Annotated in this window: 35 protein-coding genes, 1 tRNA gene and 1 pseudogene (1 of these 37 only partly in view); 24 read left to right on the top strand and 13 right to left on the bottom strand. The window is 71.3% G+C overall.

The genetic code is table 11. The features are described from left to right. The 7 genes and pseudogenes from FF041_RS00820 to FF041_RS00790 form a co-directional block, all read left to right on the top strand. Window positions 1–1,611, top strand: a 1,611-nt coding sequence (locus FF041_RS00820) for a Na+/H+ antiporter subunit D (protein WP_228387944.1), incomplete at its 5' end; no start/stop codon positions are given. 7 nt (window positions 1,612–1,618) lie between these two features. After that, window positions 1,619–2,221 (top strand): Na+/H+ antiporter subunit E, encoded by a 603-nt coding sequence (locus FF041_RS00815; RefSeq protein ID WP_153520552.1) that lies wholly within the window; start codon window positions 1,619–1,621, stop codon window positions 2,219–2,221. Further along, window positions 2,218–2,637 (top strand): monovalent cation/H+ antiporter complex subunit F, encoded by a 420-nt coding sequence (locus FF041_RS00810; RefSeq protein WP_228387943.1) that lies wholly within the window; start codon window positions 2,218–2,220, stop codon window positions 2,635–2,637. The genes FF041_RS00815 and FF041_RS00810 overlap by 4 nt, the downstream gene beginning before the upstream one ends. Further along, window positions 2,634–3,050, top strand: a complete 417-nt coding sequence (gene mnhG / locus FF041_RS00805; protein WP_153520551.1) for a monovalent cation/H(+) antiporter subunit G — start codon at window positions 2,634–2,636, stop codon at window positions 3,048–3,050. The genes FF041_RS00810 and mnhG overlap by 4 nt, the downstream gene beginning before the upstream one ends. Window positions 3,051–3,287: 237 nt before the next feature. After that, window positions 3,288–3,836, top strand: a pseudogene (locus tag FF041_RS40745) (ABC transporter ATP-binding protein); the annotation flags it as partial. 367 nt (window positions 3,837–4,203) lie between these two features. Next, window positions 4,204–5,199 carry an ABC transporter substrate-binding protein gene (locus FF041_RS00795; RefSeq protein WP_153520550.1) on the top strand — a complete coding sequence of 332 codons (996 nt, stop codon included), beginning with the start codon at window positions 4,204–4,206 and terminating at the stop codon, window positions 5,197–5,199. Continuing rightward, window positions 5,199–7,259: an iron ABC transporter permease gene (locus tag FF041_RS00790; RefSeq protein ID WP_153520549.1), complete on the top strand. Its 2,061-nt coding sequence runs from the start codon at window positions 5,199–5,201 to the stop codon at window positions 7,257–7,259. Before FF041_RS00795 ends, FF041_RS00790 begins: the two co-directional genes overlap by 1 nt. A 145-nt stretch (window positions 7,260–7,404) precedes the next feature. Here the strand turns inward: FF041_RS00790 and FF041_RS00785 are convergent, their stop codons facing one another. Continuing rightward, window positions 7,405–8,910, bottom strand: a complete 1,506-nt coding sequence (locus FF041_RS00785; RefSeq protein WP_153520548.1) for an MFS transporter — start codon at window positions 8,908–8,910, stop codon at window positions 7,405–7,407. Window positions 8,911–9,107: 197 nt separating this feature from the next. Between FF041_RS00785 and FF041_RS00780 the strand changes: the two genes are divergently transcribed. From FF041_RS00780 to FF041_RS00760, 5 genes are read left to right on the top strand one after another with little or no spacing between them, the layout of a single operon-like run. Then, window positions 9,108–10,919 carry an IucA/IucC family protein gene (locus FF041_RS00780; protein WP_153520547.1) on the top strand — a complete coding sequence of 604 codons (1,812 nt, stop codon included), beginning with the start codon at window positions 9,108–9,110 and terminating at the stop codon, window positions 10,917–10,919. 6 nt (window positions 10,920–10,925) lie between these two features. Beyond that, window positions 10,926–12,470 carry a pyridoxal phosphate-dependent decarboxylase family protein gene (locus tag FF041_RS00775; protein WP_153520546.1) on the top strand — a complete coding sequence of 515 codons (1,545 nt, stop codon included), beginning with the start codon at window positions 10,926–10,928 and terminating at the stop codon, window positions 12,468–12,470. Further along, window positions 12,467–14,248 (top strand): IucA/IucC family protein, encoded by a 1,782-nt coding sequence (locus tag FF041_RS00770; protein WP_153520545.1) that lies wholly within the window; start codon window positions 12,467–12,469, stop codon window positions 14,246–14,248. Before FF041_RS00775 ends, FF041_RS00770 begins: the two co-directional genes overlap by 4 nt. Further along, entirely contained in the window at window positions 14,245–14,838 is a 594-nt protein-coding gene (locus tag FF041_RS00765; protein WP_153520544.1) for a GNAT family N-acetyltransferase, read from the top strand. The genes FF041_RS00770 and FF041_RS00765 overlap by 4 nt, the downstream gene beginning before the upstream one ends. After that, the gene (locus tag FF041_RS00760; RefSeq protein ID WP_153485357.1) at window positions 14,835–16,154 is read left to right on the top strand and encodes a lysine N(6)-hydroxylase/L-ornithine N(5)-oxygenase family protein; all 1,320 of its coding nucleotides are present in this window, start codon (window positions 14,835–14,837) and stop codon (window positions 16,152–16,154) included. Before FF041_RS00765 ends, FF041_RS00760 begins: the two co-directional genes overlap by 4 nt. Before the next feature lie 95 nt (window positions 16,155–16,249). On the opposite strand, the gene FF041_RS38740 is transcribed toward FF041_RS00760, so the two are convergent. After that, on the bottom strand, window positions 16,250–17,476 hold the full coding sequence (locus FF041_RS38740; protein WP_228387953.1) for a peptidoglycan DD-metalloendopeptidase family protein: 1,227 nt from the start codon (window positions 17,474–17,476) through the stop codon (window positions 16,250–16,252). Window positions 17,477–17,656: 180 nt separating this feature from the next. Further along, on the bottom strand, window positions 17,657–18,877 hold the full coding sequence (locus tag FF041_RS00750) for a GDSL-type esterase/lipase family protein (RefSeq protein ID WP_153520543.1): 1,221 nt from the start codon (window positions 18,875–18,877) through the stop codon (window positions 17,657–17,659). Between the two features lie 274 nt (window positions 18,878–19,151). Between FF041_RS00750 and FF041_RS00745 the strand changes: the two genes are divergently transcribed. The 4 genes from FF041_RS00745 to FF041_RS00730 all read left to right on the top strand — a co-directional run bounded on the left by FF041_RS00745 (window position 19,152) and on the right by FF041_RS00730 (window position 25,867). Further along, a complete protein-coding gene (locus tag FF041_RS00745; protein WP_407698090.1) occupies window positions 19,152–20,969 on the top strand; it encodes a bifunctional serine/threonine-protein kinase/glutamate ABC transporter substrate-binding protein in 1,818 nt (605 codons plus the stop codon). 586 nt (window positions 20,970–21,555) lie between these two features. Next, window positions 21,556–23,742: a hypothetical protein gene (locus tag FF041_RS00740; protein ID WP_323390872.1), complete on the top strand. Its 2,187-nt coding sequence runs from the start codon at window positions 21,556–21,558 to the stop codon at window positions 23,740–23,742. A gap of 177 nt (window positions 23,743–23,919) precedes the next feature. Further along, window positions 23,920–24,795 (top strand): ATP-grasp domain-containing protein, encoded by an 876-nt coding sequence (locus FF041_RS00735; RefSeq protein ID WP_153520542.1) that lies wholly within the window; start codon window positions 23,920–23,922, stop codon window positions 24,793–24,795. A gap of 247 nt (window positions 24,796–25,042) precedes the next feature. Then, window positions 25,043–25,867, top strand: a complete 825-nt coding sequence (locus tag FF041_RS00730; protein ID WP_153520563.1) for an SAM-dependent methyltransferase — start codon at window positions 25,043–25,045, stop codon at window positions 25,865–25,867. A gap of 183 nt (window positions 25,868–26,050) precedes the next feature. On the opposite strand, the gene FF041_RS00725 is transcribed toward FF041_RS00730, so the two are convergent. After that, window positions 26,051–26,620 (bottom strand): CchlQ, encoded by a 570-nt coding sequence (locus FF041_RS00725; protein ID WP_323371939.1) that lies wholly within the window; start codon window positions 26,618–26,620, stop codon window positions 26,051–26,053. Window positions 26,621–26,821: 201 nt separating this feature from the next. Here FF041_RS00725 and FF041_RS00720 point away from each other — a divergent pair, with 201 nt between their 5' ends. From FF041_RS00720 to FF041_RS00710, 3 genes are read left to right on the top strand one after another with little or no spacing between them, the layout of a single operon-like run. Beyond that, window positions 26,822–27,541, top strand: coding sequence for a (Fe-S)-binding protein (locus FF041_RS00720; RefSeq protein ID WP_153520541.1), 720 nt, complete (start codon window positions 26,822–26,824; stop codon window positions 27,539–27,541). A gap of 2 nt (window positions 27,542–27,543) precedes the next feature. Beyond that, a complete protein-coding gene (locus FF041_RS00715) occupies window positions 27,544–28,971 on the top strand; it encodes a lactate utilization protein B (protein WP_153520540.1) in 1,428 nt (475 codons plus the stop codon). Then, window positions 28,968–29,642: a LutC/YkgG family protein gene (locus FF041_RS00710; RefSeq protein ID WP_153520539.1), complete on the top strand. Its 675-nt coding sequence runs from the start codon at window positions 28,968–28,970 to the stop codon at window positions 29,640–29,642. Before FF041_RS00715 ends, FF041_RS00710 begins: the two co-directional genes overlap by 4 nt. On the opposite strand, the gene FF041_RS00705 is transcribed toward FF041_RS00710, so the two are convergent. Further along, window positions 29,631–30,137 carry a DUF309 domain-containing protein gene (locus FF041_RS00705; RefSeq protein WP_323390870.1) on the bottom strand — a complete coding sequence of 169 codons (507 nt, stop codon included), beginning with the start codon at window positions 30,135–30,137 and terminating at the stop codon, window positions 29,631–29,633. The two genes, FF041_RS00710 and FF041_RS00705, sit on opposite strands and share 12 nt — an antisense overlap. A gap of 114 nt (window positions 30,138–30,251) precedes the next feature. Here FF041_RS00705 and FF041_RS00700 point away from each other — a divergent pair. After that, a tRNA-Pro gene (locus FF041_RS00700) sits at window positions 30,252–30,328 on the top strand. A gap of 148 nt (window positions 30,329–30,476) precedes the next feature. On the opposite strand, the gene FF041_RS00695 is transcribed toward FF041_RS00700, so the two are convergent. Then, the gene (locus FF041_RS00695; protein WP_194291884.1) at window positions 30,477–31,460 is read right to left on the bottom strand and encodes a helix-turn-helix domain-containing protein; all 984 of its coding nucleotides are present in this window, start codon (window positions 31,458–31,460) and stop codon (window positions 30,477–30,479) included. 210 nt (window positions 31,461–31,670) lie between these two features. Here FF041_RS00695 and FF041_RS00690 point away from each other — a divergent pair, with 210 nt between their 5' ends. The 3 genes from FF041_RS00690 to FF041_RS00680 all read left to right on the top strand — a co-directional run bounded on the left by FF041_RS00690 (window position 31,671) and on the right by FF041_RS00680 (window position 38,403). After that, on the top strand, window positions 31,671–33,083 hold the full coding sequence (locus FF041_RS00690) for an aminopeptidase P family protein (RefSeq protein WP_323390869.1): 1,413 nt from the start codon (window positions 31,671–31,673) through the stop codon (window positions 33,081–33,083). A gap of 946 nt (window positions 33,084–34,029) precedes the next feature. Beyond that, window positions 34,030–37,911 (top strand): NocE, encoded by a 3,882-nt coding sequence (locus FF041_RS00685; RefSeq protein WP_323390867.1) that lies wholly within the window; start codon window positions 34,030–34,032, stop codon window positions 37,909–37,911. A gap of 99 nt (window positions 37,912–38,010) precedes the next feature. Continuing rightward, a complete protein-coding gene (locus FF041_RS00680) occupies window positions 38,011–38,403 on the top strand; it encodes a hypothetical protein (protein ID WP_153520535.1) in 393 nt (130 codons plus the stop codon). Window positions 38,404–38,462: 59 nt separating this feature from the next. Here FF041_RS00680 and FF041_RS00675 read toward each other — a convergent pair whose 3' ends face one another. The 6 genes from FF041_RS00675 to dnaK all read right to left on the bottom strand — a co-directional run bounded on the left by FF041_RS00675 (window position 38,463) and on the right by dnaK (window position 45,431). Next, a complete protein-coding gene (locus FF041_RS00675; protein ID WP_153520534.1) occupies window positions 38,463–38,726 on the bottom strand; it encodes a UBP-type zinc finger domain-containing protein in 264 nt (87 codons plus the stop codon). A gap of 97 nt (window positions 38,727–38,823) precedes the next feature. Further along, window positions 38,824–41,451, bottom strand: a complete 2,628-nt coding sequence (gene clpB, locus FF041_RS00670) for an ATP-dependent chaperone ClpB (protein WP_153520533.1) — start codon at window positions 41,449–41,451, stop codon at window positions 38,824–38,826. Next, a complete protein-coding gene (locus FF041_RS00665) occupies window positions 41,442–41,834 on the bottom strand; it encodes a chaperone modulator CbpM (protein ID WP_153520532.1) in 393 nt (130 codons plus the stop codon). The genes clpB and FF041_RS00665 overlap by 10 nt, the downstream gene beginning before the upstream one ends. Beyond that, the gene (locus FF041_RS00660; RefSeq protein ID WP_323390864.1) at window positions 41,831–42,886 is read right to left on the bottom strand and encodes a J domain-containing protein; all 1,056 of its coding nucleotides are present in this window, start codon (window positions 42,884–42,886) and stop codon (window positions 41,831–41,833) included. Before FF041_RS00660 ends, FF041_RS00665 begins: the two co-directional genes overlap by 4 nt. A gap of 7 nt (window positions 42,887–42,893) precedes the next feature. Continuing rightward, a complete protein-coding gene (locus FF041_RS00655) occupies window positions 42,894–43,520 on the bottom strand; it encodes a nucleotide exchange factor GrpE (protein WP_153520531.1) in 627 nt (208 codons plus the stop codon). Between the two features lie 9 nt (window positions 43,521–43,529). Beyond that, window positions 43,530–45,431, bottom strand: coding sequence for a molecular chaperone DnaK (gene dnaK / locus FF041_RS00650; protein WP_153520530.1), 1,902 nt, complete (start codon window positions 45,429–45,431; stop codon window positions 43,530–43,532). 269 nt (window positions 45,432–45,700) lie between these two features. Between dnaK and FF041_RS39975 the strand changes: the two genes are divergently transcribed. Then, window positions 45,701–47,500 carry a PucR family transcriptional regulator gene (locus FF041_RS39975; RefSeq protein ID WP_153520529.1) on the top strand — a complete coding sequence of 600 codons (1,800 nt, stop codon included), beginning with the start codon at window positions 45,701–45,703 and terminating at the stop codon, window positions 47,498–47,500. Window positions 47,501–47,516: 16 nt separating this feature from the next. Here the strand turns inward: FF041_RS39975 and FF041_RS00640 are convergent, their stop codons facing one another. Continuing rightward, window positions 47,517–47,708 carry the 3' end of a DUF6056 family protein gene (locus tag FF041_RS00640; RefSeq protein WP_153520528.1) on the bottom strand. 1,305 nt of this gene lie beyond the right edge of the window, so only the last 192 of its 1,497 coding nucleotides appear in the window; the start codon falls outside the window, past its right edge; it ends in the stop codon at window positions 47,517–47,519.

Genomic DNA, 47,708 nt, shown 5'->3' with positions numbered 1-47,708 from the left:
CGCTTCCCCCGCGGTCGGCGCGCGGTCGGCGTCGTCGTCCTCTCCGCCGTGCTGGGCCTCTCCGTCCTGCTGCTGATCGCCGCCGACACCCGGGGTCCGCTCGCGGTCCATCTGGGAGACTTCCCCCCGCCGCTCGGCATCACCCTGGTCGCGGACCGGCTCTCCGGGCTGATGCTCACGGTGTCGTCGGCGGTGACCCTGTGCGTCCTGGTGTACTCCCTCGGCCAGGGCATGGCCGACCGGGACGAACGGGCCCCGCTCGCCGTCTTCCACCCGGCCTATCTGGTGCTGGTGGCCGGTGTCTCCTGCATCTTCCTCGCCGGCGATCTGGTCAATCTCTACGTCGGCTTCGAGATCATGCTCGTGGCCAGCTTCGTCCTGCTGACCCTGGGCGGCACCGGGTCCCGGCTGAGAGCCGGTTCGACCTATGTCGTGGTCTCGCTGATCTCCTCCATGGTGTTCTTCACCGCCGTCGCCCTGGCCTACGCGGCGGCGGGCACCGTCAACCTCGCCCAGCTCGCGGTCCGGCTCGCGGAACTGCCCCTCGGGGTGCGGACCCTGCTGGAGGGGACGCTGCTGACGGTGTTCGCGGTGAAGGCCGCCGTGTTCCCGCTCGCGGCCTGGCTGCCCGACTCCTACCCCACCGCGCCCGCCCCCGTCACCGCGGTCTTCGCCGGACTGCTCACCAAGGTCGGCGTGTACTGCATGCTCCGTACGGAGACCCTGCTCTTCCCCGGCAACCGGCTGGGCCATCTGCTGCTGGCCGCAGCGCTCGCCTCGCTGGTGATCGGGGTGCTCGGCGCGGTGGCCCAGACCGATCTGAAGCGGCTGCTGTCCTTCGTTCTGATCAGCCATATCGGCTATATGGTCTTCGGGATCGGACTCGGCTCCCGCGACGGGATCGGCGGCGCGATCGTCTACGTCGTCCATCACATCACCGTGCAGACCGCCCTCTTCCTGGTCGCCGGCCTGATCGAGCGGCGCGCGGGAACCACCGAGCTCACCCGGGTCGGCGGACTGGCCCGGGCGGCGCCGGCGCTCGCCGCGCTGTTCCTCCTGCCCGCGCTGAACCTCGCCGGCATCCCCCCGATGTCGGGCTTCATCGGGAAACTGCAACTGCTGCGGGCCGGTGTCGCGACGGCCGACGGCTGGTCGTACACCCTGGTCGCCGCCGCCGCCCTCACCAGTCTGATCACGCTGTACGTCATGGCCAAGGTCTGGAATCTCGCCTTCTGGCGGACCGCGCCGCCCGACCGGCCCGCGCGGGGCACGGTCCTGGAGCAGCCGGACACCCACGACGACTGCGGCGACGGCGGCGGAGACGTACTCCGGGAGGGCGACCGGGGCGGCGCGTCGCCCCCGGAGCGGCCCCCGGGCGGCGGCGGCCGGTCACGGCCCGCCGGACAGGCCGTGACCGCCACCCTCTTCGGCCGGGCCATCACCGTCACCACCGACCGGCTGCCGCCCACCATGACCTGGGCCGCGGCGGCCCTGGTGCTGCTCTCGCTCGCGTACACGGTGCTGGGCGGCCCGCTCACCTCGCTCACCGACCGGGCGGCGGCGGAGCTCCTGGAACGTTCCCCCTATATCGAGGCGGTGCTCGGCCGATGACGCGCCCATGATCTCCCTCGGGTTCCATGACCCGGACCTTCCTCCCTACCGCTGTGTGGTGCTGGGCCGCCGCCGGATCCTGGATCTGCCGCTGATCGCCTGGCTCACCGTCGTCTGGGTGCTGCTGTGGGGAAATCTCAGCTGGGCCAATGTCCTGAACGGCGTCCTGGTCGCCGTGGTCCTCTGTCTGGTCTTCCCCCTGCCCGTGGTCGATCTGAGGCTGCGGCTGCACCCGCTGGGGATCACCCGGCTGGCGGTCTGTCTGCTGGCGGACATGTACTCCTCCGGGGTGAAGGTCGCCCGCCAGATGTTCGACAGCAGGCCCTACCGGGCGGCCGTGCTCGCGGTGCCGCTGCGCTGCCGCAGCGATCTGATGCTCACCGCGACGGCGGTCGCCGTCTCCAACGTCCCCGACGGATCGGTGGTGGAGGTACGCCGCTCCAACGCCACCCTGTTCGTGCACATCCTGGAGGCCGACGACCCGGAAGCGGCGGACCGCGCCCGGCGTTCGGTATGGCGGATGGAGGAGCTGATCGTGCGGGCGTTCGGCGACCATGAGGAGATCGACCGGGTCCGTGCGGCCCCGCGGCCCGGGGGAGGGGGGCGATGAGCGTGGCCCGGACCGTGGACCAGGCCCTGCTGACCGCGGCGGCCGTGATGATCCTCGTCGCGGGGGCGCTCGTCCTGGTGCGCCTCGCACGCGGCCCCTCGATGCTGGACCGGGCGATGGCCCTCGACGTCTGCGCCGCGCTCATGATCGCGGGGATCGGGGTGCGGTCCGCGTTCACCCGGGACGCCTACTACTTCCCGGTCATGCTGGTCGTGGCCTTTCTGGGCTTCACCGGCTCGGTGGGCATCGCCCGCTTCATCGCGGTACGCGACCGCGCCCCGGACCGGCCGGGCGCGGACCCCCGTACCGCACCGGCCTCCGGACCGGGACGCGGACCCGGAACGGAACCCGCACCCGGAACGGAACCCGGACCGGAGCCGGGGCCCGGTTCCGGTCCGGGGGAGGAGCGGCGATGAGCGGCTGGGCGCAGACGGCGGACACCGCCGGAGCGGTGCTGCTCCTCCTCGGGGCGGCCGTCAGCCTGCTCGGCGCGATCGGCATGCTGCGGCTGCCCGATGTGCTCTCCCGCAGCCACGCCGCCACCAACCCCCAGTCGCTCGGCATGCTGCTGGTGCTCGCCGGGGTCGCGCTGCGGCTGCGCAGCGGCATCGACCTCGGCACCCTGGGGCTCATCGGGTTCTTCCAGCTGCTGACCGGCCCGGTCGCCGCCCATCTGGTCGCCCGGGTGGCGTACCGCACCGGATACGTGGGCCGGGAGGGGCTGCTCTTCGACGAACTGGACGAACAGCTGAGCCGCAGGCCCGACGGCGGCGCCCCCGCGGCTGCGGCTGCGGAACAGAGCCCGCCGCCTCCTGACGGCACGGCGTGACACGGGCGGGGCCGGGCCTCCTCGCCACCCTGCGGAGCGCTCGGCCGCCCACCGGTCGCAAGCGGGTTATGTGCCCCGAAATGCCGGAGTACGGCTGAAGAAGCAACCGGGGGGCGTGAGTTGCACCAGGGGGGCGCGCGGTAGTGCGCCAGGTCTCGACGCGATCACAAGGTGCCGGAAGGGCGTTTAAAGTTTAGGTGTGCCTTCCCTAAGTTGTAAGGTGGCCACGTCAGTTCGGTGGTGGGGAGGCATGCGGTGTCCTTGAATGACGTCCGCCTGGTGGCGAATGGTCTCGACGTCGGGCACGCGGGTCGCCCGGTTCTCAAGCAGGTCGATCTGGAGCTGCGGTCCGGCGCGATCACGGTTCTGGTCGGCCCCAACGGCTGTGGGAAGTCGACGCTGTTGCGTACGGTCGCAGGTCTCCTGCCGCCGATCGGCGGCGAGGTGACCATCGACGGAGAGCCCCTTGGGCGGCTGGCCCGCCGTACGCTCTCCCAGCGTCTGGCGTTCCTTCCGCAGACCTCCCACGCTCCGGCCGGGGTGACGGTTCGTGAACTCGTACGGCACGGCCGGTACGCCCATCGCGGCGCGCTCGCCCGGCACACCGGCGAGGACGCCGAGTCGATCGAGTGGGCGCTCGACGTCACCGACGCCGCACCCCTGTCGGACCGCCGGCTCGACGAGCTGTCGGGCGGCGAGCGCCAACGCGCCTGGCTGGCCATGGTGCTGGCGCAGCGCGCGGGGGTGCTGCTGCTGGACGAGCCCACCACCTACCTCGACATGAGGCATCAGTTCGAGGTGCTCGACGTCGTCCGGCGACTGGCTCGTGAGCACGGCATCGCCTGCGGTGTGGTGCTGCACGACCTGATGCAGGCGGCGGCCTACGCCGACGAGGTCGTCGTCGTCGCGGAGGGCGGGATCACGGCCTCCGGGACACCGGAGGAGGTGCTGACCCCTGACGTCATCGACCGGGCCTTCGGCCTGCGGGTCAATGTCGTCCGGGACCCGCGGACCGGATATCTCGCCTGCTTCCCGGAGCGGTCCGGCGCCGATGCGGGCGCCGGAACCATCGCCAAGTCCTGATCCCGCGCCTCCCCTTCACCGCGGTTCACCCGCACTTTCTGCACGTCCCGTACCCAAGGAGAGTTCCACCATGCAGAGGATTCTGCGCGCCCTCGTCACGGGCGGCACCGCCGCCGCACTCATATTCACGGTCGCCGGCTGCGGGTCCGGGACGGCCGGCGACAGCGCGGGCGACACGTCCGGCGGGGCCAAGGCGGGCGGCGGCAAGATCACCGTCGACACCGCGCAGGGCAAGGTCAGCCTGGACAAGGCCGCCACGAAGGTGGTGTCGCTGGAGTGGACGTACGCCGAGGAGCTGGTGGCCCTCGGAGTGCCCCCGGTGGGCAACGCCGACAACAAGGGCTACGGCACCTGGATCACCGCGAAGGGCGCCGGTCTGCCGGACGGCGTCACCGACGTCGGCGACCGCAATGAGCCGAGCCTGGAGAAGATCAGGGCGCTGAATCCGGATCTCATCGTGATCGACAACGAGCGGTCGAAGGCCAACCTCAAGGCGCTCCAGGACATCGCCCCGGTGGTGGCGTTCACGTACACCACCCAGCCGCAGCTGGAGACGATGAAGAAGAACTTCACCGAGCTGGCGAAGGCGGTGGGCAAGGAGGACAAGGCCACCGAGGTCACCCAGCGGATCGAGACCGAGGCCGCCGGCCTCAGGACCCGGCTGGAGAAGGCGGACAAGGGCGGCCTCACCTACACCGTCGCCCAGGGCTTCACCGCCAACGGCACCGCCTCGATGCGGCTGCTCACCGACGACGCCATCACGCCCCAGGTGCTGAACCTCGCCGGGCTGAAGAACGGCTGGAAGGGCAAGGGCGACGCCTGGGGCATGACCACGGTCGGCGTCGAGGGTCTGACCAAGGCCGACCAGAACAGCACCTTCCTCTACGTCGCCAGTGAGCAGGACAACCCCTTCACCGGCGATCTCGCGGACAACGCCGTGTGGAAGGGCCTGAAGTTCGTGAAGGACGACAAGGTCCTCGCGCTCGACCCCGGCACCTGGCTCTTCGGCGGTCCGCTCTCGGCGCTGCACGTCCTCGACGAGACCGGCAAGGCCCTGAAGGTCTGATGACCGCCCCCGCTCGTCTGCTCGGCCGCCGCCCACCAGCCCCGTTCGTGGGCGGCGCCCTGCTTCTCGTACTCTGTCTCGTCGCCGTGCTCCACCTCAGCCTCGGCGCCTCCGGCGTGGGGCTCGGCGACATCGTGGACCTGATCATGGGCAACGGGGACCCCCGCACCTGGGACGTCCTGGTCGGCAGCCGGCTGCCGCGCACCCTGACCGGCCTGGTGGTCGGCATCGCCCTCGGAGTCTCCGGAGTCCTGGTCCAGGGAGCGACCCGCAACCCCCTGGCGGCCCCCGACACCCTGGGCGTCAACGCGGGCGCCTACTTCGCCGTGGTGCTGGTGGCGTTCACCGGGGCGAGCCTCGGCCCGCTGCCGACCGGCGGCGCCGCCTTCCTCGGCGGCCTCCTCGCCGTCGGCGTGGTCTACCTCCTCAGCAGCGGCGGCGTGCTCACCCCCGGGAAGGTGCTGCTCGCCGGGGCGACCGTCGCCCTGGCGGCCACCGCGGCGGCCGAGTTCCTCCAGATGATCGATCTCCAGGCCACCCGCGGGCTGTTCTTCTGGGGCAACGGCACCCTGATGCAGTCGGGGCTGGAACGGCCGCTGACGCTCGGCGCGGTCGTCCTGGCCGGCGCGCTGATCGCGCCGCTGCTGGCACGCCCCCTCGATCTGCTGGCACTCGGCGACGAGACGGCGGAATCGATGGGCGTACGGGTGGAACGCGTCCGCCCCGCCGCCTTCCTCGTCGCGGTGCTGCTCTCCGCCTCGGCGGTCTCGCTGGCCGGCCCGATCGGGTTCATCGGACTGATCGCGCCCGTCATCGTCCGGCAGCTGGGCATGCGCAAGCACGCCCAACTGCTGCCGATGGCGGCGCTGCTCGCCGCCACGGTGCTGCTGACGGCGGACGCGGCGGCTCAGCTGGTCGTGCCGCCGTCCGCCGTCTACACCTCGGAGATCCCGGTCGGCGTGGTGACCGCCCTCATCGGCGGTCCGGTCTTCATGCTGCTCGCCCGCCGGGTCAGCACCGGCGACGCCGACACCGGCGCCGCGGTCACCGTCTCCGGGCAGCGCCGGACCCCCGCCTACGCCATCGCGCTCGGCGCCGGACTGGCCGCCCTGGCTGTGGCGATCATGGTGTCGCTGCGGCTCGGCGACGTGGAGATCGGCTGGAGCCAGCTCGTGGCGGCGCTGTTCGGCTCCGCCGAGGAGGCCACCGAGGCCGTCGTGGACTACCGCTTGCCGCGCGTCCTGGTGGCAGCCCTGGCCGGAGCCTGTCTGGCCGTGGCCGGCGCCGCCGTCCAGGCCGTCGTACGCAATCCGCTGGCCGAGCCCGGTCTCGTCGGCGTCACCGGCGGGGCCTCCCTCGGCGCGGTCCTGGTCATGATCGTCGTCCCCTCGGCCCCGGCGGTCGCACTGCCGGCCGCCGCCGGGATCGGCGGCGTGCTGATGCTGGCCCTCGTGGTCTTCGTGGCCCGGGGGAGCCGGGAGGGCGGCCGTTCCGGGCTGGACCCGACCCGGGTGGTCCTCGTCGGCATCGGGGCCGCCGCCACCTCGATGGCCCTGGTCAACATCCTGGTGGTCAGTGCGCAGATGAACATCTCGGCCGCGCTCAGCTGGCTCGCGGGCAGCACCTACGCCCGGGACTTCACCGCGCTCGGCTGGCTCGCCCTGCCGGCGCTGGTCGCGGTGCTGCTCGTGGTGCTGGCGCGGCCGGTGAATCTGCTCCCCCTCGGCGACGAACTCCCGCGCGCGCTCGGCCTGGACCTGGGCCGGGCCCGGCTGCTGGTGCTCGGCGCCGGCGCCGTGCTGGCGGCGGGCACCGCCGCGGCCGTCGGCGCGGTGGGCTTCGTCGGACTGGTCGCACCGCACCTCGCCCGGCGCATCGTCGGCAACGGCACCGGGCGCATGGTGCCCATGGCCGCGGTGCTGGGCGCCGTGCTGGTCGTCTCGGCGGACGCGCTCGGCCGCTGGCTGCTCGCCCCCACCGAGATCCCGGTGGGCATCGTCACCGCGCTGCTCGGGGCCCCGTATCTGGTGTGGCTGCTGCGCCGGACCCAGGACGCCTGAGCGACCGGGACGCGGGGCCGGGCTCAGGACTCCTGAGCGACCGGGGACGCGGGGCCGGAGCACCCGGCCCGCGCGTACCACTGACTCAGGACGCCTGAGCAACCGGGACGCGCGGCCGGAGCACCCGGCCGCGCGCACCACCGACTCAGGACGCCTGAGCGACCGGGGACGCGGGGCTCTTCACGGCATCGCCGTCGACGGGCTCCGCGTCCGGCCTGAGCGTGCGTGCGGCGATCACGCCGAGCAGGCAGACGAGGGCGGCGGCCAGAGAGACGGCGGAGAAGGCGTCGGAGAAGGCCGACCGGGCGAGCGGCTGGACCGAGGGGTCGAGAAGCTCGAACCGCCCGGTCTCGACCGCGGGCCACGAGGCCGGGGCGACGTCCACCCCGGACTCCAGACGGGCGGAGAACAGGGCCCCGAAGACGGCCACTCCGGTCGCGGTGCCCAGCGGGTAGCAGGCGTTGGTCAGTCCCGAGGCCATCCCGGCCCGCTCGGCGGGCGCCGCGCTCACCGCCACGCCCATCAGCGGCGGGAAGATGACGGCCCCTCCGACGCCGAGCAGCACCAGCCCGGTGACCGTCACGGCCTGCCCCGCGCCCGCCCCCGCGGCGGCCAGCGCGAGCAGCCCGAGCCCCTGGAGCGCGAAGCCGCCGGCCACCAGCTGGTCAGGAGCGAAGACGCGTTGGAGCCGTGCGACGAACAGGCCCGCCACCAGCAGACTTCCGGTGAGCGGCAGCAGCTGGAGGCCGACTTCGAGGGGCGAGTACCCATGGGTGCTCTGCAGCCAGAGCGTGGTGAAGGCGAGGACGCCCAGGCTGGACATCCGCGCGAGGAACCCCAGTACGGCCGCTCCGGAGAAGGCGCGAATGCGCAGCAGCGTCATGTCGATCAGCCCGCCGTCCCGCCGCTGACTGGCCACCAGGGCCACGGCGAGGACGACGGTCAGGGCCGCGGAACCGAGCACCTCCGGTGCAGTCCAGCCGACTTCAGGGCCGGTGACCAGCGGATAGTGCAGGGCCAGCAGGGTGCCGACGGCCAGCAGGGCGCCGAGCGCGTCGATCCGCCGGCGCGTCTCGCGCGGCGCGGCGGACTCGGGCATCCGGGCCAGGGCGCCGACCACGACCAGCAGGCCGATCGGCACATTGACCAGGAAGATCCACCGCCATCCGAGGGTCTCGACGAACAGACCGCCGACCAGCGGCCCGAGCGCTCCGGCGGCGGAGGCGATGGCCGCGAACGCCGCGATCGCGGCCTGTCGGCGGACGCCCTCGTAGGCAGCCGCCAGGAGCGCGAGCGTCGGCGCGAACACCATGGCCCCGCCCAGGCCCTGGGCGGCCCGGGCGACGATGAGGGTGCCCGCGTCGGGGGCCAGTCCGCAGCCGGCCGAGGCGAGGGTGAAGAGCGCCATTCCGGCGGTGAACACCGTGCGCCGCCCTATGCGGTCGGAGACCGCCCCCGCGGTGAGCAACAGCGCCCCGAACGCGAGTGAGTAAGCCGACACTGTCCACTGCACTCTGCCGAGCCCTGCTTCAAGATCCCGGGCGATGTCCGAGAGCGCGACGTTCACGATGGTCACGTCCAGGGTCATCATCACGCCACCGGCGCTGACCAGGGCGAAAGTCCACCGGGGAGTGCGACGGCAGGAGGGCACCGCTGATCACCTCGAAAGAAGAAGGCCATAAGGGGGGAGTTTGGTTAGCCTAACCTAGGTAAACCAGCTGATGGCTTGTCAGTTTTGATGTGGCCGAAAATCGATCTTGCTGGCTAGATGAGGTTTGCCTAACCTAACTCCGGCCCGGGCGGACTGTGCCCAGGCGATCCGATCAATCGGAACTACGGAGCTGTTTGATGCCCATCCCCCCTGACCATCCTGTTCCCGCTCTGCCCGAAGTGGCCCCCGCGGCCTGGCGGGAGGCCAATCGCCGGCTTCTCGCCAAAGCGATCGGCGAGTGGTGTTTCGAGGACATGCTCAAGGCGGCGGAGACCGGAGACGGCGGCTACCGCGTCGATCTCGACAGCGGTACGACCTACGCGTTCAACGCCGCCCGCGGAGCGTTCGGCTGGCTGCGCGTCGACCCCGAGTCGATCACCCGCACCGCCACCAGCATGCTCGGGAACTCGGTGGCCGAACCCGCCTGGGACGCACAGCAGTTCCTCCTCGAAGCCGCCTCGACCCTGGGCAGCGACCCCTCGACGATCGCCACGTACTTCACCGAGCTGTCCGCCACGCTCGCCGTCGACGCCGCCCGCATCACCCACGGCGGCGAGACCGTCGCCGAGCTGCGCACCCTCGGCCACACCGAGCTCGAATGCCGTATGACGGGCCATAACCTCCTCGTCGCGAACAAGGGCCGCATCGGCTTCTCGGCCACCGACGTCCAGAAATACGCCCCCGAGTCGGCCCAGTCGCTCAGGCTCCAGTGGGTCGCCGTCCACCGCGGCCTCGCCGAATTCCGCGGCACCTCGGAACTGTCCGAACACGAGGTCCTCGCCCGCGAACTGGACGAGGTGACCCGGGCCCGCTTCACCGCGGTCCTGGAGGCGGCCGGAGTCGACCCGCAGGGCTATGTGTGGATGCCCGTCCACCCCTGGCAGTGGGACCACGCCGTCCAGATCCTGCACGCGTCCGACATCGCCCAGCGGCGCATCATCCCCCTCGGCGACAGCCCGGACGCCTATCTGCCGGGCCAGTCCATCCGCACGATGGCCAACGTCACCACCGCCGAGCGGTACGACGTCAAACTCCCGCTGAAAATCCTCAACACCCTCGTCTGGCGGGGCATACCCCCGCACTGCACCGTCGGAGCGCCCGTCGTCACCCAGTGGCTGCGCGGACTGGTGGAGCGCGACGCGTTCCTCACCGAGACCTGCCGGACCGTCTTCCTCGGCGAAGTCGCCTCCGTCACCGTCCGCCACCCCTACCTCTCCAAGCTCGAAGACGCGCCCTACCAGCACCTGGAGACCCTGGGCTGCATCTGGCGCGACTCCGTCACCGCGCGCAAGGACCCCGACGAGCGCGTCCGCACCTTCGCCTCGCTGCTCCACGTCGACCACACCGGCGACGCCTTCGTCGCCGAACTCGTCCGCGCCTCCGGCCTCGACCCGCAGGAATGGCTGCGACGGCTCTTCGACACCCTGCTCGTCCCGCTGATGCACGTGCTCTACCGGTACGGCGTCACCTTCAACCCGCACGGCCAGAACACGCTGATCGGCTACGACGAGAACGACGTGCCGACCCGCCTGTATCTGAAGGACTTCGTCGACGACGTATGCGTCTCCTTCACCGACGTGCCCGAGCGCGGCCCCGAGCCGGACGGACACGACCACGTCCTGCCGCGCAAACACCCGTCGATCATCCGCCAGCACGTCGTGGACCAGGTCTTCGTCGGCCACTTCCGCTACCTCGCACCCCTCTGCGCCGACCAGCTGGGCGTACCCGAGGAGACCTTCTGGCGCCTGGTCCGCCAGACCATCCTCGACTTCCAGGCCCGCTTCCCCGAACTGTCCGACCGGTTCGCCGAGTACGACCTGCTCACCCCCGAGATCCCCCGGTACGGCCTCAACCGCGACCGGATCGTGGTCACCCGGTACGGCGACCGCGCGCTGCGCCACGCGCTGTATCCGAACGGCACACATCCCAACCCGCTGGCAGAGGCCTGAGGAGGCATGGGCGTGATACCGCTCACCGAAGCACCTTCGATCCATCCGTCCTTCCCGCCGTCGCTGCTCGCGGGCTCCAGCGAGGGCCTGACCGAGGTCTTCGCCGCGCTCGGCGAAGCCATCGACGCCGTACGGGCCGCCGCCCGGCCGACCGGACCCATACCGGCCGGCGCACCCGCCGACGTACTCCTGTCGGCCGCCCAGGCACTGGGCCCGGCCCGGCTCCCCGCCGAGGGGCTCGGCGGCAAAGCCGCGCTCCAACTGCTCGCCACCACGCTCACCGAGCACGGAATCGACCTGTCCCACCCCCGGGCCGCCGCCCATCTGCAACCGCCGTCGCTGGCGGTCGCCGTCGCCGCGGACGCCCTGGCGAGCGCCACCAACGCCTCGCTGGACACCTACGACTCCGGGCCCTCGGCCATCGCCGTCGAACGCTGGCTCATCGGCGTACTGATCGACCTCGCCGGACTGGGCAAGCGCGCCGACGGCGTCCTCACCCCCGGCGGCTCGCTCTCCAACCTGCTCGGCCTGCTGCTCGCCAGGGACGCCGCCGCCCTCCGGCTGGGCCTCAACGCCCGGCAGGACGGCGTCGCCGCCCTGCCCGGACCGGTCGTGTTCTGCTCCGAGCTCGCCCACTTCTCGGTGCAGCGCGCCTGCGCCGCCCTCGGGCTCGGCGAGGCGGCCGTCCACCCCGTGCCCACCGACGAACGGCGGCGCATGCGGCCCGAGGCGCTGGCCGCGGCCCTGGCCGCGCTCACCCCCGACCAGACGCCGCTCGCGGTGGTCGCCACCGCCGGGACCACGGACTTCGGCTCCATCGACCCGCTTCCGCAGATCGCCGAGATCGCCGCGGACCGCGGCATCTGGATGCATGTGGACGCGGCCTACGGCTTCGGCGCGCTCTTCTCCGAGCGGCTGGCCGGACGGCTGGCCGGTCTGGAACTGGCCGACTCGGTCACCCTGGACCTGCATAAGATCGGCTGGCAGCCCGCCGCCACCAGCGTGCTGCTGGTCTCCGACACGAGCGCCTTCACCGCGCTCGACCGCGAGGTCGCCTACCTCAACCCGACCGACGACTCCGAAGCGGGCTACGACGGACTGCTCGGCCGCAGCCTGCAGACCACCCGCCGCCCCGACGCCGTGAAGGCCGCCGCCACCTTCCTGACCCACGGCCGCACCGGCATGGGCCGCATGGTCGAGATCTGCCACGACCTCGCCCGCTACGCCGAGCACCGCATCCTCGAAGAGCCCGAGCTGGAGCTGGTCGCCCCGGCCGAGCTGACCACGGTGGTCTTCCGCTACCGCGGCGGGGACCCCGCGGACTCCGACCGGCTCAACGGCGCCCTGCGCCGCCGGCTGCTGGAGTCCGGGAGCGCGCTCATCGGGCGTACAGAGGTCCGCTCCGGCGGACCCGGCTCCCCCCAGCGGGTCTGCCTGAAATTCACCCTGCTCAACCCCACCGCGACCGCCGACGACATCGACGGCCTCGTGGACGCCGTCCTCGACGCCGGCCGCGCCTGCGTACGACTGACCGAGGAGAGCGCCGCATGAGCGTGACCGCGACCGCGGCTCCCACCGCCGACCCGCTCCACCAGCCCGACCCCCGGGGCGCCGCCGAACACGCCCACCTCGAAGCCCTGCTGCGCTGCTGGCTCCTGGAGACCGGCACACCGGTCGCCCCCGGACCGCTGCGGATCGAACTCCCCACCGCAGGACTGGCCCTCGTCACCGAGGTGACCCACCGCTCGCCCACCGGCTGGCACCGGTTCGCCCCCGTCCGCCTGCTGGGCCCGGGCGGCCCGCTGGGCGAGAGCGCCGACCCCGTGACGGCCGTCGCGCTGCTCTCCACCGAAGCGGCAGCCGGGAGCGGCAGCCGCCCCGGCGGGGTCCCGTCCGGCGAGGTCGCCGACCTGGTGGAGCGCACCGCCGAGTCCGTACGCCGCGTCGCCTCCTTCATCGCCGACCGGCGCAAACACCCGCAGCCGCCGCCCGGCGTCGACGGCTTCCTCGACGCCGAACAGGCCCTGCTGCTCGGGCATCTGAACCACCCCGCGCCCAAGAGCCGCGACGGCATCTCGGACAACGACGCGGCAGCGTTCTCACCCGAGCTGCGCGGCTCCTTCCGGCTGCACTGGTTCGCCGCCGACGCGTCGATCGTCTCGCACGACGCGGTCGACGGCGCCCCGTCCCTGGCCGGACAGGACACCGTCGCCCTCCTCGCCGGCCTCGCCGAGCACCGGCTGGACGACGGCCGGGTACTGGTCCCGGCCCACCCCTGGCAGGCCCGGGACCTGCTGCACCGCCCCCGTATCGCCGCACTCGTCGCCTCGGGCGCGCTCGAACCGCTCGGCGAGCTCGGCCCGGAGTGGTGGCCCACCTCCAGCGTGCGCACCGTGTACCAGCCGGACGCGGGCGTGATGCTGAAACTCTCGCTGGGCCTGCGCCTGACCAACTCCCGGCGCGAGTCCACCCGCACCGAGCTGCTCCGCGGCCTGGAGATCAACCGGCTCCTCGACGCCGGGTACGCGGACGACACCTTCCGCGCCCACCCCGGCTTCGCCATCACCCGCGACCCCGCCTGGCTCGCGGTGGACGAACCGGGACGCCCGGGCGGACCGGAGGTCACCGGCCTCGACGTCGCCGTGCGCGAGGTGCCGCGCGACATCGCCGACCTGCGCACTCTGGTGGGCCTGGTGGCGCCGCGGCCCGGCCTCGGACGCAGCGCGCTGGGCGAGCTGGTGGCCGGCCTCGGCTCCGGAGCCGCCGAGCAGTGGACGGCCGACTACACCGACAAGGTGCTGGTGCCCATGCTGCACCTGTACGCCGCCACCGGCATCGGCCTGGAGGCCCACCAGCAGAACACCCTGGTCCGGCTGGACGAGCGGGGCCGGGTGACCGGCGGCACGTTCCGCGACAACCAGGGCTACTATCTGGCCGCCTCCTATCTGCCCGGCCTCCTGGAGCGGCTCGGCGCCGACTCCTCCACGCTGGCCGTGGTGGACGACGCCCTCGTCGACGACCGGCTGTCGTACTACCTGCTGCGCAACCAGGTCCTGTCGGTCATCGGCTGCCTCGCGGTCGACGGCCTCGCGGACGAGCGGAACCTGCTCGCCGTACTCGCCGACCGGCTGCGCGCGGCCCTGCCCGCCCTCGCCCAGGCCGGCCCCGACGGCGACCGGCTGGCACGCCGCTGGCTGGAGGCCGACACCCTGCCGTGCAAGGGCAATCTCCTCACCCGGCTGTACGGCATCGACGAGGTCCTCGCGCCCCTCGACGCCCAGTCGGTCTACCTCGACGCCCCCAACCCGCTTCAGGAGGCAGCCGTATGACCGCAGGTCAGCAGAGGGACCAGCCGGCCGCCGCCGTCCCCGGACCGCCGCTCCCCGTGCTGGACGGACCCTGGTCGGCGCACGCCGCCCAGGCCGACGGCCCCGATCTGGACCTGGTGCACGGCTGGATGCAGTCGCCGCACATCGACGCCTTCTGGCACCAGGCATGGCCCCGTGAACGCTGGGCGGAGGAGATCTCCGGACACCTCGCGGGCGATACGATCCTGCCCCTCCTGGTGGAGCACGACGGCAGCCCGTTCGCGTACATCGAGGTCTACCGGGTGGTACGCGACCGGATCGCCGGGAAATATCCGCACCGGGACCACGACCTGGGTCTGCACATCGCCATCGGCGAGGCCGCCCGCACCGGGCAGGGCCTCGGCCGGTCCCTGCTGCGCGCGCTGGCCGACGGCCTGCTCGCCGCCGACCCCGCGTGCGACCGGGTGGTCGCCGAGCCGGACGTCACCAACACTCCGTCGCTCAAGGCGTTCGCCGCCGCGGGATTCCACACCGCCGGAGAGATCGCCTTCCCCGAGAAGACCGCCGCGCTGCTCATCCGTCCCCGCCACGAGAAAGATCTGCCCCGATGACCGACGACATCATCAGCCGGCACGACGTGATCGCCATCGGCTGCGGGCCCTTCAACCTGGGCCTGGCCGCACTGGCCTCCACCGTGGACGATCTCGACCTGGTGGTGCTGGAGGAGCAGCCCGAGCTGACCTGGCACCGCGGGATGATGTTCGGCAACGCCTCGATGCAGGTGAACTTTCTCGCCGACCTCGTCACCCTCGTCGCGCCCGGACACCCCCTGTCGTTCCTCACCTACCTCCACGACATGGACCGGCTCTACACCTTCACGGTGCGGGAGAACTTCTTCCCGTCCCGCCGTGAGTACGAGGACTATCTGCGCTGGGCGGCGGCGAGACTGCCCTCGGTGCGCTTCTCGCACCATGTCGAGGAGGTCCGCTGGGACGCCGCCGAGGAGTGCTTCACCGTGCTCTCCGTACGCGGCGACGGCACCCGGCTGCGGATGACCGCCCGCAATCTGGTCCTCGGCATCGGCACCGCGCCGTACACCCCCGAGGCCCTGTCGGACCTGCCGCCCTCGGCACTGCTGCACACCTCCGACTATGTCCACCGGGCGGCCGATGTGAGCCGCGCCGGAAAGATCACGGTGGTCGGCTCGGGCCAGTCCGGAGCCGAGGTCGCGGCGGATCTGCTCGGCCGCAACCTGGAGGGCGGCCCCGCGGTGAGCTGGCTGACCCGCACCGCCTCGTTCGCGCCGCTGGACTACACCAAAATGGTCCTGGAGATGACCACCCCGGCGTATATGCAGTACTTCCACTCCCTGCCGGAGGAGGTACGGGACCGGCTCACCCGCGAGCAGTGGCAGTTCTACAAGGGCATCTCCACCGACACCCTCGAAGAGATCCACGAACTGCTCTACCGGCGCCAGCTGGAGCACGGACTGGCCGAGGTGGAACTGCGGTTCGGCATCACGGTCGAGTCCGCGGCCGTGGACCCGGCGGGGCGTACGGTGCTGACCTGCCGGCACCGTGACACCGGCCAGCTCTTCGAGCACATCACCGACCTGGTGGTGGCGGCGACCGGCTACCGCAATCGCCCGCCCGCGTTCCTGAACCCGATCGACGACCTGCTGCTGCGGGACGCGGGAGGCCGTCACCAGGTGCGGCTGGACCACTCGGTCGAGCTCGCCGAGGGCGTCACCGGCCGGGTCTTCGTGGCCAACGCGGAGACCCACGCCCACGGCGTCTCCTCCCCGAACCTGGACATCGGCGCGGTGCGGAACGCCACCATCCTCAACGCGATCAGCGGACGCGAGATCTACCGGCTGCCGAAGCGGAGCGCGTTCACCAGCTTCGAGGCGCCGCCCCCGGCCCGGTGACCCTCCCCGGCCGGACCGCCCCGCCGGGACCCGGCGGGGCGGCCCGGGCCGTCAGTCCCGTGCGGTACGCGCGGACGACGGCCGTGCGCCGTGGGTCAGTAGCTGCATCCCGAGGTGGGCAGCGAGGTCGGGGCGGGCGGAGTGAGGCCGTCGTAGAGCGCCAGCAGCATGGTCTGCGGGCACCGCTTGACGCCGTCCGTCCGGATCTCGAAGTGCAGATGCGGGCCGGTGGAGTTGCCGGTGTTGCCCGACTCGCCGAGATACTGCCCCGGGCTCACCGTCGCCCCGGCGGCGACGCCGCGCGAGTCCAGATGCCCGTAGATGTACGTGGCCCCGTCGGCGCCGTTGACCTGGATGCCGTTGCCGTAACCGCCGCCGACGTGGCTCACCGTCCCGGAGGTCACCGCGTAGACCGGAGTCCCGGTCGGTATCTGGATGTCGATGGCGGGGTAGTCGTGGTGCGGGTCGTCCAGTTCGGCGCGGGCCACGGCTCCCCGGGGGAGCACATAGGCGTAGGCGTCGCTGGCGCAGCGGGCCGTCTCCGGGTCCGCGGACAGCAGCGTCTGGGTCCAGCCGGAGGCGTCCACCGGGTCGTTGTTGTGGTACTCGATGTCGGCGCCCGACTGGTCCGCCGGATTGCGGTCCTGGTACCAGTACATGCCGTTGGCCTCGGTCACCCCGTAGTAGAGGCCGCCGCCGGGCGAGACGAGATGGGTGAAGCCCGACCAGCCCGAGGCGATCAGCTCGGCGCTCGACCAGCCGCCCGCGGCGTTGATCCTGTACTGGAGCAGACGGCCGTCGGCCGTCGTGGCGATCAGCCGGTCATCGCCGGATGAGGCGAGGGTCTTCAGGACGAACCCGCCGCCGATCTCACGCCGTTGCCCGATGTGCTGGGAGCCTGCGGGCTTGTCCTGCGAGACCAGGTACTGGAGGAGCGTGCCGCCCGCGGTGCCGTAGAGATGGCCGTGCCCGTCGTAGACGAGCTTGTCGTGCGTCCAGCCGGTGCCGATCGGGACCGGGTCGTTCAGCAGGGCGAGTGAGAGATTGTTCGTCCTCACATCGACGCGGTACAACGTGCCCGCCGTGTCGGTGACCAGAATCGTATTGAAGTTGAGCGTCGCCATCGCCTTGGGCGTGAAGCCCAGATCCGGCCCGATGTGGGTCTTGAACCGGTTGCCCGTGGCGGGGGCTATCTGAGAGAACGTCAGGCGACCGTCGGGCAGGACCCCGTAGAGGGACACCGTGCCCGTGCACGGGGCGTCGGCGGCCTGCGCGGGGGAGGTCGAGACGGTGGCCAGTCCGAGCGTCATGGCGCCGGCCATGAACGCCGAGGCGAACAGGCGGCGTATTCGGTTCCTCAATCGTCTTCCTCTCTGAAGGACGAATGGCCTGGGAAACAGGCAGTACGCCGCCTCGGCGCTGCGGCTGCGAGCCGCGCCGAGGGGCGTACCAGCGGAACCGTACAAGATTGCGTATGGGTCGAACGGACCTTCGCTGTTTCTTCACGCGGGCTCGGCGGCGAAGGGTCCGCCGGGGCCGAAGGCCAGGGCTGCGAAGCGCTCGCCGATCCGGAGATGGGAGGCGGCGTCCGGGTGGAGCTGGTCGGGCAGCGGCAGTTCGGCGAAGTCCGCCGCGCCGTAGAGGTCGCGGCCGTCGAGATACCGCAGGTTCGGGTCGTCGGCCGCGCGCTGTCCCACGATGCGGGAGAGCTCGTCCCGGACGACGTTGAGCGTCAGCTTCCCGTCGGCCCGTTCCGCGGGGTCGCCGGCGGCCCGGAGCTGGAGCCTCCCCGTGCTGAGCGTCGCGTAGTCCGGGGCGCTGGGGCCGGGGGTGTCCTCGTGGATGGGACAGAGGATGGGCGAGACGACCAGCAGCGGAGCGGTGGGGTGCCCCTCGCGGATGGTGTCGAGGAAGCCGTGCACCGCCGGGGTGAAGGCACGCAGCCGCATCAGATCCGCGTTGACCAGGTTGATGCCGATCTTGACGCTGATCAGATCCGCGGGGGTGTCCCGCAGGGCGCGGGCGGTGAACGGATCGAGCAGGGCGGCGCCGCCCAGCCCGAGGTTGATCAGCTCCACACCGCCGAGGGAGGCGGCCAGCGCCGGCCAGGTCGTGCTGGGACTGGCCGCGTCGGAGCCCTGACTGATCGAACTGCCGTGGTGCAGCCATACGGTGCGGCCGTCTTCCGGCACGGCCTCGACGGGGGCGTCGGTGCGCACCGCGATCAGCTGGGTGATCTCGTTGTGCGGCAGCCAGATCTCGATGTCCTTCACCCGGTCGGGAAGACCGGTGAACCGGACGGCGCCGGCCGGGCCGGGCAGGGTCTCCACGGCCCCGGTGGACATGTCCACCATCAGGACATCGCCGCCGGTCACACCGGACTGCCGGGTCAGTCGGCCGTCCACGAGCAGGTCGTACACACCGTCCGGACGGGGCGGGGCGCCCCGGTAGGCCATCTTGGTGCGCAGCGTCTCCAGCTCGACCGCGGTGGCCCGGGTACGGAAGACCACCCGCACGCCGGAGGGCTGGGACTCCGCCGTGGCCAGCTGTCGGTCGGCGCACTGCGCGCGGGCCCGGGCGGGCAGCCGGTGGGGCAGCAGCCCGTGCTCGGTACGCTCCAGATCGAGCGCGCCGCGCAGCAGATCCGCGGTGACGGGCCTGGTGAGCCAGGCTGCCGTCCCGGGCGTGGTGGCGGAGCCGGGGGCATCGTCGTGCTGATTCATGATCCCAGCCTGTCAACCGGATTCCCGGACCGCACGGGCCTTTTCGGCCCACCGCCCGCTCGGCGGACAGTCGCTGGGTCCCGCTCCGCTGGGGATCTCCGCTGGAGCTCTCCGCTGAGGATCTTCGCGGCAGCGGGCGCGGGCGGCTGTGGGGCGTTCCCGGTGTCGGCGTCCTTCTGGTGTGGCAGAGTCGGGCAGGAGTGCCGGTCCGGGGAGCGCCGGGGTTCGTGGTGACCGGAGTTCGGGGCCCTGACCGGGGTTTGAGGGGGAGTGCGTGGCGCAGGTGATCGACGGCCGGTTCGAGCTGTCAGCACGGCTCGGCGGCGGTGGCATGGGGCTGGTGTGGCGGGCGCGTGATCTGGTGCTGCACCGTGAGGTGGCGCTCAAGGAGGTACGCCCGCCGGACCCGGCGCTGGCCGAGTACGACCCCGAGCGCGCCCGCGAACTGCGCGCCCGCGTCCTGCGGGAGGCCAGGGCGCTCGCGCGGATCGACCACCCCAATGTCGTGACGATTCATCACATCGTGGACAGCGGCGAGCACGCCTATCCATGGCTCGTCATGGAACTGGTCCCCGGAGGCTCCCTCCAGGACCGGCTCAACCGGGGCGTGCTCACTCCTCAGGAGGCGGCCAGGGTGGGGCGCGGGGTGCTGGCCGGGCTCCGGGCCGCACACGCCGCGGACATCCAGCACCGGGACATCAAGCCCGCGAACGTCCTGCTGCGACCGGACGGCCGTCCGGTCCTCACCGACTTCGGCATCGCGGCGATCCGGGACTCCGCCGCGCTCACCGTGACCGGTTCCGTCATCGGCACACCCGACTACATGGCCCCCGAACGCGTCAGCGGCCAGGACGGCGGACCGGCGGCCGACCTCTGGTCGCTCGCCCTGATGCTGTACGAATCCGTCGAAGGGCACCATCCGCTGCGCCGCGCGAACCCGCTGGCCACCTTCGCCGCGGTCCTCAGCGAGGAGGTGCCGCCGCCGAGCAAGGCGGGCCCGCTGACCGCGGCGCTGACGGCCGTACTGGTCCGGGATCCGGAGGCGCGGCCGGACGCCGGGACGCTGGAGGCGCTGCTCGCGACGGCGGAGGCAGAGGCGGCGGCGCCGTCCGCGCCCGGCACTCCGACCTCGTACCCGCTCGCGCCTCCGGCCCGTACACCGTCCTCCTCTGCCTCCGCCTCTGCCCCTGTTCCTGACTCCGTCTCCCCGCCCTCGCCGCCCCGGCCGACGCCGATGTGGCGACGGCGCGTTCCGGTGTACGCGGCGGCCGTCGTCGCGATGTCGCTCGGCGGCGTACTCCTGTGGAACCTGCTCCCGGGAGACGGCGACGACACGAACAGCTCCGGCGGCGGGAAGAGCACCGGCTCCCGGACCGCCGGAGCGAACGACGGCCAGAAGATCACCATCGGGATCAAGTTCGACCAGCCCGGCCTCGGGCTCAAGGACGGGAAGGGCGGGTACAAGGGCTTCGACGTGGATGTGGCGACCTATATCGCCCGTGCGCTCGGCCATGACCCGGACGACATCACGTGGAAGGAAGCCGGGGCCTCCGAACGCGAAGAGATGCTGGTGAGAGGAGAGGTCGACTTCATCGTGGCCACGTACGTGATGAACGACAGACGGAAGGGGGAGGTCGACTTCGTCGGCCCCTATCTCGTGGCCCGGCAGGACATCCTGATGCGGGTGGACGACATGTCCATAGCCAGGGCTGCGGATCTGAACGGCAAGAAGGTCTGCTCGGTCGTGGGTTCCAGCTCCTTGCGCAACCTCGAAACGAAGGTCGCTCCCGAGGCCCTGATCGAGGAGCGGGACAGTTTCACACGGTGTCTGACCGACCTGAACAACCGCGCGGTGGACGCCGTCACGACCGACGACGCCCTCCTCGCCGGGTACGCCGCCCAGAACCCGGACAAGTACCGGCTCGGCGGCTTCCGGCTCACCGAGGAACGGTACGGGATCGGCATTCGCCAGGAGAGTCACCTCAAGGCGGGGATCGAGACCGCGCTGGAGAAGATGCAGGCGGACGGCTCCTGGAAGAAGGCGGTGGACAAGCACCTCCCGCTGCTGCGCCGGGACACGCCGCTGGCCTGACCGGGCGTTCCTGCCCGACCCTGTCCCTCTTTTGAAGAGGGTTATTTACCATGTCCGCAGAGTGTTCGTCAATTAAATTCACCCTTAAGGGTGAGTGACGGGTTAGCTGAACATCTGTAATTCAGATCCCTATAGGATCCTGCGCGCTCGTCTTCTAATTTAGAAGGCCAGTTGCATACGGAAGGGTGTGCGACCGGCTACCCCGTGCGAGTGGTGGGTCGCTGTTTCGCTAGCGATGCGACCCGGGATCTGCCAGGCTGGCGGCGCTGTTAATGATCCGGTCGTAGCGGGGGAGTTGATCATGGGGTTGCGGGAGTCGTCACCAGAAGAAGGTCGAAGGAATTGCCGGGAGTTCTTTCGTGTCTGGCGTTCTCGCATTAAGGGGTGGATTGCCTCGATCCCTAAGACGTGGATCGCCTCGATCAAGATCGTGTATGTGATTGTCTGGGGTTTTGTGTGGATCACCCGGGGCATTATGTGGTTCATTCGTAAACTATGATAAGAGGTTGATGTGACTGATCTTTCTATCGAAACTCCCTTCCTACTGCCTCCCTCTCGTGAGAGGCAGCAGGCTTGGGTTGACGCCGTGCTGGCAACTGACGGCGTCAACCTTCCGCGCGCGGCACTGGAGAACGTGGCCCCCTTCATCGTAGATCCCGAGGAAACGCTCGGTGAGCCGGATGAGGGGGGTGTACGGAGGCTCAAGGGTGGTGCGGTGCGGCGCATTCGAACGGACGCTGGCGACATGGTGGTGATGTCCGTACGTATGCATGGTGTTGGGGGAGTGCAGTGGAGTCACAATGAGCGCATTAGTTCGATCTGGCGTTCTGTCGCGGATCCGACTGTAGGGCGGGAGACGGATAAGGCGCTTGCTGCTGTCCAGCCATGGAGTCACCCTGATGGGCAAGGGGGCGAACAATTCCTCGCGGCGCTGCAGAGTTTCGTTCAGGATCGACAGGCGCTGCTGCTGGAGGCTGAAGACGCGGCGGACGCATTGGCGAAGCGTGATCAAGTTCGAACGTACGACCTAGAGGAAGACCTTGTTCTTAACGGGCAGCAGGAACCCGGTATGTATGTACCGCAACAAGTGCGGCTCCGGGAGAAGCCGGAGACGGATGCGGATGGCAATCCGATCTTCCCAGAGGCGTACTGGGGGTGGATGGCCGTCCGCGGCAACAATAGAACGCAAGCGCGACAGTCGATCTTTCATCTGAATTCCCGTGACGTTCTTTCTGGTGTCCCGGCCGGGAAGCTGGGCCGGGCCGGAGATGAGATCGTTTTCGATCCGAATATCTGGCTTGCGGAGTTCTCCGCTCTGCTCAACAAGGAATTCGCCGAATCGACGGATGATTCGGACCCTCAGTCCATGTCGAGGGCGCGGCGCGCGGCGTCCGTCGCCGTGGTGGACGCTCAGCTCGTCGTCGGGACGCCAACCCCGCAGCGGTTGTATCGCATCGTGCAGATGAGCAACCGCCGTGACCATGTGCATCCACCGCTGGAGTTCGATCCGGTGGACCGCTCCCGAGCCCTGGGGCGCAGCGTCCTGGGGATGTACGTCGCCCACGGCCAGATGGATGAGAAGACCGCGGAGGTGCTCTCCGGGCTGGCCCCCATCCGCGAACTCCCCGGAGCCCGGCCGGATATGTCGGTCTCCGAGCTGCGCGACCTCCGCTCCATGGCGCTCCTGCAAGAGCTGTTCACCGTCGACCCCTATAAACGTCATCTGCTGCGGCGCGCGCTCAGCGAAGGCCCCCCCTCCACGTTGAAAGCGGACGAGATCAACCAGCGTGCCCGGACGTGGTCGGCGCTCACCTCCCTGAGCTATCCGAAGCCATGGAATCCGAGGATCGGGCAGATGTTCAGCCTCAAGGTCCGTGAAGGGGTGGCCCTCTCCGGGCGGGCACTCTCCGACCTGCTGGCTTCCGCAGACACCGACGACAGCGCCTTCGAGGAGCTGGTGTCCTACCGTGCCGCACACTGGCTGGCCTCCTTCGACCTCATCGAGGCGGACCGGGGGTCGCTGGACGGACAGGAAGCCATCACCGACTCGGGCGAGCACGTGCGACGGGCACGGCGGAGCGTTCTGAACGTCCTGCAAGCGCTGCGCCATGAGAAGAAGAGGAAGCAGGCGGTCGGCGTTCTGAGGGAGCTCGCCGCGGCGATGGACGAGGGGGATCGCCGTCCCCGGCGCGTACGTTTGTCAGGCGTTCCAGAGCCCGGCCGGGAGATGACCGCTCTCTGGATCGACTTGGAATTCCCCAAGGAGACGGGAACGCGGCCCCGTAAGGCGGCTGCGCTGCCCGCCCCTCGTGTCTCCGCTGCCCCGGCCCGTCGTCTGGCACCCGCGCAGCCCGCACCCATGACCTCGGGCGATCCCGCCGCGTCCGCCGGAACGGGGGCGGCGTCGCGTACACCGGCCCCCCCTGGTGCGCTGCCCGCCCAGGGAGTCCAGCTGCCGAACCCGGCGGGTTCCATCGCGGCGGGGCACACTCCAGGGACGGTCGGGAGCGAGGCTTCCGGCACCCTGCCTGCGGCCCCACTCCAGAAGGCCGACCTGGTGGATCGCATCGAAGCCCTGATTCGCGATGTCAGCACGGGATCCATTGGCATCGGGCAACTGCTCAAAGAACTGAAGGACCAGGCCAGTGCCGCACCTCAGCCGTCGCCCATCGGACGCGCGAGGGCCGACGACGCGGTGCGGCTGCTGAATCAGACGGTGGCTCGTCTGCGTCAACTCCCGGAACTCGTCGAGGCGATGGCCGAACCCGAATAAGGCTGGGCTGCGGCCTCTCGCGGTGTACGTCGGCCACGGGTGCTGAGCAGCGCGTATGCGCATATGACCCGTCGCCGGCGGTGCCGCTCCGAATTCCGTGTCCCGGAGAGCGGAGAGGCCCTACGCTGATCGGCCGAGGACGGCGCAGGCCGTACGGGGACGTTTCCGGAGGTAAGAATGCCCAGCACACCGCGAGTGGCGCTCGCCACATCGGCCATAGGACTGGAGCTGGACGCGGATCTGCCGCCGATGGTCGCGGCGCTGCGCGAACGCGGTCTGGACGCCGTGGCGGTGGCCTGGGACGCCGAAGGGTTCGACTGGTCGCGGTGCGCGGCCGTGGTCATACGATCCACCTGGGGGTACACCGACCGCAGACCGGAGTTTCTGGCCTGGGCCGATGCGGTCGCGGCCACGACGCGTCTCGACAACCCGGCCGGGATCGTGCGCTGGAACACCGACAAGAGCTATCTGCTGGACCTCGCGGGCCATGGCGTCCCGACCGTCCCGACCCGGCTCATCGCCCCGCACACGGACATCGGCCTCCCGGAGCGCGGCCAGTTCGTCGTCAAGCCCGCCGTCTCGGCGGGCGCGCGCGACAGCGCGCGGTACACCGAGGACCAGCACCACCTGGCGGCACGGCATATCGCCGCACTGCACGCCGCTGGATCAACCGCCATGGTGCAGCCGTATCTGACCCGGATCGACGAAGGCGAGCGGGCACTGGTCTACCTCGGCGGCGTGTTCAGCCACGCGATCCGGAAGGGGCCGGTCCTGACCGACATAGGCGTCATAGACAACGACCGGGTGGCGCACCCCGATCCGGTGCCCCATACACCGGGCCCCGCCGAGCTGGAGCTGGCCGAAGCCGCGCTCGCGGCCGTACCCGGGCGGGATCCTCTGCTGTACGCGCGGATCGATATGGCTTTGGGCGACGACGGATCGCCGGTCGTGATGGAGCTTGAGCTCGTGGAGCCCAATCTCTTCCTCGACCACAGCCGGTACGGGCTCCAGCGTTTCCTCGACCTCGTCCAGGAGCGTGCCGGTACGGGCTGAGCCGATCCCGCCGCCGCCGCGAGGCGATACCCCCGGCGAGGCCGCGGGGTATCGCCTCGCCGGGGGAGGCGTGCCCCTTCCGCCTTGCCCTGCCCTGCCCCACCCCGGCCTGCGACACATCTTCGGAACGATCACGGTGCGACAGGGCTCAACCGCTAGGTTGGGCCCGCTCGCCCGCTCGTCCGAACGATGCTCCGCAGGAGGCGTTGTGATACCCGACCCTTACCCCAGGCCCGCAGCCGAGGACATGAGGGCCCGTATCGACACCAGAACGCCTCATTCGGCGCGTTTTTGGAATTATTTCGTCGGAGGCAAAGACAACTACGAGGTGGACCGGGCGCTCGGGGACCACATCAAGACGATCTTCCCCGGTCTGGCCGACGTCGCGCGCACCAGCAGACAGTTCCTCGGCCGGACCGTCGAGTATCTGGCGCGGGAGCAGGGCATCCGCCAGTTCCTGGACATCGGCACCGGACTCCCGACCGCGGACAACACCCATGAGGTCGCCCAGCGCGTGGCGCCCGACGCGCGCATCGCCTACGTCGACAACGACCCGCTCGTCCTCGCCCATGCCCGCGCCCTGCTCACCAGCGCCCCGCAGGGGAGGACCGCCTTCATCGACGCCGATCTCCACGAGCCCGACGCCGTCCTGGAACAAGCCGCCGCGACCCTCGACCTCAGTCGGCCGGTCGCCCTGATGCTGCTCAGCGTCCTCGGGCATGTCGGCGACTACCAGCGGGCGCGAGGGCTGGTCGCACGCTATATGGAGCAACTGGCCCCCGGCAGCCATCTGGTGGTCTGCGACTCCACCGCCACCAGCACAGGAATGATCGCGGCGGCCGAGGCGTACAACTCCAGCGGGGCGATTCCCTACCATGTGCGCGAAGTGGCGGAGATCGCCGGATTCTTCGACGGGCTGGAGACAGCGGAGCCCGGAGTCGTCCAGGTCACCCGCTGGCGCCCCGCCCCGGACGGCGCGCCGCATCTGCCGGACGTGGACGCCTACGGCGCAGTGGGCCGCAAGCCCCAGCCGTCCCGGCCGGCGGGCCGAGGGCCCCTGTCGACGGCGTGACAGCCCCGGTCCGGGGCGCGGCGGCACATCCTGGGTCCGCCGTGCCCTGGGTGCCTCGGCCGCCGTGCTCCTGGAGGAGCTCCAACGGACCGACCCGGCGGTCGCCGAGCGGCTGCGGCCCGTACTCACTCCGCTCATCGAGCCCCAGGGCACGCCAGTGCGACGGGACTTCGACGACACTCCCTAGCCGCCAGGCGTCAGGGCCGCCCGGCAGAGCGGGCACCGGTCCCTGCCGTCCCACTCCTCCCAGCCGAAAGCAGACGGCGACAGGGACTGATCCTCCAGCTCCTTCCGCACCGCGACCCGGTAGGCCCACACCGCGCCGAGATACGGGTGGTAGTCCCGGTGGAACTCCGGCGAGGAGTGCGACGCACCCGCCCCGACGGTGTGCTGAAGCACCCGAAGCCGTTCGAACATCGTCTGCCCGGCGCCGGCGACCGCCGTGCTGGCATCGATGTACAGCCTCTCGCGCACCTCCTGGATCCCCGCGTCCCGCAGGGCCGCGCGAGCGGCCGACGCGGGATCCGGCTCCGCCCGCGGATCCTGGGCTATGCCCCGCAGCCGGGCGTGACACACCCCGGCCGCACTGATGAACTCGATGTACACCGCCCGCCGCCGGTCCACGACACCACGGCTGTCCTCATGACGACTGCGCAGATGGTCCGCGAGCACGGTGCCGGACATCGCTATGACACCGCCGCTGACCGTTGCGACGAGGGTCCCCCAGTCCACGGCTTCCTCCGCATCGATCACTATCGATCACTCCGTCGAGATGATCAGCAATCTACGGGCAACTCCGCCCCCACGACAGACCCGAGCCCGCTCACCCGGGACGCCCGGCGCCGCCGTCCCCCCTCCCGTACGCCACACCCGCGGCCCCCCACCCGTACGCCCCATCCGCGGCCCCCGCCGCGCTCCCTATCCGGGGCCGTGCCCGGGGAATATCCTCCGACCATGCGTGTCGCACTCTTCGTCACCTGCGTCAACGACGCGGTGTACCCGTCCACCGGCATCGCGACCGTCGGACTGCTGGAGCGGCTCGGCGTGGAGGTCGACTTCCCCCGGGCGCAGACCTGCTGCGGACAGCCCCAGTTCAACACCGGCTACCGGGCCCAGGCCGAACCCCTCGTACGGCGCACCGCGCGGGCCTTCGCGGGATACGAGTACATCGTCACCCCCTCCGGATCGTGCGCGGCCATGGTGCGCGACCACTACCCCGCCTTCGGCGAGAGCGCCCTCGGACCCCGCACCTACGAACTCACCGAGTTCGTCGTCGACGTCCTCGGCGTCACCGACGTCGGCGCCTGGTTCCCGTACACCGTCACCTACCACCCCTCCTGCCACGGGCTGCGCAATCTCCGGCTCGGCGACCGGCCGCGCCGGCTGCTCCAGGCCGTCAGGGGACTCGAACTGCGGGAGCTGCCCGGCGCCGAGGAGTGCTGCGGCTTCGGGGGGACCTTCGCCGTCAAGAACGCCGAGGTCTCCCTCGCCATGGGCCGCGACAAGATCCGCAACGCGGCCGGCACCGGGGCCGCCGTGCTCTGCGGAGCGGACAACTCCTGTCTGATGCACCTGGGCGGCATCATCCGGCGCCAGGACGCCCCGCTGCGCCCGCTGCACATCGCGGAGATCCTCGGCGCGACCGAGGAACACCCCTACGCCCAGGAGCCCTGAGGATGAGCCGGACCCATCTCGGAATGCCCTCGTTCCCGCCGTTCCCCGAGGCCGCCGGAGCCGCCGTCCACAACGCGACCCTCCGCGCCAATCTGCGGCACGCCACCCACACCATCCGGGACAGACGCGCCGTGGCCGTCGCCGAACTGGCGGACTGGGACCGGTTGCGCGAGGCCGGACGGCAGATCAAGGACCACACCCTCCGCCATCTCGACCGCTATCTGGAGCAGCTGGAGTCCGCCGTCACCGCCGCCGGGGGCACGGTGCACTGGGCCGCCGACGCCGACGACGCCAACCGGATCGTCGCCGATCTGGTGAAGGCCACCGGAGAACGCGAGGTCGTCAAGGTCAAGTCGATGGCGACCCAGGAGATCGGGCTGAACGAGGCGCTCGCGGCCGAGGGCGTCTCCGTGTACGAGACCGACCTCGCCGAGCTCATCGTGCAGCTCGGAGACGACCGGCCCTCGCATATCCTCGTCCCGGCCATCCACCGCAACCGTGGCGAGATCCGGGACATCTTCCGGGCGGAGATGGGCAACTGGGGCAGGGCCGCACGAGACGGGCTCACCGACGACCCCGCCGATCTCGCGGAGGCCGCCAGACTCCACCTCCGGGAGAAGTTCCTGCGTGCGAGAGTCGCCGTCTCCGGCGCCAACTTCATGGTCGCCGAGACCGGAACCCTCATCGTCTTCGAGTCCGAGGGCAACGGCCGGATGTGCCTGACCCTGCCCGAGACGCTGATCTCCGTCGTGGGCATCGAGAAGACGGTGCCGACCTGGCGCGATCTCGAAGTCTTCCTCCAGACGCTGCCCCGCTCCTCGACCGCCGAGCGGATGAACCCGTACACCTCCATGTGGACCGGCACCACGGACGGCGACGGCCCGCGCGCCTTCCATCTGGTGCTGCTCGACAACGGACGCACCGAAGTCCTCGCCGACGCGACCGGCCGGCAGGCCCTGCGCTGCATCCGCTGCTCCGCCTGTCTCAACGTCTGCCCGGTGTACGAACGCGCCGGGGGCCATGCGTACGGCTCGGTCTACCCCGGCCCGATCGGCGCCATCCTCACCCCCCAGCTGCGCGGCATCCAGAGCGAGATCGACGCCTCACTGCCGTACGCCTCCACGCTCTGCGGCGCGTGCTACGAGGTGTGCCCGGTCGCCATCGACATCCCCGAGGTCCTCCTCCATCTGCGCGAGGGCGTCGCGGCGCAGGGCGGCAAGGGACACCGGATGGAGAAGGCAGCGATCACGGCGGCTGGCTGGGTGCTCAACCGTCCCGGCGCGCTGGCGGCGGGCGAGAAGCTGCTCACGGCGACCCGTGCACTCCATCCGAAGAGCCCGCCGGGCGCCGGGGCCTGGACCGGCGGGCGGGAGCTCCCCGAACTGCCCGCGCGGTCGTTCCGCGACTGGTGGCGGAGGAACCGCCGATGACCGTGACCCCACCCTCCTCGCCCTCCTCGTCCTCCTCACCGTCGTCGCGGGAGCGGATCCTCGCCCGGATCCGGGCCGCCGTCGCGGAGGCCGACGACGCCCCGGCCCCCACCCGCGACTATCTCGTCAGCCATATCCCCGACGACCCGGCCGCCGCCCTCGATCTGCTGCACCGGAATCTGACCGACTACCGGGCGACCGTGCACCGCATCACAGCGGCCGGGCTGCCCCGGCTGATCGCCGATGTGCTGGAGAAGCACGGCGCGCGCTCGGTCGCCGTGCCGGACGGACTGCCCCGGGAATGGCTCGGCGCGACCGACGCCGAGGCGCGCGGCGACGAAGGGCCGCTGAGCGCCCGGGAGCTGGCCGCGACCGACGCCGTCATCAGCGGCTGCGCACTGGCGATCGCGGAGACCGGCACGATCGTGCTCGACGCGGGGGAGGGCCAGGGGCGGCGGGCCCTGACCCTCGTACCCGATCTGCATGTCTGCGTCGTGCGGGCCCCCGGGCAGATCGTCGCCTCCGTGCCGCTGGCCCTGCCGCGGATCGATCCGACCCGCCCGCTCACCTGGATCTCGGGGCCCTCCGCCACCAGCGACATCGAACTCGACCGGGTCGAAGGCGTCCACGGGCCGCGCAAGCTGGAGGTCGTCCTGCTGCTAGCCGGTTAGCCGCGGCGCCTCCGCCCGCGCGTCCACCGGAGCAGGGACGCCGCCCCGGAGCTCCCCCTCCGCCGTCTCGCCGCCGACACGGGCGGCGAGCGAGCGCGCCCACGCCACGAGCCCGGCGACATCGATGCCGTACGGATCCCGGTACTCCGCGATCCGGTCCGCACCGCGCAGCAGCAGCCGCGCGCCGCCCTTGGCGTTGCCGCGCGCGGCATGGGTGAGCCCGACCGCGAGCTGCGCCAGCCCCCGCCACAGCTCGCGCTCCGGCTCCGGACCGGACTTCCACGCGTCCTCGAAGACCTCATGGGCGTGGAACGGTCTGCCCGCGTCCAGCAGCCCCTGCGCCTCGGCCAGGGTGTCCCCGGGAGAGCGCACCACCCCCTCGGGCTGCCGCTCCACCCCGGGCGAGCCATAGGGCAGCGGTCGCCCGAGCCCGTCCCGGGGGCGCGCGCTGCGCGCCCGGCCTGCGGCGTCACGGTCTCGCGGTGCTGTGCTCACCCTCCGATTCTCGCCGACGCGCCCGGATGACCGCAGGCAGGCGGTCCGGAGAGCCCCGCGAGTGGGGTAAAGTTTCTTCTGCGCGCCGGGCCTGAGCCCAACAGGGCGCGCGACCGGGACGTGGCGCAGCTTGGTAGCGCACTTGACTGGGGGTCAAGGGGTCGCAGGTTCAAATCCTGTCGTCCCGACCAGCGTTTTCGCGGGTCGTAGGCGGTATCGGAGAAATCCGGTGCCGCCTTTCGGTTTTTCTCGGGGACCAGTTGGGGACCGGCGGGTCCAGGACGGGCAGGGCCTCCTAGGGAAGGCCGACCCCCGTCGTCATGGCCTTCAGCGCGCCGGTCACAACCATCCGTTGCGCTGTGCCTGCAAGGCCAGCTGAAAGCGGTTCGTCGCGCCCGACCGGGCCATCAGGATCTGGAGGCGCCGGAACAGCGTGCGGCGGCTGATACCCATCTCGCGGGCGATGACGTCGTCGCTCGCGCCGCCCGCGAGGAGCCACAGCAGGCGCCGGTCGGCGGATGGCAGTCCGCCCGGGCGGGTGGTGCGGCCCGGGAACGGCAGGGCGTTCCGCCAGGACTGCTCGAACAGCGCCATGAGCGCGGAGAGCAGACCGCACGGCTGCACGACCAGCATGGAGTTGTGCACGTCAGCCTCCTTGATCGACAGCGAGACCAGCGCGTACGCCTCGTCGATGATCACGAGTTTCACCGGTACCGACGGCAGTACCCTGGCCTGCTCGCCGGCCTTGACGCACGGTTCGATCACTTCCCTCAGATGGCCCGGATGCTCCAGCGACTCCCGCGAGTACACGACACGCTGCGTCACACCGCGGGCGAGCGTCGCCAGCGCGTCGTCCGTGGCGCCGGGCAAGGGGAAGTACGGCGGCGACTCGAACTGCCGGATCTGTTCGCGGGCGCTCGCCCAGGCCTGACGAATCCTGGGGCCGATGGTGTCGCCGGTGACGACCTCGACGAGATCATCGGTGTACGCGGCGAGCCGCTGCCGCCGGAACGACTCGAACGCGCCTCCGACGGCGAGGCGCGACTCCTCGACCTCGGCCGCCCGGTGCCGGGCGAGGATCTCCAGACCGGCGGTGGGCGGAACCGGGGCGACCATGTCCCCGCTCTCCTCGGCGGCACTGGCCAGACCGGCGTCGACCAGTGCGCCGTACGCCGTGGCGAGCTCCGCACCGCCCATACCGGCCGCGCCGGCGATCTCGCTCAGCGGGGCGGGGGCCAGTTCGAGAAGCGTCAGATAGACCCGGGCCGCCGCCTGGTCGAGCCCCAGGAGCCGGAGGGCCTCGCCGAGTCTCTCGTTCGTCATACGCCCCATTATCGACGCCGCCGGTCACGGTGTGGCCGATCTATGCCAGTGGCACTCTTCGGCGCCGGGCGGGCGCGGTGCGGGATACCGTCCGAAGGCCGCCGACGACCGGCGGCGGCGAGGGCGTCCGAGCCGCACCGGGAGGAAGCCGGTCCCTACGGCTCCCCCTCTCCCTCGCCGTGACGAACCCACTCAGGGAAGGTGTACGACGTGGCGAAAGGCCGAAAGAACGGTCTCTACTCAGGGATCTCCGAGGAGCTGTCCGCCCTGATGCGGACGGGTTGGGCGGACACCGAGCGGCACGATCTGCGGCTCGCCGAGCAGGCTCCGTACGCGGCCCGCCGCCGCGCCGCGCTCTCCGCGCGCTTTCCGGGCGAACGCCTGGTGGTTCCCTCGGGGAGCCTCAAAGTCCGTTCGAACGACAGCAGCTACCCGTTCCGGCCGTACACGGGCTATGTGCACATGACCGGAGACCAGGCCCGGGACGGCGCTCTCGTCCTCGAACCCCGTGCGGACGGCGGCCATGACGCCTACTGCTACCAGCTGCCGCGGGACGGCAGGGACGACGACGAATTCTGGACCGGCCCCACGGCGGAGCTGTGGATGGGCCGCCGCCGCTCCCTCGCCGAGTCGGAGCTCGTGCTCGGTCTGCCCTGTCGCGACGTCCGCACGGCCGCCGACGACCTGGCCGCCGCCTCCGGTGCGCCGACCCGGATAGTCCGCGGCATCGCCCCGTCCCTGGAAGCCGCCGTCACCACCGAGGAGGAGCGCGACGACGAACTGGAAGAGGCGCTCAGCGACCTCCGCCTCGTCAAAGACGACTGGGAGATCGGCGAACTCCGCAAGGCCGTGGACTCCACCGTGCGCGGATTCACCGATGTGATCGGCGAGCTCTCCGGGGCGATCGCGTCGTCCGAGCGGTGGATCGAGGGCACGTTCTTCCGCCGCGCGCGCCTTGAGGGCAACTCCGTCGGCTACGGCTCGATCTGCGCCGCGGGCGAGCACGCCACGATCATGCACTGGGAGGACAACGACGGCCCGGTGCGCCCGGGGGAGCTGCTGCTGCTCGACGCCGGCGTGGAGACGCACACCCTCTACACCGCCGACGTCACGCGCACGCTTCCGATCAGCGGGACCTTCACGCCTCTGCAGCGCAAGGTCTACGACGCGGTGTACGAGGCTCAGGAAGCCGGCATGGCCGCCGTCAAGCCGGGCGCGGCGTACCGCGACTTCCACGAGGCGTCCCAGCGCTCGCTTGCGGCCAGGCTGGTCGAATGGGGCTTCATCGAGGGCCCGGCCGACCGCGCGTACGAACTCGGCCTCCAGCGCCGCTTCACCATGGCCGGCACCGGTCACATGCTCGGTCTGGACGTCCACGACTGCGCGCAGGCCCGGAACGAGGAGTACGTCGACGGCGTGCTGGAGCCGGGCATGGTGCTCACCGTCGAGCCCGGCCTGTACTTCCAGCCGGACGACCTGACCGTGCCCGAGGAGTGGCGCGGCATCGGCGTCCGGATCGAGGACGACCTGGTCGTCACCGAGGACGGTCACCAGAACCTGTCGGCCGGCCTGCCGCGGTCGTCGGACGAGGTCGAGGCGTGGATGGCCCGCTTCGCGGGTTGAGCGCGCCGAAGCAGGGGCCCGGCGGCGGAGTCCCGGAGCCGTGTGGTCCCAGGCGGGGAGCAGATCGAGGATCTGCTCCCCGCCTCAGTGCTGGTCGCCCTGGGCCGTGCGGCCGCGCTCCAGGCCGCGCGCCAGAGGCAGCCCGCCGGCTCCGGCGTTCACCGCACCCCTGACCGCGGTCTCGCGCTCGGTCGGGGCGTTCGACGGCTCACCCCGAGCCGGTGCCGGCCCGCCGGGCGCCACCGGAGTCCCACAGTCCCGGAGTCCTGGATTCCGGTCGGACGATCGGGTCGTGATGATCGCCATGGCGCAGATTCGCCGATGGCCGTGTACTCGTGTCATGTATCGGCCGAAACCCATCGGTGAAGACGCGCTCCCGCGGAGATGGTCAGAACGCGCCTACCCCATACCCCCCTTGGAGCCCCCGCGTCGTTCGGAGGGGGAGCGGGTGCCGGAAGGGGGTGGCGTACCCAGGTGCGAGATGGCTCATTTTCTGCTTGCCATCACAAAGAGCCGGAGTGAACTGCAGGTCAGGGGCAGGGGAGTTCACCGGTCGTTACCGTTGATCACCTAGCGTTGGCCGAAGGGATGTGTGTACCTTCACATCACGTGGCGTCGATGTCCCGCAGGGAGCCCAGCCTGCGCCGATGCTCGATCTGTGCTGCAGTGCTGCCTCTTGGGCGTTCCGAGGCAGGGCATCGCTGTGCTCATGCTCATGTTTGCGTCAGCATCCGGGGCTACTAAAAGCATACCAAAGGAAAGCAACGCTTTGAGAAGAACCAGACGAACCAGACGAACCGGCGGTCTCAACGCCGCTCGGGTTCCCCTCAGTTGTTTCATCGCGACCGCGATAGCGATCGGAACCGTCTCATCCGCTTCCGCCGCGCAGGGTCCGACACCGCCGCCGGAGGCCGCCGAGGGCTGGTCCAGCGCCTCGGAGCCCGGCGTGCGGGCGGACAAGGACGGCCACAAGGACCGGGTTCCCGCCAAGGCCCGGGGCGAGAGGCTCGGCTCCGGCTACACCAAGTCCCGCGACACCGCGTGGACCACCAGCGGTGACGCCACGGGCTTCCACCTGCTGGTCGCCGACGAGTCCGACGGCTACCGCTGGAAGACCGCCGCGACCCTCGCCGAGCCGGGTTTCTTCGACACGGACACCTGGATCGGCAACGCCTGTGTCACCGCGTCCGGTGACCGCGCCGTGGTCGCCTACGCGCCCCGTACGTTCACCAACAAGCAGGACCTGATGGCCCGTGGCGCGTTCACGGCCACTGTCGACCTGAACACGGGCGCGGTCAAGAAGCTGCCGTACCAGGCGAGCCTCGCCTACTTCTCGCCCGGCTGCGGCGACGGCGAGCAGGCGGTCCTGTCGCAGTTCACCGACGAGAAGACGTCGAAGAAGAACGAGACACGGCTGATCACCGTCGACGCCCGCACCGGCAAGACGGCCAAGCCCGTCAAGGTGAAGGGCCAGATCACCTCCGCGGTCCCCACCCGCAACGGCATCGTCGCCGCGCAGGGCAACGGGATCGTGCGCGTCGGCAAGGACGGCAAGTCCCAGCTGATCACGCGGACCGACAACGTCCCCTTCAGCCTGTCCGTCACCAAGGACGGCGGTCTCGCCTTCCTCGACCGCAAGCAGGACGCCCCGGCCGCGAAGACCCCGAGGGCCCTCGCCGGTGCGAGCGCCGCCGAGGCCGCGTCCGCCGGCCAGATCGCCAAGGTCAAGTATCTGACCGGCGGACAGGTCAAGGACAAGGCCGCCAAGGCCCGTACGGTCGCCCAGGGCGATCTGACCTCCGTCGACCTCACCCGTGCCGCGGACGGAACCGCGATCGTCACCGGTCAGGCGAAGAGCGTCGGAACCCTGCCCGCGAGCGTGCGGAACCCGGGCGGCGTCGACAAGGACGCCATCGCGTCCACCAAGGCCCGTGCCACGGTGAGCAGCACCTGGGCCGACGGCAAGGACACCCGTGTCCGCCCCTCCGAGTACGACACGACGCGCACGGCCCGCATCGAGATGCGGCACCTGCCCACCGGTCGTGACTCGGTGCTGGAGGCCACTCCGTCCGCCGACACGCTCAGCTCCGACCCGACGAAGGGTCAGGACCGCTCCCCGTCCCTCGGCGCCACCCCCGGCGGCGGCGACAGCACGGCCGGCGGCAAGTCCGCGCGGCTGAACATCGCCGAGCCCGAGGCGGAGCGCACCTGCTCGGTGGAGCGTGGCAACCCGCAGAAGCAGGCGTTCCAGCCGAAGCCGCGCCAGATCGAGTGGGCCGTCAACCGGGCCATCGAGGGCACCCTGGACGCCAAGGTCTCCCGGCCGGCCAACTGGAAGAACATGGGCATGGGCGCCTACTCGCCCCAGGCCCTCTCCGGCGGTCTGACCGCTCTCTCCGGCGGCGGACGCATCCCGGCTCAGGTCTTCCTCGGCATCACCGCCCAGGAGTCCAACATGTGGCAGGCGACCCGCTTCGCCGCGCCGGGCACCACCGCCAACAGCCTCATCGGCAACTACTACGGCATCAAGCACAACGAGCACGGCCAGGTGAGCGACCCGTGGCTCATCAACTGGAAGGCCGCTGACTGCGGTTACGGCATCACGCAGGTCACCGACGGCATGCGCCTGCCGAACAAGCCGTACGAGAACGGCACCGTCAGGCCGTCCAAGCCGCGTGCGTACCAGGAGGCCGTGGCGCTGGACTACACCGCGAACGTCGCGGCCGGCGTGAACATCCTCGCCGAGAAGTGGAACCAGACCCGCGGCGCCGGGATGACCGTCAACAACGGCGACCCGAAGAGCATCGAGAACTGGTTCTTCGCCCTGTGGGCCTACAACTCGGGCTTCTACCCCCAGGCCGACGCGACCAAGAACGGCGGCAAGTGGGGCGTGGGCTGGGCCAACAACCCGGCCAACCCCACCTACAAGCCCAACCGCACTCCGTTCCTGGAGGGCCCCGCGGGCGGCGACGACTACTCCCACGCCGCCAAGCCGCAGTTCTGGCCGTACCCCGAGAAGGTCATCGGCTGGGCCGCGCGCCCGCTGGAGGCCCTTGAGGAGCCGGGCAAGCTCATCCACGCCTACCGTGCCGCCTGGTGGACCACGCCCGGCTACCGCACTCTCGCCAAGCCCCCGGTCGGGCTGTTCTGCAACGGGTCCAACGAATGCGACCCGATGAAGATCCAGGACGGCGCGTCCAACGACTCCCCGGCGACGGGCCCGTGCCAGCGCACGGACTGGAAGTGCTGGTGGAACGCGAAGGTCGAGTGGAAGAAGTGCGAGAGCTCGATGTGCGGCTTCGAGCTCTTCCGCTTCAACAGCACCTATCCGGAAGAGGCGGACGGCAACTCGCACCCGCCCCGGTGCAACTCCGGACTCCCGATCGGGACGGCGATCGTCGACAACGTGAACAGCGGCCAGCGGGTCGCGGGCGCTGACTTCAGGCGCTGTTCGGACACCGCGCAGACGTCCGGATCGTTCAAGTTCGACTTCGTCTCGCCCTCGGCGAGAATGGACACCCATCAGCTCGGTGTGGGTTACGGAAACCACATGTGGTTCTCCACCACCCACAAGGCCGCCTCCCCGGAGGCCAGCCGGCTGAAGGTCACCGGCACCTGGACCGGCCCCAGCACCGTCAAGGGCTGGACCCGGGTCCTGGTCCACATGCCGAACGTCGCGGCCCGCTCGCAGCACGCGAAGTACACCGTGTCCGGCACCGACTCCACCTCCAGGGAGCGGGTCGCCCCGCAGCGCATCCGCAGCAATGAGTGGCGGTCGCTCGGTGTCTTCAACTTCACCGGAACCCCGTCGGTGGCCCTGTCCAACATCACCGAAGAGAACGTGGGCGTGGACATCGCCTGGGACGCCGTCGCGTTCCAGTCGCTGAGCTCGAAGCCGACCTCGGTGGTCGGCATGGGCGACTCCTTCGCCTCCGGTGAGGGCGCCGATGTGGCGGACGGCAAGGACTACTTCCGCGAGACGGACTACAAGGAGACCCTCGGCGGCACGGAGGTGGCCAACAAGTGCCACCGCTCGAAGCACGCCTGGATCCGGCAGGCGACCCTGCCCGGCAAGTCCCAGTCGATCGGCGCCATCTCGGACGCCTACGGTGACGTCGATCTGAGCTTCATCGCCTGCTCCGGCGCCCGTACCTACAACATCTGGTCGGGCGGCAAGACGCAGTACAGCAACGCCATGCCGCAGATGGACCTCGGTTACCTCGACAACAACACGGACCTCGTCACCATCGCCATCGGCGGTAACGACAGCCTGTTCACCGATGTGATCACGGAATGCATCATCATGGCCGGTCTGAAGATGTGCCAGGACGCCGAGTTCGAGAAGTCCGACCCGGACACCGGCAACAAGTTGCCCGGTCAGATGACCGGGCCGCTGAAGGACTTCATGCCCGGCTGGATCACCGATCAGGTCAAGCCGCGCATCGTGAAGGTCCTCAACGAGATCAAGGCCCGTGCGCCGAAGGCCAAGGTCGTCCTCGTGGGCTACCCGGCGCTGCTGTCCAAGAACGGCCAGTGCATCCCGGGCATCGGGACCGGGGAGGCGCCGTGGCTGAACGACGTGGTCGCCCCGCACCTGAGCACGGAGATGGGCAACGCCGCCGCGTCCGTCGGGGCCAAGTACGCCGACCCCGGCCCGGACTTCCTGGGCAAGGCGATCTGCGGTGACCCCGAGTCGATCAACGGTATCGTCCTCACCGGCCGCGCCGAGGCGGACGAGGACGCCCCGAAGCCGTCGATGAAGTCGTTCCACCCGAAGATCGCGGGCGCCCGCCTCTACGCCGACGCGCTGGAGCGTGCCCTGCAGTAACCCCGGACAGACCACCCTGTGGTCACGTCCACAGCTGACCGGTTGGCCCCAGCGCCTGTGCGCTGGGGCCAACCGCCTCATCCCGGCCTAGGATTCACCATGAACTCCGCACGACTCGTCAAAGGCGCCCTCGTCACCGCCGGCGCGACCGCGGTCTGCCACTCCCTCATGTACGCCGGATACGGGTGGGCCCGCGACGCGAGAGCCGACTCCCCGAACACGATCCTCGCCGGCGGCTTCGAGTTCGCCCTCGTCACGGCCGCCTCCTGGATCCTCATGCCACTGCTGCTCTGGGCCGGGCTGCGGCTGACCCGGGAGAAGGGCGCCGCACTTCTCGTCCTCGGCGGCGGGTTCGGCTGGCTGCTGATCTCCGGATACTTCATCGACGACATCGACCGGGCGGGCGGACACATGCCGATTCCCGCACTCCTCGCGTACGTACTCCTCGGCACGGCGCTCGCCGGGGCCGGGGCCGGCCCCGGCCGCGACTGAGCGGCCGTCCGGACCGTCTCGCCGCTGCGGGCTCGGACCACCGCCTCGGGGCTGCCGGCTCAGACCATCGCCTCGTGGACGAAGCACCAGCGCCATTCCTCCCCCGGTTCGAAGGACCGGATGATGGGGTGCCCGGCGCCGGCGGCGTGGCCGCGCGCGTGGCGCATCGGGGAGGAGTCGCAGCAGCCGACGTGCCCGCAGGTGAGACAGAGCCGGAGATGGACCCAGACCGTTCCCTCGCGCAGACAGTCCTCGCACCCCTCCGGGGTGCGGGGGACGACAGGCCGGACCAGGGCCAGATGCGGGTCGTTCGAAGCGGTCATCGCGTCCTCCGGGGTGTGGTCGGCTGATCCGCGAGCGGGTCGGTCCCGCCGCGTTCGGCGCGGCGGACCGTACGGCCGCCGCCCTCGGGGGCGGCGCTCATGACGTGTCCTGAGGGCCGTCCCGGAAGGCGACGGTCAGCTCGCCCTCCTCGGCGTCGACCAGGACCGTCCCATCCTCGTGCGCCTCGCCGCTGAGCAGCGCACGGCCGATCCGGGTCTCGACCTCGTGCGAGATGAAACGCCGCAGCGGCCGGGCTCCGTAGACCGGGTCGTATCCCTCGCTCGCGATCAGAGCGCGGGCCGGCTCGGTGAGGGCCAGGGCGATGCGCTGATCGGCGAGACGGCGGCGCAGCTCGTCGAGGAGCAGATCCACGATGCGCTCGATCTGCGCGAGACCGAGCGGGTGGAAGAGCACGATGTCGTCGACCCGGTTGAGGAACTCGGGCCGGAAGTGGCTGTTCAGCTCGCCCAGCACCAGATCCCGTACCTCGGGTTTGATCTCGCCGCCCGCGGTGGCGTCGTCGAGCAGATACTGCGAGCCGAGGTTGGAGGTCATGATGACGACGGTGTTGCGGAAGTCGACCGTACGGCCCTGGGCATCGGTGATCCGGCCGTCGTCCAGCACCTGGAGCAGGGTGTTGAAGACATCGGCGTGCGCCTTCTCGATCTCGTCGAAGAGGACGACGGAGTACGGTTTGCGGCGCACCGCCTCGGTGAGCTGGCCGCCCTCCTCGTAGCCCACATAGCCGGGAGGCGCTCCGACCAGCCGGCTGACCGTGTGCCGTTCCTGGTACTCGCTCATATCGAGCCGGATCATATTGCTCTCGCTGTCGAACAGCGCGGCGGCCAGGGTCTTGGCCAGCTCGGTCTTACCGACGCCGGTGGGACCCAGGAAGATGAACGACCCGATCGGCCGGCGCGGGTCGCGCACCCCCGAACGGGCCCGGATCACCGCGTCGGCGACCAGCTGGACGGCCTCGTCCTGACCGATGACGCGCTCCCGCAGGATCTCGTCCAGGCGGAGCAGCTTCTGCCGCTCGCCCTCCTGGAGCCGGGTGACGGGGATGCCGGTCCACGCGGAGACGATCTCGGCGATCTCCTCCGCCGTGACCACTTCGCGCAGCAGCCGGGTCTCGCCCTGCCGGACGGCGAGCTGCTCCTCCTCGGCCGCGAGACGGCGCTCCAGCTCGGCGACGGTGCCGTAGCGGAGCTGGGCGGCGCGGTTGAGATCGTAGGCGCGCTCGGCCTCCTCGGCCTCCTGCCGGGCGCCTTCCAGCTCCTGGCGCAGCTCCTGGACCCGGCGGATGGCCTGCCGCTCGGACTCCCACTGCGCGTGCTTGGCGTCCGCCTCGCCCCGCAGATCGGCCAGTTCGCGGCGGAGATCCTCCAGCCGGGTCCGGCTGGCCGGATCGGTCTCCTCGGCCAGCGCCGCCTCCTCGATCTCCAGCCGGGTCGCCCGGCGGGTGAGCTCGTCCAGCTCGGCCGGCATGGAGTCGATCTCGGTACGGAGCCGGGCGCACGCCTCGTCCACCAGGTCGATGGCCTTGTCGGGCAGGAAGCGGTCGGTGATGTAGCGGTGGCTGAGCTCGGCGGCGGCGACCAGCGCACCGTCCTGGATCTTGACTCCGTGGAAAATCTCCAGACGTTCGCGGATGCCGCGCAGAATGGAGATCGCGTCCTCGACGGTCGGCTCGTCCACCAGCACGGTCTGGAAACGGCGTTCGAGAGCGGCGTCGGACTCGATGTGCTTGCGGTACTCGTCCAGGGTGGTGGCGCCGATCATATGGAGCTCGCCGCGGGCCAGCATCGGCTTGAGCATATTGCCGGCGTCCATCGCGCCTTCGGCGGCGCCGGCCCCGACGACGGTGTGCAGCTCGTCCACGAAGAGCAGGATGCCGCCCTCGGCGCTCTTGACCTCCGCCAGCACGGCCTTGAGCCGTTCCTCGAACTCACCGCGGTACTTGGCCCCGGCCACCAGCGCGCTCAGATCGAGCGAGAACACGGTCTTGTCGCGCAGCCCCTCCGGCACATCGCCGCGGACGATCCGCTGGGCCAGCCCCTCCACGATGGCGGTCTTGCCGACGCCCGGCTCGCCGATCAGCACGGGGTTGTTCTTGGTCTTGCGGCTGAGGATCTGGATCACCCGGCGGATCTCGGCGTCCCGGCCGATCACCGGGTCGAGACGGCCGGTACGGGCCTCCACGACCAGATCGCGGCCGTACTTCTCCAGGGCCTCGTAGACGGCTTCCGGATGGGGGGAGACCACCCGCTGGTTCCCGCGCACCCCGGTGAGGGCGGTGAGGAAGGAGTCCCGGGTGACCCGCTGCTCGGCGAGCCGCCGCCCGGCGGCGCCGGCCGGGCCCTCGTCCACCAGGGCGAGGACCAGATGCTCGGTGGAGACGTACTCGTCCTTGAGCCGTCTCGCCTCCCGCTCCGCCGTGTCGAGCAGCCGGGCCAGCCGCTGGGTCACCATCACCTGGCCGGGGGCGGCCCCGGGGCCGGTGGTGCGCGCACGCCCCGCCAGATCGCTCTCGACGGTGCGGCGCAGCGCGTCCGTGTCGGCCCCGGCGGCGGTCAGCAGCCGGGCCGTCAGCCCGTCGGTCTGATCGAGCAGGGCGAGCAGCAGATGCTCCCCGTCGACCTCGTTCTGCCCCAGCCGTACCGCTGTGCTCTGCGCTTCCTGGAGGGCTTCCTGCGACTTCTGGGTGAGGCGGTTCATGTCCATGGCGTTCGCTCCTCGGCGGCGCGTTCCCGCTGCCGCAGCGCGGTCTCCAGACGTTCGATCCGGTCGAGCAGATCCAGGACGACCCCGACGGCCGCGTAGTTGAGGCAGAGCCCGGCCCGTAGCCGCTGCGCCCGTGCGAGGGCGGACGGGGCGGTCGTACGGAACCACAGCCGCCCGGCGGCGTCCCGCTCGGCGTCCACCAGCCCGAGCGCGACGAAGCGGCGGACCATGTCGGGCGGCAGTCCGCTGCGCCGGGCGACGCCGGCGAGCGGCAGCCGGTAGGGGCCGGTCCGGTGGATCCGCACCAGCGGGTACCGGCGGGCGCCGGGAGCGGCTCCTGCCCCGGTGGCCCTTCCGGCCGGGGGCGGCTCATCGACTCTCATGGCTGCTTCCTCGGGTTCCTCGGGCTCTCGGCTTCTCGGGTTCTCGGGTTCTTCGGGTTCCTCGGGCTTCTCGGATCGAAGGTCGAGACGGCGGCCAGCTCCTCGAACAGCTCGCGTTCACGCCCGCTCGGCGCGGCGGGCACCATCACCCGGATCTCGGCGTAGAGGTCGCCGGGGGAGCCCTTGGGGTGGGGCATCCCCTGGCCGCGCAGCCGCAGCCGGCGGCCGGTGGAGGTGCCCGGGGGCACCTGGACCTTGGCGGTGCCGCCGGGGCCGCTGACCGGCACGGTCGCGCCCAGCGCCGCTTCCCAGGGGGTGACCGGCAGATCGACGTGGACATCGCGGCCGGTGAGCCGGTAGCGGGGGTGCGGGGCGATCCTGACCACGAGATAGAGGTCCCCGGCGGAGCCGGGGCCGTGCCCCCGGCCGCCTTCGCCCGCGAGCCGGATGCGCTGGCCGTCGATCACCCCGGCCGGGATGTTCACGTCATAGCCGCGTTCCCCGCCGGGCCCGCCGAGGGTGATCTTCCGGCGACCGCCGCGGTAGGCCTCCTCCACGGTGAGGGTGAGCTCGGCCTCCTGGTCCGCGCCGGGCGCCGGCCCGCCGCCCCGGCCCGCCCGGCCCGCCCGGCCGCCGAACATCCCGCCGAAGAGGTCCTCGAAGTCGACGCCGGACGTGTCGAAGCCGGCCGTCGTCCAGCCCTCCGCGGCCGGTCCGGTCCGGCCCCGGCCGCCCCGGAAGGGACCGCCGCCCCGGAAGGGACCGTCTCCGTACGCGCCGCCTGTGCCGAAGCCCTGGGCGGCGGCGACGCGCTCGTCGTAGTCCTCCGGGATCTGCCGGAAGTCCGCGCCGAAGCGGTCGTACCGGGCCCGGGTGTCCGGGTCGGCGAGGACTCCGTACGCCTCGTTGATCTCCTTGAAGCGCTCCTCGGCGGCCGGATCGCGGTTGATGTCCGGGTGGTGGCGGCGGGCCAGGGTACGGAACGCCTGCTGGATCTCGGCGGCGTCGGCGGTACGGGGGACGCCGAGCACGTCGTAGTAGTCGCGGGCCACGGCGGTCTCACCCGGGCTTCCGGGTGACGGCCACCGCCGCGGGCCGCAGCTGCCGGCCGGGCTCGCCGTAGCCGGGGCGCACCACCTGGACGACGGTGCCCGGGGCGGTGGCCGGGTCGGAGGCGTCGGCCACCGACACCACCTCGTGCCGCAGCGGGTCGAAGGGGACGCCGGTCTCGTCGTGGCGGGGATAGCCGAGCCCGCGGAGCACTTCCACGGCCTGATCGCGTACGGCCTCGACGCCGCGGACGATCGTCGCCGGGTCCGCTTCGGCGTGGCTGAGGGCGAGTTCGAGGTGGTCGAGCACCGGGAGCCAGGCGGCGGCGACCCGGGCGCGCTCGGCCTCCAGCTCCCGGGGCCGGTCGCGGGCGTGCCGCTTGCGGAGGTTGTCGAGGTCGGCGAGGGCGCGGCGCCACCGGTCCGTCAGCTCCTCGGCGTCCGGTGCCGGTGCCGGTGCCGGTGCCGGACCGCCGGGTGGTGTGCTCTCCCGCTCCGGCGCGGTCGGCGTCCCGCCGGGTGGTGTGCTCTCCGGCTCCGGTGCGGGCGGCGTCCCGCCGGGTGGTGTGCCGTGCTGCTCCGGTCCCTCGGGCGGGGGAGTGGACCCGGCGGAGTGGGCCCGGCTCTGCTCGGACATGGCGCCGCCTCAGCCGCGGTCGAACTCGGCGTCGATGACATCGTCGTCGCCGCCCGGTGACGCGTCCGTCCGGGCGCCGCCGGACTGCGCTTCACTGGTCCCCGGCCCCGCCGCCCCTCCGGTGTGCGCGGCCAGCGCCGCGTGGATCTGCTGGAGCTCGGAGCCGAGGGAGCGGGCGCGGTCGGCCGGGGCCTCCTCCTTGACGGCGGTGCGCGCCTCGTCGACGAGCAGCTCGGCGCGGGCCCGCTCGTGCTGGGGCGCGGCGTCGCCGAGTTCGCCGAGCCGGCGCTCCACCTGGTAGGCGACGGCGTCGAGCTCGTTGCGCGCGTCGACGGCCTCGCGCAGGGCCTGGTCGGATTCGCGGTTCCGCTCCGCCTCGTCGATCATCCGCTCGACCTCGGCCGGATCGAGGTTGGACCCCTCGCTGATCGTGATCGACTGTTCGGCGGCCGTGTCCTTGTCCTTGGCGCCGACCTTGAGGATTCCATTGGCGTCGATGTCGAAGGTGACCTCGATCCGGGTCTCCCCGCGCGGAGCGGGCCGCAGGCTCTCCAGCCGGAAGCGGCCCAGCACCCGGTTGTCGGCGGCCAGTTCGCGCTCGCCCTGGAGCACGACGATATCCACGGCGGGCTGGTTGTCCTCCGCGGTGGAGAAGACCTCCGCGCGGCGGGCGGGGATGGTGGTGTTCCGTTCGATGATCCTGGTCATCACGCCGCCCGCCGTCTCCACCCCCAGCGAGAGCGGGGTGACGTCCAGCAGCAGAACGTCCTTGACCTCGCCCTTGAGGACGCCGGCCTGGACGGCGGCGCCCAGGGCCACCACCTCGTCCGGGTTGACGCTCATATTGGGGTCCTTGCCGCCCGTCAGACGCCGTACCAGCGTCTGCACGGCCGGGATCCGGGTCGAGCCGCCGACCAGGATGACCTCGTCGACGTCGTTCTCGGTGATCTTCGCATCGCTCATCGCCTGCTTGACCGGCTCCAGACAGCGCTCCACCAGATCGCCGGTGATCTCGTCGAAGGTGGAGCGGCGGATCGTCTCGGTCAGATGCTTCGGCCCGGCGGCGTCCGCGGTGACGAACGGCAGACTCACCTGGGTCTGGGTGACCGAACTCAGCTCGGTCTTCGCCTTCTCGGCCGCCTCGAACAGGCGCTGAAGGGCCTGCGGGTCCTTACGCAGATCGATTCCCTCGGCCTTCTGGAACCCGTCCGCGAGATAGTCCACCAGCCGGCGGTCGAAGTCGTCGCCGCCGAGATGGGAGTCGCCGGCCGTGGAGCGCACCTCCACCACGCCGTCGCCCACGTCCAGAATGCTCACGTCGAAGGTGCCGCCGCCGAGGTCGAAGACGAGCACGGTTTCATGCCCCTTCTTGTCCAGGCCGTAGGCCAGCGCCGCGGCGGTCGGCTCGTTGATGATCCGCAGCACCTCCAGACCCGCGATCCTCCCCGCGTCCTTGGTCGCCTGCCGCTGCGCGTCGTTGAAGTAGGCGGGCACGGTGATCACGGCCTCGGTCACCCGCTCGCCCAGCGACTTCCCGGCGTCCTCGGCCAGTTTGCGCAGCACCTGCGCGCTGATCTCCTCCGGGGCGTACTGCTTGCCGTGGACATCGAAGCGGGCCACCCCGCCCGGCCCCTCCACCACATCGAAGGAGACCGCCTTGGCCTCGTCGGGGACCTCGTCGTAGCGGCGGCCGATGAACCGCTTCGCGGAGGTGACGGTGCCCTTGGGGTTGAGGATCGACTGCCGTCGCGCGAGCTGCCCCACCAGCCGCTCCCCGCTGTCGGAGAAGGCGACCACCGAGGGCGTCGTCCTGGCTCCCTCGGCGTTCGGGATCACGGTGGGCTCACCGCCCTCCCAGGCCGCGATGACCGAGTTGGTGGTGCCGAGGTCGATGCCGACTGCCTTCGCCATGGGATTCTCCTCCGTCGCGACGCGGACCGAACGGCGCGGCGGCCCGGCCCAGGTCGCAGGCGCACGCTTCGACGGCGCAGCCGCAGCGGGCCGCACCTCCCGCCAGGGTCGTACGGGGATCCGGCCGGTTCTTCGGCCCGGCAGGACCGAACATCGGCGGCCCACCCGTCCGCGAGGACAGGAGGGCGGCGCGGCTTGCTGGTGAGAGCCCGGGCCGGGCGGCGTAGCGTGGAGCACGGAGCCAGGTGTCGAGCCACGAATGGATCCCGATGGACGCAGCCCCCACCAGGATGTCCGTGCCCGCCGGCCCGGTACAGCGGCCCGGAGCGGCCCGGCACGCCGTGCCCCGGCTCGTCGCGGCGATACTCGACCGCTCCGACGAGCGGGAGATGCTCTGGACGGCCATGGCGGCCATCGCCGCCCTGGGGCCCTTCGTCCCCGAAACCGCCTACACCCTGGACCACGGTCCGCCCCAGCGCTGCCCGCGCCCCCACCCGGCGGACCCGGCCGCGAGCCGGCCCGGCGGTACGAGCGGGCGGTACGGGAACGCCGCCACCGCCCCCGGAGCGGGCGGGCGGTACGGGAACGCCGCCACCGCCCCCGGAGCGGCGCAGCCGGTCGCCGCCGACCGCCTCGACCGGCTGATCGGCGCGCTGGACGGCCACAGCCGGTGCCTCGACGATCCGGGCGGCCCCTGGATACGCGCCATCGCGCTCCGTCATCGCGACCGCTGTCTCGGCTATCTCGTCGTACGGATCCTGGCCGCCCCCTCGGACCAGCAGACCGCCGACGCCGATCTGATCGCCCGGGAGACCGCCGCGGCCCTCGCCGCGCTCGCCCGGTGCCGGGGGGAGCCGTCCCCGCCGAGGGCCTTCAGCGCCGTACGCGACGCCGGCCTCGGCGCCACCGTCTTCCGCCTCGCGGCCCGGAGCGCCTTTCATGAAGCGCTCGCCCGCGCCGCCGCCTCCGGCGGGGGAGAGCAGGCGATCCTGCGGACCCTGTACGAGCACACGGGGTTCGCCGCCCGCACCGAGGACCTCTGCGGCCATCCCCGCGCCCGGGCCGGCCCCGGCGGGCCGCGCCCCGAGCCGGCGGCCCGCGACCGAGAGGAACTGGTGCGGCGCGTCCGGAGCGGGCCCGGCGCGGTCCGCGACCGGGACCGGCTGACCGTCCCCATCGCGATGGCCGGTGAACTGCTCGGGCTTCTCTCCCTGGCCGACCCGGAGTCGCGGGCGACGGACACGGACGTGTCCGCCCTCGAACAGACCGCGCTGGTCCTGGCCCCCGAACTCGCCCATGAGCGCAGACTCGCCGAGCTGGAGCCTCGGCTGCGCCATGATCTGGTCGAGAAGCTGATCTCCGGCACGGCGACCGACGAGGTGTTCGTCCAGGCGGCCGGGCTCGGCCATGAACTGCACCGGCCGCACCGGGTCGCCGTACTGCGGTGGCCCGGCACGATCGCGAGGGCGGCGGTCGGCGACGCGGTGGAGCGGGCGGCCGGCCGCCTCGGCCTCGACGTGCTCACCGGAGTACGGGGAGAGACCGCCGTCGCCCTGCTGGCTGGGCGGGACACCGGGGGCGAGGCCCTGTACCGGGCGGTCTCGGACGAACTCGGCACCGCCGCCGGAGCCGTCGGCGTCGGCGGCCCCTGCGAGGACTGCGCGGATCTGCCGCACTCCTACGACGAGGCCGTCCGCGCTCTCACCGTACGGCGCAGATCCCATGAACCCCACGGCGGCACCGGCTTCGAGGAACTCGGCCTCTGCCGCATGATGGGCGCGGGCGACGGCGAACGGGAGGCCGACCGCTTCGTCCGGGAGTGGCTCGGCCCCCTGCTGGACTACGACGCCCGCCACACCACCGGGCTCACCGCCACCCTCTCGTACTACCTGGAGAGCGGCGGAAGTTACGACGCCACCGCCGAGGCGCTCCGTATCCACCGGAGCACCGTGCGGTACCGCCTTCAGCGAATCCGCGAGGTCACCGGCCATGACCTCGGCGATGTCGACACCCGTCTCAATCTGCATGTCGCCAGCCGTATCCACCATGTGCTCGACCGGCCCCGGTGACGGCGATCCCCAGAGGTCAGGGGAGTCTTGTGCCGCGGACGACCCGGTCCACGTAGTAGTAGTCGGCGACGCAATCCGCGGGCCAGGAACCGTGCTTGCCGAACGGCTCCCCCATTCCGCTGACCGACAGCGGCTTGTACGGGAGCTGACGAGCCCCCAGCGCGGCCTGGGCGCGCATCCACCGGTCCTGACGGTCCCAGTCGGCGGC

It is taken from the genome of Streptomyces jumonjinensis, from assembly GCF_009600885.1.
Taxonomy (GTDB): domain Bacteria; phylum Actinomycetota; class Actinomycetes; order Streptomycetales; family Streptomycetaceae; genus Streptomyces; species Streptomyces jumonjinensis.
This window is presented reverse-complemented; position numbering and strand designations above follow the sequence as displayed.

Excerpts from the sequence above, each read along its gene's own strand:
- FF041_RS00815 (WP_153520552.1), top strand. The coding sequence starts at position 1,619 with ATGATCTCCCTCGGGTTCCATGACCCGGACCTTCCTCCCTACCGCTGT.
- FF041_RS00810 (WP_228387943.1), top strand. The coding sequence starts at position 2,218 with ATGAGCGTGGCCCGGACCGTGGACCAGGCCCTGCTGACCGCGGCGGCC.
- mnhG (WP_153520551.1), top strand. The coding sequence starts at position 2,634 with ATGAGCGGCTGGGCGCAGACGGCGGACACCGCCGGAGCGGTGCTGCTC.
- FF041_RS00795 (WP_153520550.1), top strand. The coding sequence starts at position 4,204 with ATGCAGAGGATTCTGCGCGCCCTCGTCACGGGCGGCACCGCCGCCGCA.
- FF041_RS00790 (WP_153520549.1), top strand. The coding sequence starts at position 5,199 with ATGACCGCCCCCGCTCGTCTGCTCGGCCGCCGCCCACCAGCCCCGTTC.
- FF041_RS00780 (WP_153520547.1), top strand. The coding sequence starts at position 9,108 with ATGCCCATCCCCCCTGACCATCCTGTTCCCGCTCTGCCCGAAGTGGCC.
- FF041_RS00775 (WP_153520546.1), top strand. The coding sequence starts at position 10,926 with ATGGGCGTGATACCGCTCACCGAAGCACCTTCGATCCATCCGTCCTTC.
- FF041_RS00770 (WP_153520545.1), top strand. The coding sequence starts at position 12,467 with ATGAGCGTGACCGCGACCGCGGCTCCCACCGCCGACCCGCTCCACCAG.
- FF041_RS00765 (WP_153520544.1), top strand. The coding sequence starts at position 14,245 with ATGACCGCAGGTCAGCAGAGGGACCAGCCGGCCGCCGCCGTCCCCGGA.
- FF041_RS00760 (WP_153485357.1), top strand. The coding sequence starts at position 14,835 with ATGACCGACGACATCATCAGCCGGCACGACGTGATCGCCATCGGCTGC.
- FF041_RS38740 (WP_228387953.1), bottom strand. The coding sequence starts at position 17,476 with ATGGCCGGCGCCATGACGCTCGGACTGGCCACCGTCTCGACCTCCCCC.
- FF041_RS00750 (WP_153520543.1), bottom strand. The coding sequence starts at position 18,877 with ATGAATCAGCACGACGATGCCCCCGGCTCCGCCACCACGCCCGGGACG.
- FF041_RS00735 (WP_153520542.1), top strand. The coding sequence starts at position 23,920 with ATGCCCAGCACACCGCGAGTGGCGCTCGCCACATCGGCCATAGGACTG.
- FF041_RS00730 (WP_153520563.1), top strand. The coding sequence starts at position 25,043 with ATGAGGGCCCGTATCGACACCAGAACGCCTCATTCGGCGCGTTTTTGG.
- FF041_RS00720 (WP_153520541.1), top strand. The coding sequence starts at position 26,822 with ATGCGTGTCGCACTCTTCGTCACCTGCGTCAACGACGCGGTGTACCCG.
- FF041_RS00715 (WP_153520540.1), top strand. The coding sequence starts at position 27,544 with ATGAGCCGGACCCATCTCGGAATGCCCTCGTTCCCGCCGTTCCCCGAG.
- FF041_RS00710 (WP_153520539.1), top strand. The coding sequence starts at position 28,968 with ATGACCGTGACCCCACCCTCCTCGCCCTCCTCGTCCTCCTCACCGTCG.
- FF041_RS00695 (WP_194291884.1), bottom strand. The coding sequence starts at position 31,460 with ATGACGAACGAGAGACTCGGCGAGGCCCTCCGGCTCCTGGGGCTCGAC.
- FF041_RS00680 (WP_153520535.1), top strand. The coding sequence starts at position 38,011 with ATGAACTCCGCACGACTCGTCAAAGGCGCCCTCGTCACCGCCGGCGCG.
- FF041_RS00675 (WP_153520534.1), bottom strand. The coding sequence starts at position 38,726 with ATGACCGCTTCGAACGACCCGCATCTGGCCCTGGTCCGGCCTGTCGTC.
- clpB (WP_153520533.1), bottom strand. The coding sequence starts at position 41,451 with ATGGACATGAACCGCCTCACCCAGAAGTCGCAGGAAGCCCTCCAGGAA.
- FF041_RS00665 (WP_153520532.1), bottom strand. The coding sequence starts at position 41,834 with ATGAGAGTCGATGAGCCGCCCCCGGCCGGAAGGGCCACCGGGGCAGGA.
- FF041_RS00655 (WP_153520531.1), bottom strand. The coding sequence starts at position 43,520 with ATGTCCGAGCAGAGCCGGGCCCACTCCGCCGGGTCCACTCCCCCGCCC.
- dnaK (WP_153520530.1), bottom strand. The coding sequence starts at position 45,431 with ATGGCGAAGGCAGTCGGCATCGACCTCGGCACCACCAACTCGGTCATC.
- FF041_RS39975 (WP_153520529.1), top strand. The coding sequence starts at position 45,701 with ATGGACGCAGCCCCCACCAGGATGTCCGTGCCCGCCGGCCCGGTACAG.